The sequence below is a fragment of the Porphyrobacter sp. HT-58-2 genome, assembly GCF_002952215.1.
In the GTDB taxonomy this organism is placed as follows: Bacteria; Pseudomonadota; Alphaproteobacteria; order Sphingomonadales; family Sphingomonadaceae; genus Erythrobacter.
Window position 1 is genome coordinate 562,244 of record NZ_CP022600.1, and the last position, 54,678, is coordinate 616,921.

57 protein-coding genes and 2 pseudogenes (2 of these 59 only partly in view) are annotated in these 54,678 nt (G+C 64.5%); 33 read left to right on the plus strand and 26 right to left on the minus strand.

Going from position 1 to position 54,678, the window contains the following annotated elements; all coding sequences use genetic code 11:
• Positions 1 to 96, minus strand: partial view of a crotonase/enoyl-CoA hydratase family protein gene (locus CHX26_RS02765; protein ID WP_104941051.1) — the start only. 711 nt of this gene lie to the left of the window's left edge; only the first 96 of its 807 coding nucleotides appear in the window; it begins with the start codon at positions 94 to 96; its stop codon lies beyond the left edge, outside the window.
• 155 nt (positions 97 to 251) lie between these two features.
• Between CHX26_RS02765 and CHX26_RS02770 the strand changes: the two genes are divergently transcribed.
• Complete coding sequence (locus CHX26_RS02770; protein ID WP_104941052.1) at positions 252 to 1,217, plus strand: MlaA family lipoprotein; 966 nt, start codon at positions 252 to 254, stop codon at positions 1,215 to 1,217.
• On the opposite strand, the gene CHX26_RS02775 is transcribed toward CHX26_RS02770, so the two are convergent.
• From CHX26_RS02775 to rpe, 8 genes are all read right to left on the minus strand, one after another.
• Positions 1,201 to 1,635, minus strand: coding sequence for a hypothetical protein (locus CHX26_RS02775; protein ID WP_104941053.1), 435 nt, complete (start codon positions 1,633 to 1,635; stop codon positions 1,201 to 1,203). The two genes, CHX26_RS02770 and CHX26_RS02775, sit on opposite strands and share 17 nt — an antisense overlap.
• Before the next feature lie 13 nt (positions 1,636 to 1,648).
• A complete protein-coding gene (gene dxs, locus CHX26_RS02780) occupies positions 1,649 to 3,592 on the minus strand; it encodes a 1-deoxy-D-xylulose-5-phosphate synthase (protein ID WP_104941054.1) in 1,944 nt (647 codons plus the stop codon).
• A gap of 190 nt (positions 3,593 to 3,782) precedes the next feature.
• Positions 3,783 to 4,247, minus strand: coding sequence for a Fur family transcriptional regulator (locus CHX26_RS02785; protein WP_104941055.1), 465 nt, complete (start codon positions 4,245 to 4,247; stop codon positions 3,783 to 3,785).
• A 57-nt stretch (positions 4,248 to 4,304) separates the two neighbouring features.
• Entirely contained in the window at positions 4,305 to 4,988 is a 684-nt protein-coding gene (gene msrA, locus CHX26_RS02790; protein WP_104941056.1) for a peptide-methionine (S)-S-oxide reductase MsrA, read from the minus strand.
• Entirely contained in the window at positions 4,985 to 5,176 is a 192-nt protein-coding gene (locus CHX26_RS02795) for a hypothetical protein (protein WP_104941057.1), read from the minus strand. Before CHX26_RS02795 ends, msrA begins: the two co-directional genes overlap by 4 nt.
• A 285-nt stretch (positions 5,177 to 5,461) precedes the next feature.
• A complete protein-coding gene (gene purH, locus CHX26_RS02800; RefSeq protein WP_104941058.1) occupies positions 5,462 to 7,060 on the minus strand; it encodes a bifunctional phosphoribosylaminoimidazolecarboxamide formyltransferase/IMP cyclohydrolase in 1,599 nt (532 codons plus the stop codon).
• Between the two features lie 9 nt (positions 7,061 to 7,069).
• Positions 7,070 to 8,947, minus strand: a complete 1,878-nt coding sequence (locus CHX26_RS02805) for a heparinase II/III family protein (RefSeq protein WP_104941059.1) — start codon at positions 8,945 to 8,947, stop codon at positions 7,070 to 7,072.
• Positions 8,947 to 9,609 carry a ribulose-phosphate 3-epimerase gene (gene rpe / locus CHX26_RS02810; RefSeq protein WP_104941060.1) on the minus strand — a complete coding sequence of 221 codons (663 nt, stop codon included), beginning with the start codon at positions 9,607 to 9,609 and terminating at the stop codon, positions 8,947 to 8,949. The genes CHX26_RS02805 and rpe overlap by 1 nt, the downstream gene beginning before the upstream one ends.
• A 233-nt stretch (positions 9,610 to 9,842) precedes the next feature.
• Here rpe and CHX26_RS02815 point away from each other — a divergent pair, with 233 nt between their 5' ends.
• On the plus strand, positions 9,843 to 10,400 hold the full coding sequence (locus CHX26_RS02815; RefSeq protein ID WP_104941061.1) for a DUF2141 domain-containing protein: 558 nt from the start codon (positions 9,843 to 9,845) through the stop codon (positions 10,398 to 10,400).
• A gap of 24 nt (positions 10,401 to 10,424) precedes the next feature.
• On the opposite strand, the pseudogene CHX26_RS02820 reads toward CHX26_RS02815, so the two are convergent.
• Positions 10,425 to 11,353: pseudogene (locus CHX26_RS02820) on the minus strand (hypothetical protein).
• Complete coding sequence (locus tag CHX26_RS02825; protein ID WP_104941062.1) at positions 11,350 to 12,381, minus strand: diacylglycerol/lipid kinase family protein; 1,032 nt, start codon at positions 12,379 to 12,381, stop codon at positions 11,350 to 11,352. Before CHX26_RS02825 ends, CHX26_RS02820 begins: the two are co-directional and overlap by 4 nt.
• A 215-nt stretch (positions 12,382 to 12,596) precedes the next feature.
• Here CHX26_RS02825 and ald point away from each other — a divergent pair, with 215 nt between their 5' ends.
• Entirely contained in the window at positions 12,597 to 13,691 is a 1,095-nt protein-coding gene (gene ald, locus CHX26_RS02830) for an alanine dehydrogenase (protein ID WP_104941063.1), read from the plus strand.
• 20 nt (positions 13,692 to 13,711) lie between these two features.
• Here the strand turns inward: ald and CHX26_RS02835 are convergent, their stop codons facing one another.
• On the minus strand, positions 13,712 to 14,167 hold the full coding sequence (locus tag CHX26_RS02835) for a nucleoside deaminase (protein ID WP_104941064.1): 456 nt from the start codon (positions 14,165 to 14,167) through the stop codon (positions 13,712 to 13,714).
• A gap of 117 nt (positions 14,168 to 14,284) precedes the next feature.
• Between CHX26_RS02835 and rpmB the strand changes: the two genes are divergently transcribed.
• A complete protein-coding gene (rpmB, locus tag CHX26_RS02840; protein WP_104941065.1) occupies positions 14,285 to 14,572 on the plus strand; it encodes a 50S ribosomal protein L28 in 288 nt (95 codons plus the stop codon).
• 235 nt (positions 14,573 to 14,807) lie between these two features.
• Here rpmB and CHX26_RS02845 read toward each other — a convergent pair whose 3' ends face one another.
• The 3 genes from CHX26_RS02845 to xseA are packed head-to-tail and all read right to left on the minus strand — an operon-like array spanning position 14,808 to position 17,491.
• The gene (locus CHX26_RS02845) at positions 14,808 to 15,776 is read right to left on the minus strand and encodes an esterase-like activity of phytase family protein (protein WP_104941066.1); all 969 of its coding nucleotides are present in this window, start codon (positions 15,774 to 15,776) and stop codon (positions 14,808 to 14,810) included.
• A gap of 14 nt (positions 15,777 to 15,790) precedes the next feature.
• Positions 15,791 to 16,000 carry a DUF2093 domain-containing protein gene (locus CHX26_RS02850; RefSeq protein WP_104941067.1) on the minus strand — a complete coding sequence of 70 codons (210 nt, stop codon included), beginning with the start codon at positions 15,998 to 16,000 and terminating at the stop codon, positions 15,791 to 15,793.
• Between the two features lie 24 nt (positions 16,001 to 16,024).
• The gene (gene xseA / locus CHX26_RS02855; RefSeq protein ID WP_104941068.1) at positions 16,025 to 17,491 is read right to left on the minus strand and encodes an exodeoxyribonuclease VII large subunit; all 1,467 of its coding nucleotides are present in this window, start codon (positions 17,489 to 17,491) and stop codon (positions 16,025 to 16,027) included.
• Between xseA and purD the strand changes: the two genes are divergently transcribed.
• Positions 17,490 to 18,782: a phosphoribosylamine--glycine ligase gene (gene purD / locus CHX26_RS02860; RefSeq protein ID WP_104941069.1), complete on the plus strand. Its 1,293-nt coding sequence runs from the start codon at positions 17,490 to 17,492 to the stop codon at positions 18,780 to 18,782. The genes xseA and purD overlap by 2 nt on opposite strands.
• Before the next feature lie 408 nt (positions 18,783 to 19,190).
• Here purD and CHX26_RS02865 read toward each other — a convergent pair whose 3' ends face one another.
• Genes CHX26_RS02865 through CHX26_RS16180 form a run of 7 tightly spaced genes read right to left on the minus strand, consistent with a single transcriptional unit; the run spans position 19,191 to position 27,579 of the window.
• Entirely contained in the window at positions 19,191 to 20,705 is a 1,515-nt protein-coding gene (locus CHX26_RS02865; RefSeq protein ID WP_172449661.1) for a class I adenylate-forming enzyme family protein, read from the minus strand.
• 4 nt (positions 20,706 to 20,709) lie between these two features.
• On the minus strand, positions 20,710 to 21,585 hold the full coding sequence (locus CHX26_RS02870) for an amidohydrolase family protein (protein WP_104941071.1): 876 nt from the start codon (positions 21,583 to 21,585) through the stop codon (positions 20,710 to 20,712).
• Positions 21,586 to 21,605: 20 nt separating this feature from the next.
• Positions 21,606 to 22,247: a DUF1330 domain-containing protein gene (locus CHX26_RS02875; protein ID WP_104941072.1), complete on the minus strand. Its 642-nt coding sequence runs from the start codon at positions 22,245 to 22,247 to the stop codon at positions 21,606 to 21,608.
• Positions 22,240 to 23,052: an alpha/beta fold hydrolase gene (locus tag CHX26_RS02880; protein ID WP_104941073.1), complete on the minus strand. Its 813-nt coding sequence runs from the start codon at positions 23,050 to 23,052 to the stop codon at positions 22,240 to 22,242. The genes CHX26_RS02875 and CHX26_RS02880 overlap by 8 nt, the downstream gene beginning before the upstream one ends.
• Positions 23,053 to 23,067: 15 nt before the next feature.
• Positions 23,068 to 25,308, minus strand: a complete 2,241-nt coding sequence (locus CHX26_RS02885; protein ID WP_104941074.1) for a TonB-dependent receptor — start codon at positions 25,306 to 25,308, stop codon at positions 23,068 to 23,070.
• Positions 25,309 to 25,319: 11 nt separating this feature from the next.
• Complete coding sequence (locus tag CHX26_RS02890; protein ID WP_104941075.1) at positions 25,320 to 25,556, minus strand: lipoyl domain-containing protein; 237 nt, start codon at positions 25,554 to 25,556, stop codon at positions 25,320 to 25,322.
• 1 nt (position 25,557) lies between these two features.
• The gene (locus CHX26_RS16180; protein WP_104941076.1) at positions 25,558 to 27,579 is read right to left on the minus strand and encodes an alpha-ketoacid dehydrogenase subunit alpha/beta; all 2,022 of its coding nucleotides are present in this window, start codon (positions 27,577 to 27,579) and stop codon (positions 25,558 to 25,560) included.
• 95 nt (positions 27,580 to 27,674) lie between these two features.
• Between CHX26_RS16180 and CHX26_RS02900 the strand changes: the two genes are divergently transcribed.
• The 9 genes from CHX26_RS02900 to CHX26_RS02940 all read left to right on the plus strand — a co-directional run bounded on the left by CHX26_RS02900 (position 27,675) and on the right by CHX26_RS02940 (position 34,975).
• Positions 27,675 to 28,412, plus strand: a complete 738-nt coding sequence (locus CHX26_RS02900; RefSeq protein ID WP_172449662.1) for an IclR family transcriptional regulator — start codon at positions 27,675 to 27,677, stop codon at positions 28,410 to 28,412.
• Between the two features lie 554 nt (positions 28,413 to 28,966).
• Positions 28,967 to 31,078, plus strand: a complete 2,112-nt coding sequence (locus tag CHX26_RS02905) for a ParB/RepB/Spo0J family partition protein (RefSeq protein WP_104941078.1) — start codon at positions 28,967 to 28,969, stop codon at positions 31,076 to 31,078.
• Between the two features lie 47 nt (positions 31,079 to 31,125).
• Positions 31,126 to 32,112 carry an ArdC family protein gene (locus CHX26_RS02910; protein ID WP_335682314.1) on the plus strand — a complete coding sequence of 329 codons (987 nt, stop codon included), beginning with the start codon at positions 31,126 to 31,128 and terminating at the stop codon, positions 32,110 to 32,112.
• Positions 32,081 to 32,473 (plus strand): hypothetical protein, encoded by a 393-nt coding sequence (locus CHX26_RS02915; protein ID WP_104941080.1) that lies wholly within the window; start codon positions 32,081 to 32,083, stop codon positions 32,471 to 32,473. The genes CHX26_RS02910 and CHX26_RS02915 overlap by 32 nt, the downstream gene beginning before the upstream one ends.
• Positions 32,474 to 32,520: 47 nt before the next feature.
• Positions 32,521 to 33,162 carry a hypothetical protein gene (locus CHX26_RS02920; RefSeq protein WP_104941081.1) on the plus strand — a complete coding sequence of 214 codons (642 nt, stop codon included), beginning with the start codon at positions 32,521 to 32,523 and terminating at the stop codon, positions 33,160 to 33,162.
• Positions 33,163 to 33,174: 12 nt separating this feature from the next.
• Positions 33,175 to 33,798 (plus strand): DUF6927 domain-containing protein, encoded by a 624-nt coding sequence (locus tag CHX26_RS02925; protein ID WP_104943215.1) that lies wholly within the window; start codon positions 33,175 to 33,177, stop codon positions 33,796 to 33,798.
• 16 nt (positions 33,799 to 33,814) lie between these two features.
• Positions 33,815 to 34,015 carry a hypothetical protein gene (locus CHX26_RS02930; protein ID WP_146107630.1) on the plus strand — a complete coding sequence of 67 codons (201 nt, stop codon included), beginning with the start codon at positions 33,815 to 33,817 and terminating at the stop codon, positions 34,013 to 34,015.
• 110 nt (positions 34,016 to 34,125) lie between these two features.
• On the plus strand, positions 34,126 to 34,476 hold the full coding sequence (locus CHX26_RS02935) for an antitoxin Xre/MbcA/ParS toxin-binding domain-containing protein (protein ID WP_104941083.1): 351 nt from the start codon (positions 34,126 to 34,128) through the stop codon (positions 34,474 to 34,476).
• 4 nt (positions 34,477 to 34,480) lie between these two features.
• On the plus strand, positions 34,481 to 34,975 hold the full coding sequence (locus CHX26_RS02940) for an RES family NAD+ phosphorylase (RefSeq protein ID WP_104941084.1): 495 nt from the start codon (positions 34,481 to 34,483) through the stop codon (positions 34,973 to 34,975).
• Positions 34,976 to 34,982: 7 nt separating this feature from the next.
• On the opposite strand, the gene CHX26_RS02945 is transcribed toward CHX26_RS02940, so the two are convergent.
• On the minus strand, positions 34,983 to 35,480 hold the full coding sequence (locus tag CHX26_RS02945) for a hypothetical protein (RefSeq protein ID WP_104941085.1): 498 nt from the start codon (positions 35,478 to 35,480) through the stop codon (positions 34,983 to 34,985).
• A gap of 67 nt (positions 35,481 to 35,547) precedes the next feature.
• Between CHX26_RS02945 and CHX26_RS02950 the strand changes: the two genes are divergently transcribed.
• The 15 genes and pseudogenes from CHX26_RS02950 (at position 35,548) to tnpC (ending at position 48,437) form a co-directional block, all read left to right on the plus strand.
• Positions 35,548 to 36,834, plus strand: a complete 1,287-nt coding sequence (locus CHX26_RS02950; RefSeq protein WP_104941086.1) for a hypothetical protein — start codon at positions 35,548 to 35,550, stop codon at positions 36,832 to 36,834.
• 47 nt (positions 36,835 to 36,881) lie between these two features.
• Entirely contained in the window at positions 36,882 to 37,517 is a 636-nt protein-coding gene (locus tag CHX26_RS02955) for a DUF7007 domain-containing protein (protein WP_104941087.1), read from the plus strand.
• 103 nt (positions 37,518 to 37,620) lie between these two features.
• Positions 37,621 to 39,315, plus strand: coding sequence for an ATP-binding protein (locus CHX26_RS02960; protein ID WP_104941088.1), 1,695 nt, complete (start codon positions 37,621 to 37,623; stop codon positions 39,313 to 39,315).
• Positions 39,308 to 39,679 (plus strand): DUF3768 domain-containing protein, encoded by a 372-nt coding sequence (locus tag CHX26_RS02965; RefSeq protein WP_104941089.1) that lies wholly within the window; start codon positions 39,308 to 39,310, stop codon positions 39,677 to 39,679. The genes CHX26_RS02960 and CHX26_RS02965 overlap by 8 nt, the downstream gene beginning before the upstream one ends.
• A gap of 72 nt (positions 39,680 to 39,751) precedes the next feature.
• Positions 39,752 to 40,102 (plus strand): hypothetical protein, encoded by a 351-nt coding sequence (locus CHX26_RS02970; protein WP_104941090.1) that lies wholly within the window; start codon positions 39,752 to 39,754, stop codon positions 40,100 to 40,102.
• 202 nt (positions 40,103 to 40,304) lie between these two features.
• A complete protein-coding gene (locus CHX26_RS02975; protein WP_104941091.1) occupies positions 40,305 to 40,805 on the plus strand; it encodes a DUF736 domain-containing protein in 501 nt (166 codons plus the stop codon).
• 185 nt (positions 40,806 to 40,990) lie between these two features.
• Positions 40,991 to 41,506 (plus strand): hypothetical protein, encoded by a 516-nt coding sequence (locus CHX26_RS02980; RefSeq protein WP_104941092.1) that lies wholly within the window; start codon positions 40,991 to 40,993, stop codon positions 41,504 to 41,506.
• A 440-nt stretch (positions 41,507 to 41,946) separates the two neighbouring features.
• On the plus strand, positions 41,947 to 42,249 hold the full coding sequence (locus CHX26_RS02990) for a type II toxin-antitoxin system prevent-host-death family antitoxin (RefSeq protein ID WP_104941093.1): 303 nt from the start codon (positions 41,947 to 41,949) through the stop codon (positions 42,247 to 42,249).
• Positions 42,230 to 42,634, plus strand: coding sequence for a hypothetical protein (locus CHX26_RS02995; RefSeq protein ID WP_104941094.1), 405 nt, complete (start codon positions 42,230 to 42,232; stop codon positions 42,632 to 42,634). The genes CHX26_RS02990 and CHX26_RS02995 overlap by 20 nt, the downstream gene beginning before the upstream one ends.
• Positions 42,635 to 43,112: 478 nt before the next feature.
• Positions 43,113 to 43,448, plus strand: coding sequence for a single-stranded DNA-binding protein (locus CHX26_RS03000; protein WP_104941095.1), 336 nt, complete (start codon positions 43,113 to 43,115; stop codon positions 43,446 to 43,448).
• A gap of 140 nt (positions 43,449 to 43,588) precedes the next feature.
• Positions 43,589 to 44,911 (plus strand): hypothetical protein, encoded by a 1,323-nt coding sequence (locus CHX26_RS03005; RefSeq protein ID WP_146107632.1) that lies wholly within the window; start codon positions 43,589 to 43,591, stop codon positions 44,909 to 44,911.
• A gap of 121 nt (positions 44,912 to 45,032) precedes the next feature.
• On the plus strand, positions 45,033 to 45,242 hold the full coding sequence (locus CHX26_RS15550) for a hypothetical protein (protein ID WP_146107633.1): 210 nt from the start codon (positions 45,033 to 45,035) through the stop codon (positions 45,240 to 45,242).
• Positions 45,243 to 45,889: 647 nt separating this feature from the next.
• Entirely contained in the window at positions 45,890 to 46,345 is a 456-nt protein-coding gene (gene tnpA, locus CHX26_RS03010) for an IS66-like element accessory protein TnpA (protein WP_104941097.1), read from the plus strand.
• Positions 46,339 to 46,692, plus strand: a complete 354-nt coding sequence (gene tnpB, locus CHX26_RS03015) for an IS66 family insertion sequence element accessory protein TnpB (RefSeq protein ID WP_020820683.1) — start codon at positions 46,339 to 46,341, stop codon at positions 46,690 to 46,692. The genes tnpA and tnpB overlap by 7 nt, the downstream gene beginning before the upstream one ends.
• Before the next feature lie 86 nt (positions 46,693 to 46,778).
• A pseudogene (gene tnpC, locus CHX26_RS03020) lies at positions 46,779 to 48,437 on the plus strand (IS66 family transposase).
• A gap of 93 nt (positions 48,438 to 48,530) precedes the next feature.
• On the opposite strand, the gene CHX26_RS03025 reads toward tnpC, so the two are convergent.
• Entirely contained in the window at positions 48,531 to 49,259 is a 729-nt protein-coding gene (locus CHX26_RS03025) for a superoxide dismutase (RefSeq protein WP_104941098.1), read from the minus strand.
• Positions 49,260 to 49,269: 10 nt separating this feature from the next.
• The gene (chrA, locus tag CHX26_RS03030; RefSeq protein WP_104943216.1) at positions 49,270 to 50,580 is read right to left on the minus strand and encodes a chromate efflux transporter; all 1,311 of its coding nucleotides are present in this window, start codon (positions 50,578 to 50,580) and stop codon (positions 49,270 to 49,272) included.
• Between the two features lie 297 nt (positions 50,581 to 50,877).
• On the opposite strand from chrA, the gene CHX26_RS03035 reads away from it, so the two are divergent.
• Positions 50,878 to 51,261 (plus strand): cytochrome c, encoded by a 384-nt coding sequence (locus CHX26_RS03035; protein ID WP_146107634.1) that lies wholly within the window; start codon positions 50,878 to 50,880, stop codon positions 51,259 to 51,261.
• 322 nt (positions 51,262 to 51,583) lie between these two features.
• On the opposite strand, the gene CHX26_RS03040 is transcribed toward CHX26_RS03035, so the two are convergent.
• Positions 51,584 to 52,576 carry an adenosine kinase gene (locus tag CHX26_RS03040; RefSeq protein WP_104943217.1) on the minus strand — a complete coding sequence of 331 codons (993 nt, stop codon included), beginning with the start codon at positions 52,574 to 52,576 and terminating at the stop codon, positions 51,584 to 51,586.
• 137 nt (positions 52,577 to 52,713) lie between these two features.
• Between CHX26_RS03040 and CHX26_RS03045 the strand changes: the two genes are divergently transcribed.
• The 3 genes in view from CHX26_RS03045 to CHX26_RS03055 are tightly spaced (at most 59 nt apart) and all read left to right on the plus strand, a layout consistent with a single transcriptional unit that may run on beyond the window.
• The gene (locus CHX26_RS03045; protein WP_104943218.1) at positions 52,714 to 53,406 is read left to right on the plus strand and encodes an EI24 domain-containing protein; all 693 of its coding nucleotides are present in this window, start codon (positions 52,714 to 52,716) and stop codon (positions 53,404 to 53,406) included.
• Positions 53,403 to 53,798, plus strand: coding sequence for a hypothetical protein (locus CHX26_RS03050; protein WP_233997248.1), 396 nt, complete (start codon positions 53,403 to 53,405; stop codon positions 53,796 to 53,798). Before CHX26_RS03045 ends, CHX26_RS03050 begins: the two co-directional genes overlap by 4 nt.
• Positions 53,799 to 53,857: 59 nt before the next feature.
• Positions 53,858 to 54,678: the 5' portion of a hypothetical protein gene (locus tag CHX26_RS03055; protein WP_104941100.1), read on the plus strand. Its footprint extends 124 nt past the window's final position; 821 of the gene's 945 nt are visible here — the first part of the coding sequence; it begins with the start codon at positions 53,858 to 53,860; the stop codon falls past the right edge of the window.

Here is a 54,678-nt window from a genome sequence, read left to right on the forward strand (position 1 = left end):
CGGTGCGCCCAGCGGGTTCATGGTCTCCGCCCGGTCAAGCGTGAGGATCGTGACGGGGCCTTCCTTGGCGATCTGGATCAGGGACGTTTCCGGCATCGGGGCAACCTTGCACAATTGCGACAATCAGTTCAGCCTGCGTATAGGCGGGCGGTATCAAGGGCAAGGTCACTGGCCTTGCGCCCCTTGCTATTGATAGGGTGAAGCGGAGAACCCGATTGCCGAGTCTTGCCCTGTTCGCCACCTCTCAACCAATGCTGAGTGCGGCGCTGGCGGCAACCGCGCCGCTGGTGCCTGTGCCGCAGGATGCAGGCATGGCCACGGTCGTGCCGATCGTGTGGAGCCTCGCTGCACAGGACAGCTCCCCGCCCGAAGGCGCACCGCTGCCTCAAGCCGATGCGCCCGACGAGGAAGTTACCGAAATCCTCGTCGAAGGTGCCTATGGCCCGCCCAAGGGCGATCCGGTCGAACAGTTCAACGCCGAAAGCTATCGCCTGACCCAGGCGGTCGATTCCGCATTGGTCGAGCCGGTCGCCTATGCCTATCGCGACGGTCTGCCCGAACCGATCCGCGATGGCCTGGGCAATGTCGTGCGCAATCTGGGCGAGCCGAGCAATGCCCTGAATTTCCTGTTGCAGGGCAAGGTCGGCAAGGCGTTCGAGACGCTGGGGCGGCTGGCGGTCAATTCGACGCTGGGGCTGGGCGGACTGTTCGATGTCGCGGGCAAATCGCGCATGAACCTGCCCTATCGCCGCAACGGCTTCGCCAACACTTTGGGCTATTACGGGGTCGGGCCGGGGGCCTATCTCTACCTGCCGGTGACCGGCGCGACGAGCGTGCGCGATCTGGCGGGCAGCACGCTCGATCAGGCGCTGCTGCCCTTCGTGGTCGGCAAACCCTTCAACCGCCCGGCCTATGCCGCGACCTATTTCGTGGTCAACGGCCTCGACCAGCGGCTGGAATTCGATGAGGAACTGGCCGCCATCGAAGCCTCGGATGATCCTTACGGGCTGCGCCGCGACACCTATCTCGAACGACGGCGGCGCGAGATTGCGGCGCTGAAGGGCGAGGTGCTGCCGGAGGACGAAGACGAGGATAGCGCGCTCGAGGAACTGGAAGCGCTGAAGAAGGCCGCTGCTGCGGCTGCGGCGCCTGCCGATGGCGCGACAATGGAACTGCCCGCCAATCCCGAGGCGTTGCTGATCACCCGCCCGCGTTAGAGCGAGCCAGATCGCACCAGCGCGCGAAGTTGCGCACCGTCAGCGGCCAGTCATGAGGCCATTCGGGCAGATCGTTCTCCGGAATGCCCAGCTGATCGGCCCAATCGCTGATCCAGTCCATCTCGATGTCGCCATCGTCGATATACAGATCGTGTTGCAGGTGATCGTCGGGGTGCGGCGTGAGGCGAGGTTCGACGTAGAACAACGCCTGCGCCCAGACGAAGCGGGCCGCCTCGGGCGAGCAATCCTGTGCCATCATCGCGAGGAATTCCGCCTCCGTCGGGTTGGGGCGGCGCGCGGCGACCCGGGCATGGGCCTTGCGAATGCTCAGGCCCGCCATGCCGAACACGATAGCCACGAAGGCGATGACAAACCCTGTCTTCGCGACCCATTCAGGAAGGCCGAGGATTTCGCCCAAAGGCGCGCGCCTCCTACGCCCGCACTTCCTCGCCCGTTTCGATCCCGGCAGAGTTGTGCTTGAGCGCCTTGAGCACGGTATCGACGATCTGCGGCGCGTTCAGCCCGGCCTCGTCATACTGCTTCATCGGATCGTCATGATCGATGAAGGTATCGGGCAGGCGCAGGGTGCGAACCTTCAGCCCGTTGTCGGTCAGGCCCTCGTCGCTCGCGAAGGTCAGCACATGCGCGCCGAGGCCCCCGATGGCGCCTTCCTCCACCGTCACGATCACTTCATGGGTGCGCATCAGCTTGGCGATCAGGTCTGCGTCCAGCGGCTTGGCAAAGCGCAGGTCGGCGACGGTGGTGGATAGCCCCTTGGCCTCCAGCGTGTCGGCGGCCTTCAGCGCCTCGGCCAGACGCGCGCCCAGCGACAGGATCGCCACCTTGCTGCCTTCGCGCACCAGGCGGCCCTTGCCGATTTCGAGCTTTACCGGAACTTCGGGCAGGGGAACGCCGGTGCCGTTGCCGCGCGGGTAGCGGAAGGCGATCGGGCCTTCGTCATACTCGGCGGCGGTATAGGTCATGTGGACCAGCTCGGCCTCATCGGCGGCGGCCATGACGACCATGTTCGGCAGGGTGGCGAGATAGGTGATGTCGAAGCTGCCCGCATGGGTCGCCCCGTCCGCCCCCACCAGCCCCGCGCGGTCGATCGCGAAGCGCACCGGCAGGTTCTGGATGCACACGTCATGCACCACCTGATCGTAAGCGCGCTGGAGGAAGGTGGAGTAAATCGCCGCGAAGGGCCGCATGCCTTCCGCCGCCAGACCCGCCGCGAAGGTCACGGCGTGCTGTTCGGCAATGCCGACGTCGAAGGTGCGGGTGGGGTGCGCCTTGGCGAACTTGTCCACCCCGGTGCCGCTCGGCATGGCGGCGGTGATTGCACAAATCTTGTCGTCAGTTTCGGCAAGCTTCGCCAGCGTCAGGCCGAACACGTCCTGATAGGCGGGTGCGCTGGGCGCGCTCTTGGCCTTTTCGCCGGTGACGACGTTGAACTTGGGCACGCCGTGATACTTGTCGGCGCTGTTTTCAGCCGGGGCATAGCCCTTGCCCTTTTCGGTCACGACATGGATCAGCACCGGGCCTTCGGAGGTGTCACGCACGTTCTCCAGCACGGGCAGCAGGTGATCGAGGTTATGCCCGTCAATCGGGCCGACATAGTAGAAGCCGAGTTCCTCGAACAAAGTCCCGCCGGTCACCATGCCGCGGGTGAATTCCTCGGCCTTGCCGACCGCATCGTGCAACCGTCGGCTCATCTTCTGGATCGCGCGGCTCGCGAGGCTGCGGATGCCAAGATATTCGGAGGACGACACCATCCGCGCGAGATAGGCGGACAGGCCTCCCACCGGCGGCGCAATCGACATGTCGTTGTCGTTGAGGATCACGATCAGCCGGTTGCCCGCCTGGGCTGCGTTGTTCATCGCTTCGTAGGCCATGCCGGCGCTCATCGAACCATCGCCGATCACGGCAATGCCCCGACCCGGTTCGCCCTTCAGCTTGTTGGCGATGGCAAAGCCGAGCGCCGCGCTGATCGAGGTGGAGGAATGCGCCGCGCCGAAGGGATCGTATTCACTCTCCGAACGCTTGGTGAAACCGGAGAGGCCCCCGCCCTGCCGCAGGGTGCGGATCCGGTCACGGCGGCCGGTGATGATCTTGTGCGGATAGCACTGATGCCCGACGTCCCACACCAGCTTGTCGTCAGGCGTGTTGAACACATAGTGGATCGCGACCGTCAGCTCGACCACGCCGAGCCCCGATCCCAGATGCCCGCCCGACGTGCTGACCGCGTCGATCATCTCGGCGCGCAGTTCATCGGCGAGCTGGCGGAGCTGTTCCGGCTTGAGGCGGCGAAGATCGTCGGGTGTGTTGACGAGATCAAGCAGCGGGGTCTTCGGGGGCGTGTGAGGCGATTGATTCATAACCCCCAGCCTTACACATGGAAATCAGGCCTGTCGATTGAAGGCTTGCGCCAGATCAAACGCGGTGTTCTTGGTTGCGTGCTCGCCTTGCGCGGGCACATCCTCGGTGCTGTTCCCTCCGCTACGCTACGGGGCACCTGCGGCTCGCGCGCGTGCGCTCGCGGCCCGTCCTGAGGCGGGCCGGGGAAATCTATGCACACCCCTTGCACAGCCCGCGGATCTCCAGCACCGGGCGTTCGGCCTTGAACTGGCGCGATGTGGCGATGGCCCGCACAGCGCGGCTCACGGTCTCGTCATCGACATGGGCGGCCTCACCGCATTCGTCGCACACCAGGAAGATGCAGTCATGCGCGCAGCCCGGATGGGTGTTGGCGAGATAGGCATTGGCGCTTTCGACCCGCATCGCGAGGTTGTTGGTCACGAACAGATCAAGGATGCGATAGACCGAATTGGGCGCCACCCGCTTGCCGCGCGCGGCCGAAAGATTGTCGGCGATGTCATAGGCCGAGACCGGGCGTTCGTGCCGCGCGAGTTCGGCGAACACCGCCTCACGCATTGAAGTCCACTGCTCCCCGCCGGACACCAGCGCCCGCGCCGCCTCCGCGATCAGATCCGCGCCGTGATGTTCGTGATGGGTGTGAGCGTGCGGTGCCATATCTGCCAATATAATCAGGCAAGCGGACAAGCGCCAGTGGCAGGAGTGGTCGGACGGCTACCTATCATCCTTCAGGAAGCTTGCCCGGTAATGCTGCGGGAACATCGCCTTCAATGCCGCCACCTTGGGCGCGTCCCAGCGCAGGATATAGCCGTGACGCGGGTTCTTCAGCATGAAATCCTGATGATAGGTTTCCGCCGGATAGAACGCCTTGTAGGGCTCGATCGCGGTGACGATCGGCTTCGACCACAGCCCCGATTTGCCGAGCTGGGCGATATAGGCCTTGGCGACCGCGGCCTGTTCGGCGTTGGTCGGCACGATGGCGCTGCGATAATGCGCGCCCACATCGGGGCCTTGGCGGTTCTTCAGTGTCGGATCGGCGACTACGGCGAAGAAGATCCGCAGCAACTGGTCGTAACGCACCACCGCGGGATCATAGGTGATGCGCACCGCCTCGGCGTGATCGGTGACGCCGGTGACAACGATATCGTATTTCGCGCTCGCCGCGTTGCCGCCGTGAAAGCCCGAAACGGCGCTGGTCACGCCCTTGACGTGGCTGAACACGCCCTCGACGCCCCAGAAACAGCCCCCTGCAAAAACGGCGGTCTTGAGACCTTTGGGCTCTTTGGCGATGCGGGTGGCGGCGGGGGTGGCAACTGCCTCTTCAGCCGCCACCGCCGGATCGGAGCAGGCGCTCAAAGCGAGCGAGCTGGCAAGGATCAGCGCGGCGAGGCGCTTCACCGGGCGCGCTCCGCCGGGGGAATCACGAAGTCAGCGGTCGGCTGGAGTGTCTCGGGCATGGTCGCCGCTTGCGCGGGAGATGACAGCGCCTCGTCCCAGGTGCGGGCATTGGCCCCGGCAACCAGCAGTGCGCCGAGCGCGAAGCCGATCGAGAAGTTGCGGACAAGGTCGGGCGAGAAGAGGCGCATCGGTGGTGCTCGTGATTCGTGTCGTTGTCTGTCCCGCCGTCCATGCCGCACGCGAAGTTGCGAGTGGATGAACGCGGGCATCAGGCCATGTTTCGGTTTGCGTTCACCCGAAGTTACGCGCCGCAGGGCAAATGGTTGCAGACAGCGCAGTACAAAGGGCCCTTCCATCCGGCCCAAACGGCCCAAACGGCCCAAAGGGCCGCAAGGCCGACCGGCCGCCCGCAGCTGCTCGCGCGAAGCGCGAAACGCAGCGAGGAGGAGGGCGCGGAGGCGCCCTCCCACACGTCAGTGCCTGAAATGCCGCATTCCGGTGAACACCATCGCCAGACCGGCCTCGTCGGCCGCGGCGATCACCTCGTCGTCGCGGATCGAGCCGCCCGGCTGGATCACCGCAGTCGCACCCGCCTCGGCCGCGGAGATCAGCCCGTCGGCGAAGGGGAAGAACGCGTCCGAGGCGACCGCGCTGCCTTGGGTGCGGGGGGCAGCCCAGCCATAGGTCTCGGCGGCTTCCTTGGCCTTGATTGCGGCAATGCGGGCGGAGTCGCGGCGGTTCATCTGGCCCGCGCCGATTCCCGCGGTCGCGCCGTCCTTGGCGTAAACAATCGCGTTGGATTTCACATGACGGGCGACCGTCCAGGCGAACAGGCAGTCCTTCATTTCCTGCTCCGTGGGTGCGCGTTTCGTCACCACCTTGAGATCATCCGCCGAAATCGCGCCATTGTCGCGCGACTGGATCAGCACGCCCCCGGCGATGGTCTTCATCGCCAGCCCGCCGCGACGTGGGTTCGGCAGCGCGCCGCATTCGAGCAGGCGCAGGTTCTTCTTCTTCGCGAAGATCTCCTTCGCCTCGGCAGAGACCGAGGGAGCGATCACCACCTCGGTGAAGATTGCCGAAATCGCCTCGGCGGTGGCGGCATCCAGCTCTGTATTGACCGCGACGATCCCGCCGAAGGCCGATACGGAATCGCACGCCAGCGCCGCTTCCCATGCCGCCAGCAACGAGCCGCCCTGTGCCACGCCGCAAGGATTGGCGTGCTTGACGATCACCACGGCAGGCTCCTGCCCGGCAAATTCCGCTGCGAGTTCCAGCGCCGCATCGGCATCGTTGAGGTTGTTGTAGCTGAGCTCCTTGCCCTGCAACTGCGCCGCCTGCGGAACCCCCGCCGTGCCTGCCACCTGCGGGACATAGATCGCCGCCGACTGGTGCGGGTTCTCGCCATAGCGCAGCGTGTCGGCACGCTTCAGGGCGATGGGCAGCGTGTCGGGGAAGGGGGTCGTCTCGCCTGCCGGATCGGCGAAGGCGAACCAACTGGCGATGGCCGAATCATAGGCGGCGGTGCGGGCATAGGCCTTGCCCGCCATGCGGGTGCGGAAGGCCTGCGTGGTCGCGCCGCCGTTCGCATCCATTTCCGCGATCAGTGTGGCATAGTCGGCCGGATCTGTGAGGATCGTCACAAAGCCGTGGTTCTTTGCCGCCGAACGCACCATCGACGGCCCGCCGATGTCGATATTCTCGATGATCTCCGCGCGGCTCGCGCCTTTGGCCACGGTCGCCTCGAAGGGATAGAGGTTGACCACCACCAGATCGATCGCACCGATCCCGTGGGCCTGCATAGCGGCGACGTGTTCGGCGTTGTCACGCAGGGCCAGCAGCCCGCCATGCACGGTGGGGTGGAGAGTCTTGACCCGCCCGTCCATCATTTCGGGAAAGCCGGTAAGGTCGGATACGTCCTTCACCGACAGCCCCGCATCGCGCAGGGCCTTGGCGGTGCCGCCGGTGCTGACCAGTTCCACGCCACGCTCCGCCAGAGCGCGCCCCAGATCGGCCAAACCGCTCTTGTCGGACACTGACAGCAGCGCCCGCTTGATCACACTGTCGCTCATTTCTGGACTCTACCCTGTTTTCCTTAGGCGCCAGGAGAATTGTCCCCCGCTGCGCAATGCCAGTCCCTCGATCACCAGCTGTTCCGTGGCGTGGGGGCGGCCATCGCCGTCGACCCACAGGCTGTCCTCGGCGTGCAAGGTGACCTCGTCGGCGCCCGCCCTATCCCCGCCGAGCCGGAATTGCCAGAGCCGACCGTCGGGCAGCAGCAGGCTGGCGCCGCGCCTGTCGGACGAAAGCTGCACCTCCACCCCGCGCCCGAGGTGAAAGCGCAGGGCAAAGCCGATCTTGCCGCGCTTGCCGCTCTTGCCGACGGGGACAAGGATATCCTCTCCCGCCAGTTCGGTGCCGTCGCCCGACAAGGTCAGGATCCGCTGGTGGGTAAGGCCGAAGCGGCTGGCATAGCCATCATGCGCGGCCTCGATCCGGGCTGCGTCGCGGACCCCGGGACGGGCGATCTGGCGGCGGTCGATCTCGACCGTCTCGACCCCCTTGCCGAGCTGGCCGTGGAGCAGGACGGCGGTGGAATTGGCATTGTCGAGCACTAGCGTCGAGAACGCGGCGGTCGCGCGCAGGCCCTGCCCGATGCGGGCGGGAACCTGTCCGCCTGCCAGTGCCGCGCCGCCGCAATTGACGATGATCCGCTGCGGCCCGTCGCTGAGTTCGAAGGCGAGGGTTGAGGCGCAGCCGGTGCGGGCATGACGCGCGCGGGGCGGCGGCGCGGTGTCGAACTGCAACAGGGTGTCACCCGCCTTGATCCGGGAGTAACCCCAGCTCGCGACATTGACGAGCGGTCGGGTGCGCACGCCCGATGCCTCGATCACGGCATTCACCCGGTCGGCGCTGATCGCCCCCTGCCCCTGCCAGCTGCCGAGCGCGCCGTCGCCGTGACGCAGCGCCAGCAAGGGCGGCACCAGCAATTCGCGCATCACGCCCAGCGCCGGGGGCGGGACAACCTCTGCCGCTTCATAGCAAGCGAGCAGATCGGTCAGCAGCCGGATTGCGTCCATCTGCGCCGCAGGGCAACGCGATAGCACGCCGCCATCCTCGCCAACCATGTCGCCCAGCGCCTTGACGAGGCCAGCCTCGCCGAACAGCCGCCGGGGCTTGCCATGGGGGAGCAGCAGGCCCGCTGCGACCACGCCCGCAAAAGCGGCAACCTGCCCGAAACCGGCCCCCTCGCGCGGGGCGCGCTTGTCGAGCCAGCCCGCAGTCTCGGCGATTGCCGCAAGCAGCCGCGATTTGAGGCTCTTGTCATGGCCGCCCAGCATCAGCGGCGCGTGCACCAGCCAGGCGACGAGCCGCAGACCGGCCAGCTCGGCATCCCAGGCTGGCCCCTTGCCGGGGATGCGGTGTGCGTGGAGCCACTGGCCTGCGATCCGCTCTGCCACCGGAGCCCCATCGGCGCGCGGCGCGCTGGCGGCGAGATCGGCGAGCCAGCTGAAGGAATGGAGCACCCGCTCCACGCCCGGCGCATGGTGCGCGGCGGGGGAAAAATCGAAGCTGGCAATCGGCAGACGCGCGCCGTGGATCAGGAAATGCCCGGCACGAAGGGCCGTGCCAGCGGCACGGTCACCCCGGTTGGGGCTTTCGACCGTCGCCAGTACCCGCAAGGCCTGCGGACGGCGGAACGGCGCGGCGATGGCATGGCCGGGAATCCCGATGCGATAGGCGAGCCGGATCAGCGCCTCGCCCGGCCCGGACTGCACCGCGATCACATCGGACAGCGCCAGCGCGCGTGACGGTTCTTCGGGCGGCGGCGCAGCGGGAGAAGCCTGTTCTGTCCCCGGCTCCCGTCCTGCCGCGAGCGTCAGCGCCGGGCTTTCGGCAACCCGTTCCACCAGCGCATCGGCGCGGGCGGCGGCCGGGGTGCGCAGCAGGGTCGCCATCAGCGCGCTCCCTTCAGGCTCGCGATATTGGCGGCGTAGTGATCCGGCCCGCCCTTGAAGGTAGCCGATCCCGCGACCAGCACATCGGCCCCCGCCTCCACGCACATCCGGGCGGTTTCGGCGTTCACGCCGCCATCGACTTCAAGGTGAATCGCGCGGCCCGAACGGGTGATCATCGACCGGATGCGGGCGACCTTTTCGAGCTGCGAGGGGATGAAGCTCTGCCCCCCAAAGCCGGGATTGACGCTCATCACCAGGATCAGGTCGGCCATGTCCATCAGATTGTCGAGCACCTCGACCGGCGTGCCGGGGTTGATGACGACGCCTGCCTTCTTGCCCAGCGCCTTGATCGCCTGAAGCGTGCGGTGGATATGCGGCCCGGCTTCGGGATGGACGGTGATGATGTCCGCCCCTGCTTCGGCAAAGGCGGCAAGATAGGGATCGACCGGGGCGATCATCAGGTGGACGTCGAAGGGCTTGTCGGTGTGCGGGCGCAGCGCCTTCACCACATCCGGGCCGATGGTGATGTTCGGCACGAAATGGCCGTCCATCACGTCGATATGGATCCAGTCCGCCCCGGCAGTGTCGATGGCGCGCACTTCCTCGCCCAGCCGGGCGAAATCGGCCGAGAGGATCGAAGGAGAAATCAAGGGTGCAGGCATGGCGCGGGCAATGGGCCTTTCTTGCGACGCTTGCCCTGCCATACGGGAGCCGCGAATCGGGGGACAAGGCGTGCGATCCGGCTTTTCCACCGCGATAGGGGGAAATCCGGGCGTTCTGGCGGGATTAAGCCCCAATTCAGGCCCGCTCTGTCATCCGGGGTTCCCATCACATGGCACACGCCCCCCTGCCGCGCTTGCGCGCCGAACCCTCTCCCCATAACCAAGAGACACCTATGACCGGTTTTCCGACTGCCCCCGCAACGTTCCGCCGCCGCTCCTTGCAGGCGGTGCTGCCTGCTGCCGCGGCCATCGCCGGCGCGCTGGTGCTGAGCGGGATATCGGCTGTCCCGGTGGCGGCCGAAGGCTTTGCCTATGCCCGCTCCGGCAACAACGACATGAGCCAGTGCGCCGCAGGCAAGGGGCCGGCGGTGCGGTTGACGGTGAGCGGCCTCAAGTCCTCGGAAGGCAATCTGTTCGTGCGGGCCTATCCGGCCAATCGTGACGACTGGCTCAAGTCCAAGCGTTACGTGATCCGCATCGATGCCCGGCCGCAGCCCGGCACCATGGCGGTGTGTGTTCCCCTGCCCGCCCCCGGTGAATATGCGATCGCGGTGCATCACGATGTCAATGGCAACCGCAAGTCCGATCTTTCGGACGGGGCGGGCATGTCGAACAATCCGGGGATCAGGAAGATCCTTGGCCTCGTTCCGCGCCCGCCTTCGGTCGAAAAGACGCGCTTCAGCATCGATGGCGGGGTGAGCCGGATGTCGATCGACGTCCAGTACATGTAGACCGCGCGGCTTAGCCGGAAGGGGTCAGGATTCCTCGCGCTGGCGGCGACGGTGGCGTCTGAGATCAAGCAGCACCTGCGGCGCGGCCAGCAGCGGGAAGCGTTCGCGCAAGGGCGTTACCTCGACCGGCATTCCGGTGTGGCGCTCGATCTTCCAGGCGGCATAGCGCGCCGCGCCCTCGAAGGTGGTGCTGGCCTTGACCAGCCGGAGCAGGTTCCAGGGCTTGCCGAGCCGCCGCCGCCGCTTCCACCAGCGCAGGATGCGCTTGCGTGATGCGTTCGGCATGGTCGGGTGCAGCCGCGCGCCGTCCTGCCGGGGGACAATGCCTGCTGCCGCCATCGCCAATGGCAGCAATCCGGCGAAGTGGGCTTCGTTGACACTGAGAATGTCGTTCTCGCGCCCGCCCTTCTCGACCCGGAATTCGGCCGCATAGGTCGCGCGGAACAGCGCCCGCCAGTAGTCTTCCGCCGTGCCGCTTGTCGGCCCCAGCGCCGTGGCGAGCCGGGCAGCGGTGACGGCGGCCGCAGCGATGGCGGCTGTCACCGCTTCCCGCGCCGCCTCGTCTTCGACCCAGACCAGTGCGCTGGGCTGGACGAACCGCGCCCAGATGGTGGTGTCGGTGAGTTCGCCGCTGGCCGCGCGGGCGAAGGTTGCAAGGGTCATGGTGGCGATCTTGGCGCGCAGGGTGAGCTGTCCCGCCCCGTCAGCGTGCTCGCGCTCCCGATAACTGACCGTCGGCCAGATCATGGCCTCGCGGGTGCCGGGCAGCAGGACGTAGAAATCGAGCACGCCCTCCAGCGAGCCGGTTCGCAGGTTCGATCCGTAGAACAGCACAGCGCGCGCGCGCCCGCAGCTTCGGCCAGCGTGCGGGCGAAGGTGGCAACCGCAGGATCGACTGGGGCGGAAAGGCGCTCGGCGATCCTCTCGGCCAGGGCCGAAAGCGCGCGGGTCATGGGGCGACGAAGGCTAGCTCCGGGCCTTGCTCGATCCGGTAATGGCCCGCCGGAAATGCCTCGCCGTCGAGAATGAACTGATCCTCGATTGCAAGGCTGAACTGGGTTGCGGCAAGCTGGTGAATGCCGCGTTCGCGCAGGCCGTTTCTGAGCCTGCCGGTCAGCACAAGCGGGATCAGCGCCGTGGTGCGACGCGAAATCTGGTCGATCGCCGCCAGCTTGAGCCCGCTCCTGAGCGCGCCGAAGGGATTGATCCCGGCAGGCAGCCGTTCGAGGGTCGAGGCAAACAGCAACTGGCGCATGGCAGGATCGCCGTGGCCGCTATGGGCCATCGGCGCATCGGCCGCGCCAAGGCCGATCCGCATCCTTGCGCCTTGTCGCCAGGGGTTGCTGCGGGTGGCGAACAGCGATTGCAGCAGCGCCCACAGGCCGGTCACGGCGACCACCATGCTGTCAAAGGCGCCCAGCTTGTGCGCGCTCTGCCCTGCCTGGGTCGCCTTGGTGAAGGCCCCCGCGCCCAGGATAAAACCCGCCACGCGTGAGCCCGGTTCCTCGATCCGCGCAACCGTCATCGGGCGGCGATGGACGCGGCTGCCATGATCAAGCGCATCAATTGCGTCCTGCAAGGTCCAGTCGTCCGGCACGCCGAGATCGACGGTCAGCGCGTTGGTCTTGCCCTTGGGCAGCACGGCGATGGCCGGCCAATCGTCCCCGAAGATCGCCTGCCCGCAAGTCAGCACGTCGCGCACCGTACCATCGCCGCCGTTGATGACGAGCAGATCGATGCCCTTGGCGGCGAAATCGGCCAGCGCCACCGGCAATTGCCCGCGTTCGCGTGGCTGGGCGATGTGGACGTGCGGACACAGGCCGCAGTCGAAATCGGCGCCGAGATTGCGGTGGCTGCGCGGATTGTAGATCACGCCGACCGTAGGCGCTTGCCCGGCGTCGCGGATCGGGCGCACCCGCGCGCGCGCGCCCACAGGGTCGGCCCGGGGAATCTGCGCGAATTCGTAGATCGACGTTGCCATGGGCGTGCTATACTTGTCGAAATACTAACTTTCTACCGCAATCTTGTCCCTGAACTGTAACGGAGCGGGTGCCGGCTCCGCTGCCAACCGCGCTCGGCGCGGGGCCGGGAGGTGCGCTTTTCTCTACGGGATCGGAGCGCCGCAATGATTATTTCAGAGACGGCAGGGGCAACTTATGTTACGCCTTTGCGCACGAAAGTTGCAGGAGAGGCTTCATGCGTGTCGGCGTTCCCACCGAGATCAAGAACAACGAATATCGTGTCGGCCTGACCCCGGCGGCGGCCGGCGAGCTGGTGCGCGCAGGTCATGATGTCATGGTCCAGAGTGGTGCCGGCGTGGGGGTCGATTTCACCGATGCCGCCTATCAGGCTGCCGGAGCGACCATTCTCCCCGATGCCGCCGCCGTGTTCGAGGCCGCGCAGATGATCGTCAAGGTCAAGGAGCCGCAAGCGCCCGAGATCGCGATGCTGCGCCCTGACCATCTGCTGTTCACCTATCTCCACCTCGCCGCCGACAAGCCGCAGACCGAAGGCCTGATGGCGAGCGGAGCCACCGCGATTGCCTATGAAACCGTGACCGCGCCCGATGGCACTCTGCCGCTGCTGAAGCCGATGTCCGAAGTTGCCGGGCGGATGAGCGTACAGTGCGGCGCGCATTACCTCGAAAAGCATCAGGGCGGTCGCGGGGTGCTGCTCGGCGGCGTTCCGGGGGTCGAGCCGGGCAAGGTGGTGATCTTGGGTGGCGGGGTCGCCGGGGTCAACGCGGCGCAGATGGCCGTGGGTCTGCGCGCCGACGTGACGATCTTCGACATCTCGAACCGCCGTCTGGCTGAGCTCGACGCGCAGTTCGGGGTGCAGATCAAGACCGCCTTTTCCTCGGCCGCTGCGATTGCCGAGGCGGTGGCCGGGGCCGATCTGGTGATCGGGGCGGTGCTGGTGCCGGGTGCTGCTGCGCCCAAGCTCGTCACCCGCGAGATGATCGCGAGCATGCGCCCCGGCGCGGTGGTGGTCGACATCGCGATCGATCAGGGGGGCTGTTTTGAAACCAGCCACGCCACCACCCACAAGGACCCGGTGTTCGAGGTGGACGGCGTGATCCATTACTGCGTCGCCAACATGCCCGGCGCAGTGGCGCGCACTTCGACCATTGCGCTCGGCAATGCGACACTGCCCTTCGTGCTGCGGCTGGCCAACATGGGGGCTGAAGCGGCGATGGCGGTCGATCCGCATCTGGCGGCGGGGCTCAACGTGTCGCAAGGCAAACTCCACATTGCCGCCGTGGCCGAGGCGTTGGGCCTGCCGCTGGGCTGAAGCGCCCACGGCATAGGGCCTCACCGCCGCTCTCTGAAGAACCCCCGCAGCATCTCCGCCGCCTCTTCCTCGCCGATGCCCGAATAGACTTCGGGCCGGTGCAGGGTCTGGGCCTGTTCGAACACCCGTGCGCCGTGTTCCACCGCGCCGCCCTTGGGGTCGCTCGCCGCGTAATAGAGCCGGGCGATGCGGGCGTGGGCGATGGCGCCCGCGCACATGGCGCAGGGTTCGAGCGTCACCCACAGCTCGCAGTCCGACAGGCGTTCGTCCCCCAGCACCGCAGCGGCGCGGCGGATGGCGAGGATTTCGGCGTGAGCGGTGGGATCGTGATCGGTGCGGGGGGAATTGTGCGCCTCGGCAATCACCACCCCGTCCTTGACGATCACCGCGCCGATCGGCACTTCGCCCGCAGCCGCCGCCGCGCGCGCCGCATCAAGCGCGCGTTGCATCGGCAGGGGGAGCGGCCAGTGGGTCATAGGCTTGCGGCTAGCCGCGCAGACCCCGGGGCGCAACTTGCTTGACGATTCGGGTCTACCCCGTTATGCGCGCCGCTTTCCCGGATTAGACCCGAACTTTACGAGAAGAGACACACCATGTCGCGCATCTGCGAACTGACCGGCAAGGGCCGCCAGGTTGGCCACAATGTGAGCCACGCCAACAACAAGACCAAGCGCGTGTTTCTGCCCAACCTGCAGAACGTGACCCTGATGAGCGAAAAGCTGGAGCGCAGCTTCAAGTTCCGCGTGTCGACCCACGGCCTGCGCTCGGTGGAGCACAATGGCGGGCTCGACAACTGGCTGCTCAAGACCAGCGACGACAAGCTTTCGGCCAATGCGCAGAAGGTGAAGCGCGAGCTGGTGAAGGCCAACGCCGCCGCCTAAGCGCGCCGCCCCCCGGGGCTGAAGCGAATCGATCAAGCGTCCGGGTTTCCGGGCGCTTTTTCGTTTGCGTGCCACCTTCGGTGGCGCAGACCTCCCGCCCCGCCTCCGTCCGAGGGTTACGAAAACGTCCGGGGGACGTTTTCGTCGAGGGGCCGGCCACCAATGATACCATCATGATATGGTGGGCGGGTGGGGAGGCGGGGCGCCCAAAGGGCAAGGACGTCTGCATCGCATATCAACGCGACCACTCGAACCGCACCAGCACGTTCTTCTGGAACACCGAGAAATTGTCGTCCGACACTAGCCACACCGCTCCGCGCGCCGGATCGGCAACGTCGGGGACGAAGGCGATGCCTTCGAAATTGTCGGCGAACACGCCGCCGCTCATGCGCTGGATGATTTGCGCGCGCCACACTTCGCCGGCGCGAATCTCAGCCGGATCGGCAATCGCGATCGCCGTGTCGAACCGCGCCGGGAGGGCATATTCCACCCGCCGCAGCAGGATCAGCACGCGCCCATCGGGAAGTGCGGTTGCATCGACCGGATCGTAATCAGGCGGCGCGACAAAGCCGAAGGCCAACGGTTTGCCAGCCTCCACCGGATCCCCGGCAAACAGCAGCGCGGGGTGGATATTGTCGCTCCCGCGCTCTGTTCCTTCGGCCATCACGATAAAGCGGCCGTCCGCCAGCCGTTCCAGCGTTTCCGGGCCACTATTCGTGCTCCACCGCTGCATTTGTGGCGGGCGTCTGAGCGTTTGGGTGCCATCGGGTGCATAGCGGGCCACGAGGTTGAAGTTCTCGAACGCACCCCACAAGGTGCCGCTGACCGGATCGCGGGTGACCGCTTCGAGATCGACCAGCTCCTCGCGCGGCCCCATCACGCGTCCAATATAGCGGAAGCTGCCGGGAACTGCGCGGGGGGCAGAGCCCTTGAGGTCGATGTCGAGCAGGAAGCCCCGGTCGCTCCCCGCGATCAGGCCCGGCCCATCGGAGGCCACCAGCGCGGAAAAGCCACCGAACCAGCCATGATCCGAACGCAGCTCCCACGCGCCGGTCAGGGCAAGTTCGCCGGAAACGCCGCGGCGCTCTGTGATCGGGATGACAGTTACCTCGGCGACATCGCCGCGCTGGCCCGTGGGCGTGCGCAGGAAGGTGCCGGGCGCAAGCCCGATCACCACAAATGACAGAAGCAGCCAGCGAAGCATCCGCGCGCGGCGGATCAGGCGCGGTCGATACCGAGCAGGCGCCGCGTCGCGATTTCGGGGGAGGCATAGGCCTCCTGCAGATCGGCGCTCCAGTAACGCAGTTCGGCCAGCGGGATCGCCGCCCCGGTAACGGCGCAGAGCACATGATTGCCCGGACGCAGCACCCGGAAGCTGGAGGGGCCGTAATACAGCTTGGCGGTCTTGTCGGCGGAGGACATCAGCATGGCGTTCCCGATAGCAGCTTGTGGCTATCCGAACAAATCATCTTGGCGCGGCGGCGCAGCAGGTCGCGGTTTGGGTGCCGGACGGGGCGAGGGTGGGGGCGGGGTCTCGCCCGGTGCGACGGTCAGTGTGCCGTCGCGGAACTGTACCGTGAGCAGCGCCTCGTCCACCGCCTCGGCGCGGGTGGTCAGCGCCTTGCCTTCGGACGATCGGATGATCGCATAGCCGCGTTCGAGCGGCTTTTCGGGGTGGAGCTGGCTCATCACCCGCGTCAGCGCGGCGAGCCGGTCGCTGCCCTGACGCAAGGGCCGCTCGACCAGCGAAGGGGTGAGCCGCGCCCGGTCGAGCCGCCGCTGCGCCTCGGCGGCGGAGCGCGTCAAAAGGCTGGGCGAGAGCCGCGCGGCGACGCCTGCCAGCCGCTCGCGCCCCTTGGCCGAGCGATCCCCGAGAGCGCGGCGCAGGCGTTCGGACAGATCATCGAGCCGCTGGGCCTGGGGTTGCAGCAGGTTTTCGGGGCGCGGCAGCAGCCGCGCGCGGGCGGCGAGGCGCTCGCGCCCCAGCTCGACTGGACGGTAGACCGCGCGGCGCTGGCGGGCGGCGAGATCGGTGAGCGTGAAAGCAAGGTCGGCGCGCACCGGCACCGCCATTTCGGCGGCAGCCGTGGGCGTGGGCGCGCGGCGATCAGCGGCGAAATCGGCCAGCGTGGTATCGGTCTCATGGCCCACCGCGCTGATCACGGGGATGGTGCATTCGGCGATGGCGCGGACGACGACCTCTTCGTTGAAGCTCCATAGGTCCTCGATCGACCCGCCCCCACGCGCCACGATCACCACGTCGGGGCGTGGGACGGGGCCTCCGGGGGCAATCGCGGAGAACCCGCGCACGGCGGCCGCCACCTGCTCGGCTGCGCCATTGCCCTGCACCAGCACCGGCCAGACCAGCACATGCGACGGAAAGCGGTCCGCCAGCCGGTGGAGAATATCGCGGATCACCGCGCCGGTGGGCGAGGTGACGACGCCGATCACGCGCGGCAGGAACGGCAAGGCGCGCTTGCGGCCCGCATCGAACAGCCCCTCGGCGGCCAGCCGGGCGCGGGTCTTTTCCAGCAGCGCCAGCAGCGCGCCCTCGCCCGCCAGTTCGAGGCTGTCGATCACGATCTGATATTTCGAGCGCCCCGGATAGGTCGTCAGCTTGCCGGTGGCGATCACCTCCAGGCCATCTTCGGCGCGGAAATTGAGGCGTGCGGCGTTGCCCTTCCACATCACCCCGTCGAGCACCGCGCCTTCGTCTTTCAAGGCGCAATAGAAATGCCCCGAAGCCGCCCGCTTCACGCCGGACAATTCCCCGCGCAGCCGCACGTAGCCGAAGCGGTCCTCGACCGTGCGCTTCAACAGCGCGGAAATCTCGCTGATGGTCAGCGGCTGGGCGTTGTCGCCCTGCCTTTCGCGCGCTACCAGCCCGGCATTGTCATCACTGGTTGGCGGAGGGGCCATGAATATCCTGCTTCTGGGTTCGGGAGGCCGCGAACATGCGCTGGCATGGCAGCTGGCGCAATCCCCGAGCCTCACAAAGCTCTACGCCGCCCCCGGAAATCCCGGCATTGCCGAGGAAGCGGAATGCGTGGCGCTGGACGTAACCGACCACGGCGCGGTGATCGCCTTCTGCGAGAGCCACGCAATCGGCCTTGTGGTCGTCGGCCCCGAAGCGCCGCTGGTGGATGGCCTGTCCGATAGCCTGCGCGCTGCCGGTGTGCCGGTGTTCGGCCCCTCGCGGGCGGCAGCGCAGCTGGAGGGCTCGAAGGGCTTCACCAAGGACCTGTGCCAGCGTGCGGGCATCCCGACCGCCGGTTACGTCCGCACGAGCAGTCTTGAGGAAGCCCGCGCCGCCCTCACCCGCTTCCAGCCGCCTTACGTGCTCAAGGCCGATGGGCTCGCCGCGGGCAAGGGCGTGGTGATTGCCGCAACGCTGGCCGAAGCCGAGGAAGCCCTCGCCGACATGTTCGGCGGAGCCTTCGGCGGCGCAGGCGCGCAGGTGGTGATCGAGGAGTTCATGGCGGGCGAGGAGGCGAGCTTCTTCGCGCTCACCGACGGCACGACCATCGTCCCCTTCGGATCCGCGCAGGATCACAAGCGCGTCGGCGACGGCGACACCGGCCCCAACACCGGCGGCATGGGGGCCTACTCCCCCGCTCCGGTGCTGACGCCGGAACTCGAAGCCCGCGTCATGGCCGAGATCATCGAGCCGACGGTGCGCACCATGCGCGAGGAGGATAACCCCTATCAGGGCGTGCTGTTCGCCGGGCTGATGCTGACAGCCGAAGGCCCCAAGCTGATCGAATACAACGCCCGCTTCGGCGATCCCGAATGCCAGGTGCTGATGATGATGCTGCGCGATGATCTGGCGTGGATGATGCACCTGTGCGCCACCGGCAAGCTGGATGAACTGGACGCGGAATCGCCTGAATTCGAGGCAGGCTTTGCGCTGACGGTGATCATGGCCGCCAAGGGCTACCCCGGCACCCCCGAGAAGGGCGGCGCGATCGACCTCGGCGGGCCGCACCATGACGGGGTGAAGATCTTCCACGCAGGCACCGCGCTGAAAGACGGCGCGCTGGTGGCGAACGGCGGGCGCGTACTCGCCGTCACCGCGATGGGGCGGACCGTCACCGAAGCACAGCGCCTTGCCTATGAAGCGGTCGACCGGATCGACTTCGCAAGCGGCTTCTGCCGCCGCGACATCGGCTGGCGCGAAGTGGCACGCGAGGCCGCAGGCGAGCGCTCCTGAGGCGCGCGCTTGCACGGACCCACCCCCAGCCCCTCCCGCAAGCGGGAGGGGAGCGAGACTTGGCGGGCCGCAGGCTCGCTTAGTCGCAGCGGGGTGGGCATGGCGCGGCGTCCAAAAGCCCGCAACTTCCAACAAGCAGCGGCCTCGCTCGATCCCGAAAGCGGCAGGGCGGCTTTTCTCCGCTTCTGAAAAATTCCTGCCGTTCGGCTATCGACCCCAAGTCAGACGTGCGGTCGCCACCAAAGAGTTCCTGAAAGCGGCCACGCGTCCATGAAGCTCGGAACAGCTGAATTTGGGACAAACCGGCCAATCGAAATTGCATTCCTGAACGACTGCTTCGGCCGTATCCGGCGGTTCGTAAGGCCGAAACGTTGCAGTTTCCTAGAGGAGGTGCTTATCGAGCGGTAGTCAGGCAGAGATACCCGGGGTTTGGCGAAGATTCATCTTCATTAGCTTGCCAGTGGCGTTCCGCGGAAGCGCGTTCAGAAAGACCACCGACTTGGGGACCTTGTATGCAGCAAGGCTTTTTCGACAGGCACCAAGCACTTGTTCGGCGGTCGGGCCAGCATCAGGGATGGGCACAACAAAGGCCATCAGCGCCTCGCCCCATTCGGGATCAGAGCGCCCCACAACGGCGCACTCGGCCACACCATCCAGAGCTTCGATCACGTTCTCGATCTCGCGCGGATACACATTCATGCCTCCCGTGATGATCATGTCTTTCTTGCGGTCGGTGATGGTGATGTAGCCATCATCATCGCGGATGCCGATGTCGCCGACTGTGATCCAGCCATCGACTAGGGTGGCCTGCGTTTCGTCCGGGCGGTTAAGGTAACCGTTGAAGGCGTAGGGACCACGGCAAAACAGCTCGCCCGGCTCGCCCGCTTCGGTGATCGACCCATCCTCGCGGCGCAATTCGATCTCGATGCAGGAGAACGCCCGGCCGACACTGCGCGGCCGGCGCAACAGTTCGTGCGGCCTTATGTTGGTGACGATACCGGCCTCGGTCGAGCCATAGGTTTCGTGCAGCAGGCCTTCTCCGAAATAGCTGACGGCTGTTTGCTTGAGCGGCGGCGGTAGGGCTGCCGCGTTTGATATGATGGTGCGCAGTGCGTGCTGGCCGCGGTATTGTTCGAGCAGGCCCGGTTCGGCGGAAAACAGCCGGTGGAGATGGGTCGGCACGACGAAGATGCCCGTCGGGCGAAAGCGATCGAGCGCGTCAAGCAGGTGCGCAGGGTTCGCCGAGTAAGCTAGCGTGCAGCGCCCGCCATTGTAGAGCGGTGCGAGCGCGAAGGCGAGGCCGGCACCATGGCACATCGGCGCAAGGGCGAGGAAATGATCGTCGCGGCCGAAACACATATACTCCGCAGCCATCGCCCCGAACATGAGGCACCGGCTGCGATGCGGCAGCAAGACGCCTTTGGGACACCCCGTGGTGCCAGAGGTATAGGCAATCGCGAAGGTGTCCGTCTCTGCGACCGAGACCGGCAGCATAGCACTGTCGGCGCGGGCAATTGCGGCTTCGTATTCTGGGCCGATGCGCAGGGTGGCCGGACTGTCGCCGGGGAGCGCCAGACCGTCGGCGGCGATGACAAGGCGAGGGCGGCAATCCGCAAAGATCATCCCCAGTTCTTCGCTGGAAAGCAGAGGGTTGAGAGTGGCGACGATAATCCCGCGCTCGCTCAGGCCTGCCACGATCTCCGGGTATTCGATGCAGTTTGGCGCGACCAGCGCGACCACATCGCCTTGGCTCAGCCCATGCGCGGCGGCCATGCGGCCCACGCAGTCCATGCGTGTGACCAGGCTGGCATAGGTCAGGCTCGCCCCGGACGTGTCGTCGAGGGCGATCTTGTCAGGCGCGCCGGCCGCTGCGCAGCGAATGCCGCGCCCGATGGTCAGACCGGTAAACCCGGACGCGGTCATGACATCACCCCGCCATCCGCTGTGCCAGCGAGGGGAACACCGCCAGAGCATTGTCGCGCATCACCTGCGCAAAGCTCTCCTCGCGCAGGCCGAATGCTTCTACCTCGGCCCGCCCACGGCGCGGATCGATCACCGGCCAGTCGGTGCCGAACAGCACCTTGTGGCTGCCGTAGGAATTCATGTAGTGGACCAGTGATGCGGGCAGGTGCCGCGGCGCATAAGCGTCGATGCCGATGAACACGTTGGCGTGCTTCCAGGCCATCGCGATCATCTCGTCGGCCCACGGCGTGCCGACATGGATGCCGATCAGCTTCAGCTCGGGGAAATCAATCGCAATCCGGTCCAGCAGGATGGGCCGCGCAACCGATGGCAGGCGCACGTCCTTCTGATAGATGAGGTTCTGCCCGACCTGCATCATGATGGGAATGTCGAGCTCGCAGCATTTGGCGTAGATCGGATACCACTGCGCCGCATCAGGTGGCAGAGCAAACCAGTGCGGATAGGAATGGGCACCGACAAAGCCCAGTTCCTTCACCGCAAATTCGAGGTCGCGCAATTGCGCCATGCCACGGGTCGGATCGACGCCGGCGAGGCCCGAAAAGCGGGTTGGATGCGCGGCGACATAGTCGGCGATCTGGCCGTAGGGGACCTCGAACGATCCCTTGCGCAACGGATCACCGGCGCGCACCGCGATCAGCAGGGCGTGATCAACGCAGGCTTCGTCCATCATTTCCAGATGCTGTTCGATTGACAGCCCGCCGCGGATCGCCGGGGGCATCCGCACCTGCTCCATGAAGTTTGCATCATATCCGGTTTGGCCCTTGCTCACCTCCTGCGGGGTGAAGGGGTTCATTACGATGTCGATTGCGCCAAGGTTCATGGTTCGTCCGGTCTCGACCGTCAGCCGATGGTTTCTGGGATGAGCGCCACTTCAAAGCGGCCGATATCGATCCGCAAGGGAATGGCATCGCGTTGATATCGCTCGCTCATCCAGAACCGTTCGGCGATCCCACGGCTGGGCCAGCGGCTGATGGCGAAGATCGCCTCGTCCCAGCTTCCCGACAAAACCTCGACTGATCCGCCAAGGTCAAAGACGGTGTAATAGGCACCCAGATCGAACATCATCGGCAGCAGGATGTCGCGATACTGGTCCATCCGGTCCTGATCGCGGCCTGTGCCTTCGATCAGCATCAGCACGGGGCCGTCTTCTTCCGCGAAGGGGACATTGGCCTTTGTCGGTATCGCCGGATCGGGAAACCCTTCAGCCGCCACCGCGCCGGTCAACAGTGCCAGCGGCGCGGCTGGCATCGCAATCAGTTCGACCGGCATTGCCGCAAAAGCGTCGCGTGCGGCGTCATTGTCGGCAAAGGGCAGGATCATGGTGTGGGCGGCCACGCTGCCGGGTTCCAGCAACGCCACTTCGTGCAGGCGTGCGGCGCCTGCAACCGGGTGCCGTTCGGCAACCGCTTCGCGAAATTCCCGGAACAGGATATCGGGCGCGTTCGATCGGATGACGAGAAAGGCCCCGGCCACATCAGTCATGCACGAACTCCGCCAGCAGTGCGTTGAACCTTTCGGGCTGCTCGTAGAACGGGGAATGCCCGGCGTCGTCGAACCGCACCAGCCGCGCTCCCGGCACCTGCCCTGCAATCCACTCACCAAGTTCGCTGGGAATGGGGACGTTGTTGAAGCGGCCATAGATCAGCAGGGTCGGCAGATCGATACCGGCCAGATCGGCACGGTAATCGGCGGCGATCATGTCTTCCACATAGGCGATGGCCGCTGCCGTCGGCGTCAGCCAGGCCTGCGCCTGCATCCGCGCCATTTCGGCATTGCCGGGCATGGTGCCGAAGGCCCCGGACAGGAACCCGGTTAAGGGTTCGCGGCTGTGCCGGCACGCTTCCACAAAGCCGCTGGCTGCCTCTGGCGGAAAATTACCGAAGGTGGGGTGGTCCCATCCAGGCGCGTTGGTCAATTTCACCTGCGCCTCGATGATCGCCAGTCGGCGCAGGCGATGATTGCCATGGCGGCGCCGGTATTCGAACATCACCATTGCGCCGAATGCAACGCCGGCCAACGTGCAGTCCTGAAGGTCGAGCGCATCGAGTACTTCCTTCAGATCGTCGGCACACTGGCTGATCGAATGCGGGCCAAGCGGCTTGCCCGATTGCCCATGGCTACGATGGTCGATGGCGATCACCCGGCAGCCTTGCGCCAAGACGGCAAGGTTTTGCGTCCAGAAACCATCGACCGTCAGCATCAGCCCGTGCAGCAGAACCAGTAAGGGGCCGTGACCCTGATCTGTGTAGTAGATCGGCATCCCATCGACCGCAGTTACATAGGCCATGTGCGCCTCCAGCGATCAGAAGTTGAAACCAAGCGTCACACCATAGGTGGCCGGCGGCGCGACGAAACCTTGCGGGACGACCAGATTGGCGAGCACGCCGGATTCGAACAGGTTGGAGAAGTATTCCTTGTCGAAGATGTTGCGGCCCCAAACCTGGATGTTCCAGTTGCCCTCGGCCGAGCTGATCCCGGCGCTGGCGTTGAACAGGCTGTAGCCGGGCTGAGCGATGTTGGGCCGGTTGAAGACCGAGAAGAATTGATCGCCAGTGAACTGCCATTCGCCCCTGACAAAGCCATCGAAGTTCTCGCCGAGCGAGGTTTCGTAGGTCGCTGCCACAAAAGCGCTCAGGTCCGGTGCGCGCGGGAGCTGGTTTCCGGCGAGGTTGCCCGTCACAAAGGTGCCGCCCATGCCATTGGAGAAGGTGCAATTGGCCGGGTCGAGCGGCAGCGCCGGGTTGCGCGTGTCTGTGGTGCAGAATTCGTCAAACCGGGTGTTGAGGTAGGCAACATTGCCTTCCAGCCGCAACCCCGGAGCCGGGATCACCACGAATTCGCTCTCGATCCCCCAGATCGTCGAGGAACCGGCGTTGCTGGTCAAGGTGGCAAGGTTGGTCACCTGGCTGAGCTGCTGATCGGTGTAGTCGTAGAGGAAGCCTGTGAGATTGAACCGGACCCGGTCATTGAGGAATTGCGACTTCATCCCGGCTTCATAAGCCCATACCTTTTCCGCATCGAAAGCGTTGAGCGGGTTGTCGAGCAACGAGAAGCCGCCAGACTTGAACCCGCGCGTGATCGAACCGTAGAAGTTGAGGTCGTCGCGCGGTTGATACTCGATCACGAAACGCGGCGTCAGCGCATTGAAACTCAGGCTCTCATCGTAATCGAGATCGAGTCCGATCAGCGGGAACAAGTAATTGAGCGTCGCGTCCTTGGTCTCGTCCGCATAGCGCAGACCGGCAGTCACCGTCAGGTCGCCGAAGGTATATGACCCTTCGGCAAAGACCCCGAAAGCCTCGGTCTTGTTCGTCCCGACATAGGCGATGGTCGAATTGCCGAAGGCCGGGCCGAGCGGGATGGCGTAAAGACCTTGCGAATCTTCCGTCAGATAACTTCCACCGACGATCCACTGGAACGGGCCGTCGCCGCTGGAGGCGATCTGGATATCCTGGCTGAACTGCTCGGACTCGTCGCGCTGGAAATAGACAACCAGGAAATCGGACAAGCCGTCACCGTCATTGATCCAGTCGAATTCGATATCGCGCCAGGCCGACACCGAGGTCACCGTGAACCCGTCGCCTTCATAGGTGAGGCGGCCGGTAATGCCGTTCTGATCCTGTCGGTTGGCCTGCCCAACTTCCAGATCAGGCAAGCCGGGGGTCGCCGTTTCGTAGCCCTGACTGATCGTCCTCAGGCCCCGCGGGAAAACCGAGGTGGGCGACTGCCACGGGAGCGTGTCGTCGGTATACCAGAATGCCGGCGGGTTGGAATCGTCGCGGTAGATATCGCCGATCAGCTCCAGTTTGACCCGGTCGCCGATGTCGAGATCAAGCCGCCCCCGGATCGCCCACAGATCCTTGGTGTCGAGTTCGTCCAGCCCGCGTGCCCCGATGCCCGGGAAGATGTTGTTGGTAAAGCCATCACGCTTGGAAACGAGGCCCGCAAGGCGGAACCGGATTCCTTCGGTGATCGGTCCGGAAATCGCCGCTTCACCACGCATCATTTCGTAATTGCCATACGTCAGCGCGCCGCGAACCTCAAAGTCTTCGGAGGGAGCGCGCGAAATGACGTTGATGACGCCGCCGGTCGCGTTGCGTCCGTAGAGCGTGCCCTGCGGCCCGCGCAGCACTTCCACCCGTTCGACATCGAAGAAGTCGAAGATCCCCGCCGATGAGCGCGCGATGTAAGCCCCGTCGACATAGGTCGCCACACCCGGATCGCCGCCGACGGTGAAGTTCTCCGTTCCGATCCCGCGGATCACAACCTTGCCGACGACATCGCGCTGGATCACCAGCCCCGGAACCGTTGCCGCGAGGGCTTCGGTATCGAAAATGCTTGACCGGGCCAGATCGTCACCGGTGACGGCGGTGATCGCAATCGGCGTGTCCTGCATCGTGTCGCTGCGGCGTTCTGCCGTCACGATGATTTCCTCAACGCCGAAACCGCCTTCTTCGGCCTGCGGCGTGTCTTGTGCCAGCGCGGCGGCGGGCATGGCCGTTGCGGCCAGCAGCCCAGTGATAAACTGATGTGCTCGGTTCATTCGGTTTCCCCTCAGCTTTCGATGGTTGCGACGGGCGCGCCGACTGGCAATGTCTGGCCCACTTCGGCCAGAGGCGTGATGATCCCCGCGAACGGACTTTCGACCTCAAGCGTGGTTTTCTCGGTTTCGATCGCATAGATCAGCTGGCCGATGGCAACGGTGTCTCCCGCCGCCACGAACCATTCGGCAATCGTGCCGTTCTGCATCGACACCGCGCCCTTTGGAACCTTGAGCGTCATGCGGGCCATGTCAGCGATACCCCAGCAACGCCTGCGCGCGTTCGACGATGCCGCCGGCATTGGGGAAGTAGGCCGCTTCGAGATTCTTTGCGAAGGGGATCGAGGTGTAGGGCGCGCCGTAACGTCCCACCGGCGCCTTGAGCTTGCCAAACAGATCCTGCTGCAGTTTCGCCGCCAGCTCAGCCCCGAAGCCGCCAAACTCGACAGCAGGATGCACAATCAGCACCCGGCCGGTTTTCTGCGCTGACGCCCTCACCGCGTCGTAATCCAGCGGCACGATGGTGCGCAGATCGATGATCTCGACACTGTGCCCGGCCTCAGCCAGCTGGACTGCGGCGCCGTGTACTTCCTGCATGCCCCAGCTGTAGGAAACGATGGTAATGTCATCGCCAGCCTGCCTTACGGCGGCCTTGCCCAGCGGGACGAAATAATGGCCTTCCGGCACGTCGCCCGGCACGAAAAAGCATCGCATCGCTTCAATCTGGATGCACGGGTCGGGGTCGTCGATGCATGCGAGCAGCAGGCCCTTGGCATCATGCGCGTTGGATGGCGCGACGATCTTCAGCCCAGGCGTGTGCGCAAACCAGGCTTCGAGCGATTGCGAGTGCTGCGCGCCGAAACTGCCGACATTTCCCGCCGTCAAAGACCGGATCGTGAGCGGAACAGTGGTTCGCCCACCCGACATGTATCTCAGTTTCGCCGCATGGTTGGCGATCTGATCCATGGCTACCATGGCGAAATCGTTCACCATGATTTCGGCGACAGGTTTCATACCCCGCATCGACGCCCCGATCGCAGCGCCGACAATCGCCTGTTCGGAAATCGGGGTCGGCCGTACACGGTCTAGTCCGAAGCGGCTCGACAAGCCGATCGTCGCCTTGACGATACCGCCGGCGGGATCGTGAATGTCCTCCCCAAGCAAGAACACGGCAGGGTCGCGTTCCAGCGCGATCGCCATCGCCTCGTTGACCGCCATGCCGAAGGTCATCTGCCGCCGCGCGCCGGGGGCGTGGACTTCGGCGGCGGCCGCTGCCTGCCTGCTGTAGGGGATATCCGCGCTGTCGGCAAAGACGTCGCTCTGCAACTCTGAAAGCGGCGGGGGATCGCTGTCGATGGCGAACCGCTGCGCGTCGTCCACTTCCGCCTTGGCTTCGGCTTCGATCTGCGCCAGCTGACCTTCGGTTGCCAACCCCTCGTCGATCAGTCGCTGCCGCACGGTGATGCACGGAGCTTTGGCCTTCGCGTGTGCGAGACTTGCCTGATCCATGTGGTCCGTATCAGACCCGAACGCGTGCCCCTGCAGGCGCGGCGCAATGCATTCAAGCAAGGTCGGCCCCTCGCCCGACCGTGCCCGCACAATCGCCCGGGTGGCGGCTTCATGGATCGACGCCGGATCCGCCCCGTCGCAGCTTTCGCCCGGCATGCCGTAACCGGCTGCCCGGGACGCGATGCTTTCGGATGCGGTGCTCTCGGCAAAGCTGGTGTACTCGGCATAGAGATTGTTCTGGCAGACAAACACCACCGGCAGTTTCCAGACCGCAGCCAGATTCAGGGCCTCATGCACCGCACCGATATTGGCCGCGCCGTCGCCGAAACTGCAGACCGTCACCCGGCCGGTTCCCTGCATGGTTTCAGCCAGCGCAAGGCCCGCTGCAATCGGCGCCCCGGCCCCGACGATCCCGGTGGTGACCATCAGGCCGCTGTCGGGCGCGGTCAGGTGCATGGGGCCGCCCTTGCCTTTGCAGGTGCCGGTGACCTTGCCATACATCTCGGCCATGATCTCGCGCATCGGCGTGCCCTTGGCGACGATGTCATGGATGACCCGGTAGGTCGTGACAGCAAGATCATCGGGCTTGAGGAGGGCCATTATGGTGGCCGGAATCGCTTCCTGCCCGCCCGCCGGATAATATTGGAACTGAAGGTCGCCCGCCGCAAGCCCCTGCTGGATGCGCTGGTCGCACTGCGCGATGCGGACCATAGTCCGGTAGATCGCGACTGCGGTTTCGGCACCCAGACTGGCAAGTTTCGGCATGCTTGTACTCCCCACCCTCAAGGCTCGTGCATTTCGATTGACGTGTCAACGATATCTAGATATTCGATCAAAGTTCTATATTTATGGATTTAGCTATGGCTTCCGTCAGTCAGTCCGTTTCACGCTGCATTGCCCTTTATGCGCTCTTTGCCGATCGCAAGTCCGGGCTGACAGGCGCTGAAATTGCAGAACATCTGGATGCACCGCGCTCAAGTGTGGCGGCGCTGCTCAAGGAGCTCTCGGAGCTTTCGATGATCAGCCTGAACCGTCGGACCCTGACGTATCTCCCGACCCTCAAGTTCGCACAGCTTGGTGCATGGCTGATCGATCCCGGGCATTTCCCCCCGCCGCTCGCCGAGTTGATGGAGGAGCTGCAGCGCGAGAGCGGCGAAACCGTCACGGCCTCGTGGCCAATCGATCATGAGATGGAAATCATCAGGGTCGTCAAAAGCCGCAACCCGATTTCATTTGTGGCCGAGATCGGCCAGCGGCTCCCACTATGGTATTCCTCTGTCGGCCTTGCCTATCTTGCATCACTTTCGAACCAGCAGATTCACGCACGCTGGGAGAAAGATCGTCGCGCGCTGGCCAAGGTGCCGGATCTGGACTCGGTGATTGATGCAGTGAGCCATGTTCGCACGAGCGGCATGGCGGTCGTGCATGGCGGTGTATTCGCTGAGGCCTCGGCCGTCGCCATGCTCGTCGGGTATGAACTCGACGGACGCCCACTGGTCGTTTCCATCGCAGGCCCCGAAGCCCGGATTCGCACCATTCAGCAGCGCTTGACAGGCCTCATCACGAGAACATTCGGCAGCGGGATTGGTCTGGACTGAACTGGTCCGGCAAGGGACGAGCACGAGCGGGAGCAAGGCGCAGTCCCGCAATCGATGTGGCGGCTTCTGGCGGAGCCGGTCGTCAAATTCGACCGGCCCGAACGACGGACTCTGGGTCGATAGGCGACGCCTGAGTCGGCTGCGATCAACGGCATCTGTCGCGTTCTGTCACCCGAAAGCGGCCAGGCAGCATTCCACCCACTTTGCGACACTCTCCGGTGTGATGCAGCATCCCGAAAGCGGCATGTCCGCTTCAGGCCGAGCTAGACGGCGATTCTGGCAGTCGCGAGCGGCTTAGCCACGGTCGGCATCCGAATCTGGCTGCTCGGGCTGCGAATTGTGGCGATCCCAGGATCGCCTCACCATGAGCATCCAACCATTGCGACATTTTGAACTCTGACGAGCCGTGCGCTCCAAATCCGAAGCATGCCACGCTTTCCATCCGCGGGGCGACAACGACTAGCCCTGAGCCCTGCGTGAAACGCAGATCGGAAGGGGAGGGGGAGGGGATGTGTGCCCGGGTGATTGCCGGGTGCACATCAGGAGTGACGACGATGCTTATTCCCTTTTCCCGGCTCTATCTGAGCGATGCCAATGTCCGCAAAACGCGCAGCGAAGAAGATGATATCCAGCTTTCCGCCGATATCGAAGCGCGCGGCCTGTTGCAGAACCTGCTGGTCACCAAGAGCAAAAAGCGCGGCAAGTTTGCCGTGATCGCGGGTGGTCGGCGGTTGCGCGCCATCGAGATGATCGTCGCGCGCGGTGCGTGGAACCCCGATACCGAGATCGAATGCAAGCTGCTCGAGGGTAGCGAAGAGGAAGCCGGCGAGGCCTCGCTGGCTGAGAACTTCCAGCGCGTCGGGATGTCCCCAGCTGAGGAATGCCGCGCCTTCCAGCACTTCATCAAGGAAGGCAGCGACGTTGCCGCGGTCGCCAAACGCTTTGGCCTGACCCAGCGCTTCGTGGAAGGCCGCTTGCGGCTAGCGAACCTCGCCGAGCCGATTTTCGAAGCACTCGCCAAAGGCGATGTCACCCTCGAGATCGCCAAGGCCTACGCCGCGACTGACCAGCACGAGGTGCAACTGCGGGTCTTTGAGCAGATGCGGTACGCCTATAACCCAAGCGCCGATGCCATCCGGCGTATGGTGGCGAGCGGTTCCATGCGCGGCAATGACCCAATCGCGCTACTGATCGGCGAAGATGCCTATGTGGCCGCCGGGGGCAAGATCGAGCGCGACCTCTTCAGCGAAGCAGCAGATGATCGCTGGATCGATATCGAGATCGCCCACCGGCTTGCGGCCGAAAAGATGGAAGCCGAAGCCCAGCGGATCGCTGCTGAAACGGGCCTTGCATGGATCAGCCCGGTTGCGTCGACCAATTCATGGCAGGCGCGCAGCGAAATGGGCGTCAATGCTGTCCGGCTGCCGCCCGCGCCGCTGTCCGAAGAAGCACGAGCCCGAATTGACGCGATCGATAAGCGCATGGACGAAATCAGCGCAATCATCGACGAAGGCGATGACGGCGAGATTGAAGGGAGCGAGGCCGACTTCGGGCAGCTCGAGGCCGAGTACGAGGATCTCGATGCCGAGCGCAGCGACCTCAATAACCCGGTGCGCGAACTGCCCGAGGAATGGCGCGGCGAGGCCGGACGGTTCCTCGTTCTCACCACCCGCGGCGAGATGGTGCTCGAGGCGGACTACTATAGCGAAAAGCGCCTGTCGTTCGAGACCGATGAAAGTGGCAAAGTGACAGCGACGGCCGAAGAGCCGGTGTCAGGTTCCACCAAGCGCGGCAGCGCTGCACCTTCAAGGCCCGAGGCGGTTGCGCCGGGCACGGAGAAGCCGATCAGCGCCCGCCTGTTCGACGAGCTTTCGGTCCAGCGCCGTAATATCCTGTCGGCATCGCTGCTCACCGATGCGGGGCTCGCGCTCGACTTTGCCATCTTCGCGCTGGCTGACAGCCGCAGCTACGAAAGCCGGGGAACCTCGATCAAGGGCGGACGCCCCAGCGATCCGGCGACCGGAGAACTTTCGCAGTCCACAGCCGAAGGGATTCTCGCCGAGGCTGAAGGCGCGCTCGACAAGGCATGGCAGGAACATGGCTGTGCAGCCCAGCGCTTCATTGCCTTCCGCGAACTTGCCGACGAAGCCAAGGCTGCGTGGCTCGCCTATGCGGTGGCCATCTCGCTCGAAGCCAAGAAGGGCTATGGTTCAGAATATCATCCGATCCATGCTGTCATCGGCAGCATGCTCGACATCGACGTTGCCGCGATGTGGCGGCCGACATCTGAGAATTTCTTCGACCGCGTGAGCAAGACCTCGTGTCTTGCCGCACTGACGGAAGTCGGCGGAAGCGATCTTGCAGCGCGCTATGCCGCATCGAAGAAGGCCGATCTTGCCAAGACGTGCGAGACGATCTTTGCCGGTAAGGCCATCGTTGAACAGGACGTCAAGGAAGCAGCGCTGGCCTGGTTGCCTGAAGGCATGAAGTTCACGATTGGGGCCAATCCTGCTGATCCGGTCATCCCGGACACCGACGAGAGCGCCCCGGTCTCCGGCGTCTGCGATGACGCTGAAGCTGACGGTGAAGCCGACAGCGAGGCCGACGAGCTGATCGATGACGATCAACCTGAAGTCGCCTGTGAAGAGGCGGCGGTGGCCGCCTGAGGCGGTCAATCACCCCTCCTGATGACTTGGCCCGGCCACTCGCCTGAGTGAGCCGGGCCTCTTTTTTGTTGAGGAGCAGGCTAATGCGCCAAAGACCCAAGCGCGACGTCGCGCAGGAAATCACCAATTTGATCATCGCTACAATCGAGGCTGGAACACTGCCCTGGCGCCGACCCTGGAAGAAGACCGGGATGGGCGGAGCACCGCTGCGCGCTGCCGGCGTCCCTTACACCGGGATCAACCGTCTCTATCTCTGGGCGGTCGCCGACCACTACGGCTATAGCTCGCGCTACTGGATGACCTGGCGGCAAGCCATTGAGCTTGGCGGACAAGTTCGCAAGGGCGAGACGGCCGAGCCCAGCATCTACTTCAACAGCACGAAGAAGACGGCGGTCGACCAGGCAACAGGCGAGGAATCGTCGAAAACAATCCGCTTCATGCGCGCCTACAGCGTGTTCAACGCATCGCAAATCGACGGGCTGCCGCCGCACTTCTATCCGAGTCCGGTGCCCGAAGCGCCGCCGACGCCCTCGCAGAAAGTCGCTGCCATCGAGCGCTTCTTCGGCCTGATCCCGGCGGACATACGCCTCGGCGGAGACCGCGCGTTCTACTCGCCGGGCGCCGATTTTATTCAGCTTCCGCATCCCAATGTCTTCAACACCGAAGACGGCTTCGTGGCCACCAAAGCGCACGAACTCGGCCATTGGTCGGGCCATGCATCGCGGCTCGCCCGCGAGTTTGGCAAGCGTTTCGGCGACAAGGCATACGCTTTCGAGGAGCTGGTGGCCGAGCAGGTGAGTGCGCGCATCTGCTATGAATTGGGCCTTCCGGCAGACCTTCACGAGAGCCATGCCAGCTACGTCTCGCACTGGCTGGAGATCCTCAAGGCCGACAAGACGGCGATCATCACCGCAGCTGCGAAGGCCGATCAGGCGTTCAACCATCTTGCGGCCTATTCGGGCTACCAGAGCGAACCTGCGGGCGAAGAAGGGGAGGAAGCCGATGAGACGGCGCCAGTTCCGGCTTTTGCTTGAGCCGGCACCGGAGGAGGTCGTTCGCCTCACCCAGCTTCACCGTTATGCGAGCGATGTCGCAGGCCAGGAGAGGGCGCCCATCGGTGGTGTGCTGGCCGAGTATATCGCAGGCCTGTTCCCCCAGAAGGATCCACGCCAGGTGCTGGACGGTCTTCTCGGCAAGGGGGACGCCGGTTGGTCGCTTGGCACAGTTCCGGGTCAAGGCCGGTCGCTCATCATCCAGACAACCGAGGCGGGCGTGGCGGTCTCGGCAATAGCAAGGATCCTCGAACAGATTGCGCCAGGGGCGCTCCTGCGACCGATGGTCTACGAGCCGTTGTCGCTGCACAACCCGATCGATCACCGCGGCAGCCTGCATTGAGGGAAGGGGGATGGGGCCATTGCATCTTGCAATGGAAAGGAAGCCTCATGTCCTGCGACATCGATTACCGTTACCGCCGCGCGCTCCAGCCCGATGGGCTGACAACCTTCGAAAACGCGCTGCGGGCATTGAACGAGGCCGTTGATGATGTCCGTCTGGCAGGCCGGCAGGCCGCAACCTGTCCGGCTGTGCTGCTGCTGACGCGCCACCTTCAACGCATTGCTGACGGAAGGCCGACCGAATGTGAGGCAGACGACCAGCCTCTGCGGTCCCAGTGCATCGAACGCCTTGCCGAGCTCAAGCACAGGCCTGCGATCATCGCGCTGGTCAAACGCGGGCTCGACTATCGTCCTGAAGAACTGCGCCACTACCGGCGCGAGGGCACGCGGGCTCTGCGCCAGATCGCAGCAGGGATCGGGCTCGAGCACGCCGATTACCGCATCAGCTATTACACCTCACAGGAGCAACTCGCGGGCGAGCATGTGCTGGAAGCCGACGGGATCTATGTCCGCATCAGCCCGGAACGGTTTGGCGAGCCGGGTCTGGCCTGGCGCAACCCCTTCTGGAAACCGCCTGGCGCGGTGATGCGCAAAGCGCCGATCACCGCCCTTGCAGACATTCCCGCGCTCTCGGCGCGGATCGCGCGAGAATTGAAGATTGCTCCCCCGCTTCAGCCGGGGCTTATCTGAAGGAGAATGCACATGGGCTGGCTTTACATGCACCGTGCAGGAATGGGCGGCTTCGAGACCCCCAAAGCCTATCTCGACAAACAGTTCACGTGGGAGCGCGAAAATGAAGAAACCGGCACCCTCGAAGGTTGCCGGGTCATCAGAAGCGTGTCCACAACCGGGGCCTACTACGCGGCTGTCCAGCGCTATGGACCGAACAACCAGACCCACGCCATCTCCGCGGTGATCTGTCTGGTCCGCTGGAACCCCAAGGCAGCCGACGGCCTCCTGTTCGGCTACAAGGACATGGATGAAAATTCAGGACCGGTGGAGGCCGGGTGCCCCAGACGTATCCTGGAGGAGTTGGGGCCAACCCGTCACCCTTATGCCCTCGACTGGCGCAACCGGTGCTACCGCCAGCTCCGGCTCAAGGAACGCAAGATCGCCGATGGCGACCTGATCCGGCTGCCTGAACCCATGAAGTTCACCGACGGGAGCGAACACGCCGAGTTCCGGGTGACAAAGCGGGGCGCGAAGATTGAACTCAGCACGCCCGATGGCCGAGGCCGGTTCCGCATCAGCAGATTGATGGAGCGCCGGTTCGAGGTCTTGCCCCCGAAGCGCGCGGTGCGCACATTTTTCCCGGCAACGCCGTAACGCTTGGGGAATGATCATGCTGCCTCAGAGCCTCGACCCAAGAAGGGCGATCCTGTGCGGGCGCGCCAATGCCGAGCGCGTCGCCATTCGGATGACCGCAAATTCCGGGCAGAGCCATGCCGTGGTAAGGACGGATAGCAAGCTCCAGCCCTTCTGCGTTATTCCTGCAGAAGAGGGCCTTCCCGGTGCGATCGAACTGCAGGTCGTGGTTCTGTAAGAGCGAGTAACTGCTTCGGCAAAACCGGACACCTGCTGGGTCGGGCACACCAAACCTTGATTACCGCAAGATTTGACGCTATATCGCGTCAGAATTCATGGGAAAGTGCAATGGCGATTCAAAACTACGCTGACAACGGCGCGTTTGCTCCGCGCAAGATCGTCGACGCGCTGCGGACGACCAGCGACGAACTCGCACGCTCGCTGGGCCTCGGCAAGGATGCGATCCAGCGCAAGGACCGGATCGCGTCGGACCGGACCCAGCGCCGCCTTCGCCAGATGGTCGAGATACTCAACAAGGTTGAACCGCGCTTCGGGTCGGCCTTGCTGGCCTATGCGTGGTATCGCTCTGAGCCGCTGCCGGGCTTCTCGGGCCAGACCGCAATGCAGCTCGTACAGAGCAACCGGGCCGATGATGTGCTGACCTATATCGACGCTGTCGACGCCGGCATTCACGCTTAAGCGCATGCACTTCACAGGGCTGCTCTACCGCGCCCACAATCCGGTCTGGTCCCGCGAACCGTTGTCGGGGGAGGGGGCGGCCCGGTTTGGCGGACGGTTCAATCGCATGGGGCGCGCTGCGCTCTATACTTCGCTCGCGCCCGAGACGGCGCTTCGCGAGGCCAATCAGGTCGGCACGTTACAGCCAACAACCCTCGTTGCCTATCAGGCCGACATCGGACCCTTGCTGGATGGCCGCGATGCCGCTGCATTGCAGCCCTTCGGCATCGCACCGGCGGAGCTCGCCGACCCGTCGTGGCGTGATCGGATGCTCTCAGGCAAGCCGGTCCCGACGCAAGACCTAGCGGAGGCCGCGATCGCGCAAGGCTATGCCGGCATCGTTGTCCCAAGCTTTGCCCGCGGTGCACCCGCGGACGCGCTCAATCTGGTCCTGTGGGACTGGGACGGGCGCATCACGCTTGTTGATGACGACGACCGGCTTGGCCTTCGCAATAACTGATGGCCGCTTAGTCCTCGATCATCCCTCCGAGGCCGGGATCGAGATACCAGGATGGGCCTTCGGTAAAGTCGGCATTGCGGGCAGGAACGGGGCCATCAGGCTCTGACGATACGTAAGGGTTGACCATCGGCACAGGACGCTGGCCCGAGCGCAGAATGTGACCCGACATCTGGCACCGCGGCCCGAGGAGCTCGAAGAGCCATTCGAGATCGTCAAGCATCTGGACAATCCCGCGCCCTGCCAGCGCATAGTAGAGGCAGCGCTGATAGTCATCGCAATGGCAGGACAGGATCTGCGTCAGCCGAGCCTTGGCATTGGGCAGACCCTGAAACACGCCCTGCAAGGTCTCATAGAGCTCGCGCGCTGAGTAATAGGCATCGAACGGCTCCACTCCGATCGAGGCATTGGCAAGCATACGCTTGGTTGGACGGCAATTGGGATCAAGTGCCGCGTCGCGCAGCGTGACATCGAGGTCGAACTTGCCGATATCAAAGACCTTGTTCATTATTTATGGGCTCCTGCAAATTGTGAACATAACGTGAACAAACGACAGGGTCAAGGCGTCATCATGCATGTGGCTGGTAGGTAAGGACACCACAGGAAAGACCGGCAGGGTCGCCATCAGCGACGAGCTGAAGGCTGCGCTGGTGCGCTGGTATACAGGCCGGGGCAGCGAGGCCGACCACCGTGCTTCGGTTTCGCTGGTCTCAACCGCGCGCGAGAACCACAAGTGGATCGCCTGCGATTGCCTTGGGGCAGAGCGACCGCCGCCGCTGATGAGCGCAGCCTATCTCAGTTTTCAGGAAACCTACTATCTCAGGCGCCTTACCTCGCGGCCAGGCCACGATACCAAATGCCCATTTCATTTGCCCCAGGCACCGCCGCGTATCCGCGAGACCGCAAAGGACTCGCTTTACGCTATCGGCCTTTTCAAGGGCCTGTTCAGCGCGCACCAGAAGGCGCCGGAGAAGCTTGCACAGAGGCCGGAAGACATCGAGCCGGACGACCGCTCACGCGGCGTTGCGATCCCGCGCCTGGGCAAGCTGCTCTGGTTGCTGCTCGAGCGGGCAGGTGCAAACGTCCTGCGCGAATTGCCGCCCAGTGGCCGACGCGAAGGCTCGATCAGCGCAGAAATGCGGTACCTCAAGCGCGCAGCCGAGGGCCTCCAGATCGCGCCGGGCATTCGGCTGTCGGATCACCTCTACACCAACGCCATCGACTACGAGAAGCGGCGGGTCCATGCCCGGTTACGCTCTGCCGCCGAGACCTGGCCGCCCGAATTTGCGCCGCAGGCATTCCTGCTTCTCGAAGCAAGCGAGCTCACATCGAGCGAGGTCGTAACGGGGCTTGGCACCGTCGAAATCCGCAACCGCATCCAGCACACCGGGATCATCCGCGCCGAGGTCGAGCCACCGTTCCTAGTGCTTGCCGTCGTCGGCGAGCACAGTCGGCGCGAAGGATACCTGGCGCTGCGCGCCTATGCCCAACCTGTGCTCAGCGGAAACCAGTTTGTACCTGCCGAGCGCGATCATGATCGCGATGTGCTGCGCGCGCTCCAACAGGCCCAATATGAACTGCGCCGCCTCGGCGTCAGGATGGCGGTCAAGAAGGTCCTCTTTGACATCACGCTGGCTGCGGGGTCGGCGAGGCCGGATTTTCTGGTGGCGCTGCTCGATGAGCATAGCGGGGAGGAATGCAAGTTCGCGCTTCAGATCCTGCAGTCAGATGATGCCGACTATCTTGAACTGCGCAGCATTGAACGCGAGCGTCTCGCTCAGGCCGGGCTTGTCGTATCCCTGCCGGTCAGCGCCGTGACCCCTCAGACAATTATCAGCGAAGCCCGCCGCATTCTCGCGTGAAGGGGAGGGGGAGGATTTGAGCGAACCTGAAGAAGGAGAGTTCGCTCATGACATGCTTTGCTCCATCGCCGCGCCCATCGATATCGATCTGGGGCGCCGTCCAGCAGGCCGATCAGCTGGCCCCCGGCATATGGTCTGTCATGACCGCCAGCCATGGGGGCATCATTCTGTCGGAACAGCGACAAGTGGCCATGCCGCCGGCGCTGCAGATCGACGGCGGGGCTTACGAAGAAGATTGCGACTGGGCGCTCCCGATCCTCGCCTTCACCAACGAGCTTGAACGGCAGGGTTCCTGTTCCGCAGGCTTCCTGCAGCTTGCGCGCGATACCGCCCGATGTTGGCACCCAGACCGCTTCAGCGCCTTTACCGGCGAGGCCGTCGAGGAAAATGCATCTGCGATCCTGCGGACGCGCAAGGCCTACATCGGCGCGATCGGCGAATTCTGCGTCACCAGCGCCTGGGGCGACTGGGCCGAATGGGTGCCGGAAGGCAAGGTGGGCGTGATTGCCCGGCAAGTCGAACGCGTCGATCACCTTGGCCGGCCAACTTATGGCGAGGCCGAAGTCTGCGCGCTGATCGCCAAGGACCTCTACGCCGCACGCGGCGAAGTCACGGCTCTGCGCGACACGGCGCATGAAGTGATCCCGATGCCAGAGACCCTGCGACCGAAACGCGTGGGCTGAAGGGCATGCCGAAGGCGGCCCAGCTCCGGCTTTGCATCAATTCACCGATCGGAAGGGAAGGGGGAGGGGAAGGGCGAACCAGTGCGATGAAGGACCCCTTGCCATGAACCCGACAGTCATCCGACCCAGCATCAGCCCGAAGACGATCACCAAAGTCACGCGCCTCTTCAACGGCACCATCGGCGATATTCTGGGCGAGCTCCTCCAGAACAGTCGCCGCGCGGGCGCTTCCCGGATCGATATCGCCTGCTGCGCAGATCAGGACGGAGCGCGACTGACTCTTGTCGACGATGGAACCGGCGTTGCTGATCCCCAGACCATGATTGCGCTGGGGGACTCGGGCTGGGACCAGAAAATCCATGAGGCCGAAGACCCGGCAGGCATCGGTGTCTTCAGCCTGGCGGGCAAGGACACACACATCAGCTCGCGCCATGTCGATGACACCACCGGATGGTCGGTCCATGTCCCCGCAGATGGCTGGACCGGTGCGCAGGACATTGCCGTGCGGCCCCTTGCCCGCCCGGTTGGGACGACGATCACCTTTCTGATGCCCGGCGTGAGCGAGCAGACGGCCGAGCGGATTGTGCGCGAGGTCGCGAAGTTCTACCCGCTGCCGGTCTACTTCAATGGCGTGCAAGTGCCGCGCGAGGACTTTCTCGCCAAAGCGATCTACATCGCCGAGTGGAACGGCAGCCAGATCGGTGTGTTCGAGGGGCGCGAATACCACCAGGACCCCACGACCAACTTCCATGGCATGGTGCTCACCCGCAAGCTTGCCAGTGTGTCGGAGAGCCTCGGCGGCAAGACCTATCATGCCCGGCTCGATATCGGCTCCACCCCGGGCCTTGCCCTTGTCCTCCCGGCCCGCAAGGAGTTCGTCGAGAACGCGGCCTTTGCGGCGCTTCAGACAGCTTGCAAGCGCACGATCTATGCCGCGCTGGCGCACAAAGGCCAGCACCGGCTTTCCTTCGAGAACTGGAAGGAAGCGCGCGATCTGGGGGTCGCACTGCCGGAGGCCGACCCCTGCCTGCCCCGCTGGCATGCGGCTATCGCGGAAAGCGACAACGTCAATGTCGAGTATGAGGAGGTCGCTACAGGACCGGACACGATCCTTGTTGCGGATCTCGAGCCCGATATCGGGCAGGGACTGGAGCGCGCGCTGCGCACGCATCCCCTGCGCCCGCACCTCGCTGAGAACCATCCTCCTTACGCAGGCTATGGCTGGTATAATGCGCTGTATCAGCTCGGCAACGTGCGCTTCTATGTTGCAGCCGGGGAGCAGCACCACATCATCGCCGAAAACGGAAGCTTCCCTTCGCTCCAGGACCATGTGCGTGCCGAGACGATCGAACTGAGGTTCTGCCTCTTCCACCGCGCCACCGAGACCCAACGCGAGGAACGGATCCCGGCAGATGTCGCCTTTGTCGTAAACGAAGATGGCTGGTACAGCGGCGTCGACCAGATCCGCATCGCTTACGTGCCGGGGGCAGACCTGACCCCTGAAACGCTGGTCGATCTCATCGAGAACGTCTGTTTCTGCGCAAGCGACGACAGCGAGGCCGACTCCTGGGACACCCAGCACGAGCACTTCATGCGCGATGCGCGCGAACTCGCGGCCCGGGTGCTGCTCGGCGAGGACGAGGCCGTCGCGGCGCGCATCCGCGATACGCTCGCCGGCATCCTGTGGGTCATTCCCAAGGACCGGCAGGTCGCTATCACGGTCGCTCCCGGGACCGCGATCGATGTTCAGCTGTCCGCTTGTTCCCTCCTGGATCGGGACGAGACCTCCAATGCATGACACATCCGACCTCGCTTGCGCTCAGCAGCGCACCGAGCGCATCGCGCTGCTCAATGATGCCGTGCGCCGGGGCCGCGACCGCACGGCCCGCATCGTCATGACCTCCGGGCTGCTTGCAGAACTCGGCGGCGAAACGGTGGCAGACAGCTTGATGGCACAGGCTCGGTTGATGGCCGCTCTGCGCCATTGCACCTTCGCCCCGGACTCGCCCGAGCGGGACTTTGCAAGCATGGATGTCGATGGCATCAAGGTGCTGATGAAAATCGATTATTACGACACCAAACTGGCGTTCGGGTCAGAGGATCCGGCCAATCCAGCGATGACACGGCGCGTCGTCACGCTGATGCGGCCAGCGGATTACTGATCATTGTGAGGGGCAGGCATATCGCTGCGTCACCCGGCAGCCGCCCAAACCTGATGGGGAGGTAAAAAGCGCATGAGCAGGCACAAGGTACCGCTTCGTGACGGGGTTGCGGCGGCAAGCGCTTATGCCGGGTGGGACCGCCCCTTGCAGACATACTTTGCGCAGGTTCTGAGCGCGCCTGACGAGGACGGCGAGGAGACCGAAATCGTGTGGGTCGGCACTGCCTTCGGCGAACTGCCCCTCGCAGTTGACGCAATCCGCGCGCTCGAACCCTATTGCCATATCGAGGCAAGTCTTGCCGCACAGCTCGAGATCGACAGGATGGCATGCCTCGCCACGCGCGACGGACCCAATCAGCTTGAAGCCAAGGCTTTCATGGCGCGTGTCAGCCAGATCAGGGACAGGCCCGAGCCCGAAGCTTAGCTCGGTACGAACCGCGCATGGCTCGCAGCAGGGCAGGTTCATCTCCAAACCACGCATCGAGGCTCCTCAGCCCTCCGGGCTGGACAAGATGACGCGCGCCTGCGGTGGTTGGCGCACGGGCCGGGCCAAGGGCCCGGAGGAGAGGGGGGATGGGAGAAGGTGTTCCGGACAAGGGGTTCGGACAGCATCAGGAGAATGTGACATGAACATCGGCACCCTCAAGGCCAACGCAGAAGGCGTTCACATCGGCCGCATCACCACCCTGACCTTCAGTGCGACCGTCGCTCTGCGGGCCTTCGAATCCACCAACGAGCGGGCACCCAAGTTCGACGTCATGGCGCTCTCGGCGGACCGCCGCAGTTGGGTCAAGATCGGCGCGCTCTGGGAATACTCGTCGAACGAGACCGGCGAATGCTTCCTGTCGGGCCAGATCGACGACCCCAGCCTCTCGGCGCCGATCCCGGTCGCCATGTTCCAGCAGAACGATGGTAGCTTCAATGTCGCTTGGCGCCGTTCGAAGCCCAAGGCCTCGCTCGACGGCTTCGGCAGCGAGAGCGAAGGCGCTCTGCCGCCGCTCACCGCCACCGGCGACGAACCGGCCAGCGACCGCAGCGTTGACAGCGCCGCTGCCACCGGCGACGGTCTGGGCGAGAGCACCGCTCCGGCACCCAAGGGCAAGACGCGCGCAAGCGTCGACGCCTGACCGGGACAAGCCCCCCCGTGACCGGTGCCGCGACCCGCGCCGGTCACATCGGGAAGGCCCGTCCGCGCATTCGTCGCGGGCGGGCCTTTTCTTTTGCCCGCTGCTGTCGGGCTCCACGGAACCTCTGAAGGAACTCGGCCAACGAGAGGGAAGGGGGAGGTGCCGTTCGAGCAAAGGAGGCTTGAATGGCAAAAACAATCTGGACACTCGATCTTGGCGGCGCGCCCACAAACGAGGACTGCGCACAAATCGGTCACACCCCGAACTTCGACCTCGTGAATAACGCCGAAGCCATGCTCTACAGGGCTGCGCTGATTGCGATTGCCGGTTCGCCGCCTGCCGGCATCACCTTGCGGATCAAGGCGAACGCCCATGATTTCGGAACCTACCGGACGGTCGAGGCGAGCATTGACAATGACCAGGACGACGGCAGCCATGCCAGCTATATCGAGACCCTCGAGACGGGCATCGCCTTCTGGCATCAGGCCGGGTTTGCACCGCCTGAGTTCGGCAAGCTGACGGCCAGCGATCAGCTTGCGGGTTTCGTCGTGGATGCTCTCGCAAGCGCGCTGCGGATCACACGGCCGACCAGCGCCGGGGCGTTCTTTCCGGAATCCTCCGGGCCGATCCACCGCAACCTCACCGCAGCCTTTCCGGAAGCGGCGCAGCGCGCCTTTCCCGAAGGAGCCGTGCCATGCTGACCGACAGCGAACGCTTCGCCTTCAGTGCCTGGCGGATCCATGCGTTCGCCGCGACGGGCAATGCCTAGGACGCCGTGCAGACCGACGATACTATCGCTGCCGGCGATACGTTGCTCGTCCTCGACGAAGGGGTTGTCGGTGTCGCGATGACCTGGCCCTTTGCTATCACCGCAGAGCCGGGCAAGCTTCACGCGGTCTGTGAGCCCCGCGCTGGCGAAACCCTTAGGCACATTGAAAAGGCGCTCGATGTTCCAGACGGGTCAATCGCGCGGGCCTGCCGCCTCGCAAACACTCTGGGCTTTGCGATTGATGCGTGCCTCGTCCCGTTGTTGCCTGAGCTGCCAGCTACAGAGGTAGGCGGTTAGCGCGGCAAGCGTCGCCACAGAAATCTTGCTATTTTGGCAATAATTGCTATTTTGGTGCCAATAGGAGATACGACCATGCCAGCGACGGCGAACGAGCACCCCAGGGTTCCCCTGACCCGGTTTCACAACAACACCGGCGAGTTCCTTGATCTGGCAACCAAACAGCCGGTCGTCCTGACCAGCCATGGCCGCGAGCGGCATGTGATCGCAGATAGCGAATATTTCCGCCATCTCGAAGAGGCCGCACGCGGTGTGATCGCCGGCCACATGAATATCGAAGCTGTCGCTACGTCCGACATGACCGAAGCCGACCGCAAGGCTTTCGCCAATGCACGGCCTTCGGCCAGTGAACTTGCCAATGACCGCTGGGAAGACTGACCGCCCCGCCGCAGGCCATATCCTCCGATACGTCTACCTCTTCGAGGAAGAGCAGAGACGCGGGCGCGACGAAGGCGTCAAGGAACGCTTCGTCGTCGTCGTGGGTGTGGAAGGCTCGCGCTATCTGGTCGCCGCGATCACGACCAAGGGCGAGGGGCGTAAGAACGCTATCGCAATCCCCGATGAGATCGCTCGCGCAGCCGGGCTCGTTCCGGGTAGCGCCATTGTCGTTTCGGAATTCAACCGGTTCACCTGGCCCGGGTTCGACATCAGACCCCTGATGAAGCAGCCCGGGTACATTGCCGGACGACTCCCACCGCGGTTCACAGCAAAGATCATCGATGCCATCACAGCCTCGGGCGCCGCTGCCGTCGATCGCGATTGATCGGCGCAACTTGGAGGCAGGCAGACCCCTTGGGGCCTTGTCTGATCGTGCATCAACGGCAGCTCAGTGACGCCGACCTTGTGGATCAGCACCCCAATAGCCAAGGTCGGGTATTCCGGACAACTGCCGCTGGGAAACCTCTCGCTCACCGAAATCGGTGAGGGCGAGTGATCGATCCTGCGGTCATCACGGTCGACAGCGAGCTCCTGCATTCCGAGACGCCACGAGGTTGATGTCCAAGCGGGCTATGAGCTCCTGTGCCAACAGCACGTCCGCCGCCCAGTGCCCCTGCCTCTCTGGTCGAGCTTAGGGCCAACCTGCAGAAATGCGAGCCGTGTTGCCCGGCAAGCCGGGCTGCCCGCACCACCTCGATTTCTGAGGTTTCCCGCGCGCGAAAGCGCGCGGTGTCCCAGCTCTCCCGCCGAGGCTCGATAAGGGCACCGGCGGACGAGCCGTCGGCATCAAGGAGGCTCTTGCAATGAACATCGTCAACCTCGTCGGTCGTCTCGCCAAGGATCCCGTTGCCCGCGATCGCAGCGACACCCGCATCACCGAACTGGTGCTCGTGACCGAACGCCCGGTCATCCGCGACGGCAAGGTCCAGAAGGACCCGGAAACCGGCTACCCGGTCAAGGATGCCGAATTCCACAAGATCACCGTCTTCAACGGCCTCGGTCTCCCGCTGCGCCAGCACAAGGCCAAGGGCGACCAGCTCGCCGTGACGGGCCGCATCCACTACTCGCGCTGGCAGGACGCCGAAGGCAATGACCGCTACGGCTGCGAGATCATCGCCGAGAACGTCGAGTTCTTGTGACCGGCAGGGGCGGCACCGCGGTGCCGCCCCTGGCTTTGCACGGCAGGCCAAACTCGCCGCCGCCTCATTGACCAGAAAAATCCATCCTGACGGACGACAAAAAGCGCCATAGTAAGCCGGGACGCAGGAGGAACCGCCACATGTCGATTACCTTCCCTCGGATGTTCGCCATCGGGGGAGTGCCTGTCACGAACATCAAGGAAGGGCTGAAATCCCTTTCCAGAACGAGTGATCCCGGCTCCTTTGTCGGCTTTCGATCCGTCTTTCCGACCCTCATTCATGGGTCGCATGCGTTCGAGGTCGCCAGCTTGCTTGGCTTGCTCGACGATGAGCGATCTGAACTGACCCCGACAGGCAGGGCGGTCGCCCATTCACGCAGCGTTGTGAAGACCGAGCTGGCCAAGGCGCGTGCCATCCTCGACCGGCTGCTGGAACGATTTGAAGCGATCAACGCCGATCCCGATCGTCTGATCAGCATCAACAGGGTCTACCTTTACGGCAGCGTCATGCGAGGCGACCCGCTCGTCGGCGACATCGACCTCGAGATCGAAGCCTCGCGGGGTCCTGCCTACGCGAACGACCTTCAGGCATATCTCAGGGGATGCCTTGCCTTTGTCAGACAGTTCGCGCCGAACTATGTGCCTCCCGTCTACATGGCCGAGAGTGGCAAGGCGATGGACCATCTCATCTTCGGACCAAGACGAGCGCCGATTCTGAAGGGAGCCATGATCAATGTCAGGAACCTCAGCACGATCCCGGCACCTTGTCAGCTGATCTACACCATTGAGCACAGGATCGACCTGAACGCCCCGATCCTCAAGACCCATCCTGATTATGATCCAGCAATTGAAACAAGCCACGAAGTCCCGCACCTCGCATCGTTCGAAGTCCCCGAATTCGGAATTCCAGAGCCGGTTGACGCCAGATTCATCGCGAAGTTCCATCCCACCGGGCGGATTGCCGTCCATGATTTTGCCTCACCGACCTCTAACGTGCTGGCGCGGCTACTGCGGGCGCATGAACTGCAATCCAGCACGCTGAAGGTCCATGTGAGCGGCGATACGCTGGACCCCGCCTTCGCCAAACGAAGCGGCCTCACGGACGACCTGAGCCCGAAGGGAACCATTGTCCTGACGGCCGAGACCCATCGCAACGAACTGCGATCCTTCATGAAAATTGAACGTAAAGTGGCGATGGTTGATGGAATGCTGACGGTTGACCTGAAGGTCGGTGACCTCGCGACATTGCAGCGCCGCCGGACCGATGAAGCACGTGCCGACTGCCTTGCCGTGGTTGCAGCCACAATTCATATGGCAGACCGATTCCACGCGCTCGCACTCAACCGGGCAGGCAACAATTACCCGATCGAAGCGACGGTGACGACAGCCAGCTCGGTTCCGGATGCGATCGGTCCATTGATTCAGGAATTCGGCTCCAGGTTAGGCGGATCACTCGATTCCTGACGTGAGCGCCCGCCTGCCGATATGCGCGCCGCAGCCAAGCGGCATTGACTTCACTCTCCCAAGCACCCCCTCAACACCCTGGATCGATCATTGACCCTGTCGCATCGATACTGGCGCCCCGATGACCGCAGCTGCATCGCAAATGCTGAGCGACCACCGCAAGATTCATCGGGATCGACTTGGCGAAGCATTGATCGCGCAACCTGGACGCCGGGATAATCACGACGCGGCGGCACCTGCGGCATTCAACCTGCGCATTGAGACCATGTCGGACCAGATCGGCGACAGAGTTGAGACGCTTACTTCCCATAGGCGCCGTAGAACATCATGAGAACATGATCGTCAACCGCAATGGAGCACCTCCGCAGGCAGTAGCGCCTCCCGACCTTCGGCCGGGACCGCGCTCTATTCCGCTCGGCGCCGCAGCCCTGGCTCAGCTGAAGCTTCGCTAAGGGCTGTGCGCAAGCCTCGCTCCAACGAGCCCCAGAGGGGTCTCGGCCCTTCGGGTAACGATCGCTGACGCATTTTGCCGCGCACCGCGCTTACGCGCTGCGGCCATAAGGAGCGGAGCTTTTCCAGCGGCTCGGGCTTCGCCCGGGCCTTGCATTTCTGATAGCCCCGCCGGCTCTCGGTCCCGCCGCTCGCGGCCGACTTGCCGCGCGCACGGTCGGCGACAAATGCCGCCGCCTCGGCGCGCGACGAATTCGGCCTGTCGGACCGCGGCTCCTGCGGGAGCCGTTTCCAATGCGGACGTCTCGGAGAGACGCCCGTTCACCTTGCATGTCGGCTTTTGGGCGATGCTGTGAGCCTGCCCAATGGCCGATACGGGGTGGGAAGCGGAAGTTCGAGCGGATTTAATCCAAGTCCAAATTGGGGCCGGTTGTAAGCGTCCGCCCAATCACGAGTTGCGCGGTCGGTGCTGGACGATGAAGGACGGTTCCCGAACGGAGTTCTTTCTGGACTCCAGAAGGAGGTTCTGTGATCGATAGTGTCGGCGTGATCGTGCGCACGGAGCGGCGGCGGCGCTATTCGGATGCGGAGAAGGCCGCGATCGTTGCGGAGAGCCTGCGCCCCGATGTCACGGTCACATCGGTCGCGCGCAGGCATGGTATTGCCAAAAGTGTGATCTACAACTGGCGCGCCAACCGGCGCGAGGCTGAAGCGATTGCAAGGAAGGCGCTGGAGTTTATCCCATGCGGCCAGTTCGTCGAGGCCACAGCGGACACTTCGGCTCCTGCGATCCTCCCTGAGGGGCCAGAGCCGTCGGTCGGCACTTTGGTGGCCGATGTAGCGGCATCTCCGCCGCCGGGGCCACCACGAGCAGGCACGATTGCCATCGAGCTTGGCAACGGTGCGCGCCTGACCGTCGATAGCTTCGTCAACGAGAAGGCGCTCGCCCGGGTTCTGCGCGCGTTGAAGGCCGTGCCATGCTGAGCCTGCCGCCGGGCACCAAGGTCTATCTCGCCAGCAAGCCGGTCGATATGCGCAAGGGCTTCGCCGGTCTCAGCGTGCTTGCCAGCGAGGTTTTCCGGCTCGATCCCTACAGCGGGCATGTTTTCCTGTTCCGCAGCAAGCGCGGCAACTATCTCAAGGCGCTGGTCTGGGACGGCACGGGCCTGTGCCTTTTCGCCAAGCGTCTCGAGCGTCATCGGTTCGTATGGCCGCCGCTGGTCGATGGCGGGGTGGTGCTGACACCGGCGCAGTTTTCGCTGCTTCTGGAGGCGATGGACTGGCGGCGAACGGTGGCACCGAAGCCGCCCAAACGGCCTGTGCATATCTAACGAATCGGGCGCGGTTTTCCTGCCTTCGACTTGGTCAAGATCGCCTGCCATGTTATCCGCTGTTCGTGTCTCCCACCGACCTCGATCTGCCTTCCGATCCGGACGAGCTTCGCGCCTTTGCCGAGGTGATGAAGGCACGTCTGGCCGCCTCGGAACGGGCGTTGGTGCAGGAGCAGAAGGCGCTTGCTGATGAGCGCAAAGCACACGATGCGACGCGCGACGATCTTGTAGCGGCGCGCAATGCCATCAAGCTGACGACGCTCCAGATCGAGAAGCTCAAAGCCCAGCTTGCCAAGCTGCGGCGGATGAAGTTTGGCCAGTCGTCCGAGCGCTTGACGCAGCTTGCCGACCAGCTCGAGCTGACGCTCGAGGATCTCGAAGCCCAACACGCTCATGCCGAGTGCGTCGTGCGCGGGCAGGTCGATCACGACGAGGCCGAACCGGCCAAGCCCAGGCGCAAACCCAAGCGCGCGCCGCTGCCCGAACATCTGCCGCGCGATGTAATCGTGCATCCTGCACCGGGCGCGGATCGCTGCGCGGCGTGTGCCGGCGCGGTCAGCGATCTGGGGGAAGACGTCACCGAAGTGCTGGAATATGCGCCCGCAAGCTTCCGCGTGGTGCGCCATGTTCGGCCGAAGGTCGTCTGCAAGTGCTGCGACACAATCGCCCAGGCACCTGCGCCCGGTCTGCCGATCCCGCGCGGCCGCGCCGGGCCGGGCCTCTTGGCGCACGTCATTGTCGCCAAGTTCGCCGATCACCTGCCGCTCTACCGCCAGTCGCAGATCTATGCGCGCGAGGGCGTCGATCTTCCCCGCTCGACGATGGCCGACTGGCTCGGTCAGGTCAGCTGGCTGCTCGATCCGCTGGTCGAGCGGCTTGGTTCCCACGTCATGGCGAGCCCGAAGCTCCATGCCGATGACACTCCAGTCCCGGTGCTGGCTCCCGGCACGGGCAAGACATCGACCGGGCGATTATGGGTCTATCTGCGCGATAATCGCCGATGGAGCCCGGCAGACAGGCCCGCAGCCCTGTTCCGCTACAGTCCTGATCGCAAGGGCGAGCGGCCGCGCGAGCACCTTGCGGCCTTTGCGGGCTTTCTGCAGGCCGATGCCTATGCCGGGTTCAACGCGCTCTATGACCCAAGCCGGGAGCCCGGCATTGTAAGCCCCGTCGCCTGTTGGGCGCATGCGCGGCGCAAGCTGCACGATGTGCTTGTTCCCGATCATCGATCTGCCGCGCGCAAGGGGCTCGCCATGATCGCGCAGTTCTACGAGATCGAACGGTTTATCGAGGGTTAACCTCCCAAGGAGCGTCTGCGTCAGCGATCAGCGTCGAGGCTCATCGCGCTCGATTTCTTCGCATGGGCTGACAGCGTCGTCGACCAGGCATCGGCGCGCTCGCCGCTTGCCGAGGCGCTGCGCTATGCCGTCAAGCTGAAGCCCTCGCTGCTCGCCTACACCCGCGACGGGCGGCTCGAGATCGACAACAATCTTGCCGAGAACGCGCTGCGCGGCATCGCGGTCGGGCGCAAGAACTGGCTGTTCGCCGGCGCGGATTGTGGCGGCGAGCGGGCGGCGTCGATGTATTCGCTGCTCGAGACCGCCAAGCTCAATGACGTCAACCCGCAGGTCTGGCTGACCGACGTCCTCGACCGCATCGGCAAGGGCCATCCCATCAATCGCATCGACGAGCTGCTGCCGTGGGCTTGGAAGGCCGCTCAATCCAGTGACCCCGACGCCGCCTGAGGGCCCTTGCGCCAATGGCAGCTATCTGCGATTTTCCGCCAGAAGGTGACGTTCAGCAAGCGACCCCATACCCGCCGCTGAAGCATAGCAGGTTTATGCCTGTGCGGCCTGATACCTCTCCTCCACCACCTCCCAATCGAGATTGGCCAGGAATGCATCGACATACTTCGCTGCCGCCGCACCGTAGTCCATGTGAAAGCTGTGCTCATACATATCGAGCGCGATCAGCGGTGCGCCGGTGGCTGCACCATGCATGTGATCGAAAGCCCAGTAGTTGTGCAGCGACTTGGTGTGGCGGTTGTAGCTGAGGATGCACCAGCCTGATCCGCCTGCAAGCGACATGGCGGTGCGGCGGAATTCGGCCTGCCAGGCATCGAAGCTGCCAAACCATCCATCGAGCGCCTCGTAGATTGATCCGCCCGGATTGCCGTTGCCGCCCAGCGCATCGAAGTAATACTCGTGCAGTACCACTGATCCGGTGCGGTGCAGTTCCTCGCGCTCCAGCCCGGCATAGGCCACCGGGGGAAAGTCGGGATCGGCCATCGCGGCGGCGAGGCGGGTCTCAATGGTGTTGAGCCCGCGCACCGAGCCTTGGTAGTTATTCTCCCAATGCGATGTGATCAGCCGCTCCGACATGCCGGTGAGCTTGGCCGGGTTGAACCGCAGCGGCTTGGGGGTGTGCTTGCCGGCAAAGGCAGGGGCGCGGGAAGCCGCTGTGGCAGGGTTTTGCGCCGAGACTGCGCTTGCTGTTCCTGCCAGAGCGATACCCGTGGCCGATAGCCCGGCCGTGCCGATGGCTTGCCTGCGTGTGATGATGCTCATGCCGTCCTCCTCAGATTGCGAAAACCAAAACCATACCGCCCAGCGCGGCGGCCATCAGAACCCGCAGCACCGACCATTTCAGCCCGAACACCAGCGCGCAGGCGATCGCAGCCAACACGCCAGCGCGCCAATCGAAACTCGCCGGTTCTGGCAAGTATACCCGCAGCGGGCCGAAATTGCGCTGACCGACCTCGCCGAACAGGACGTGCAGCGCGAACCATGCGGTGAGGTTGGCGATGACGCCCACCACCGCCGCAGTCACTGCAGCCAGCCCGCCTTTCAGTCGCACCGCGTTGCCCAATCGGTCGATCCACGGCGCAAAGGCGAAGATCCACATGAAGCAGGGTGCAAAGGTCACCCACGTCGTCAGCCCCGCGCCGAGCAATCCCGCAACGAACGGCGAGAACGGCTCGGGCGCGCGAAACGCGGCGAGGTAGCCGACGAATTGCGTCACGAGGATCAGCGGGCCCGGCGTGGTCTCAGCGAGGCCCAGCCCGTCAGCCATCTCGCCGGGTTGCAGCCATCCGAAACCCTGCACCGCCTCCTGCGCCATATATGCCAGCACCGCATAGGCCCCGCCAAATGTCACGATGGCCAGTTGCGAGAAGAACGCACCGATCTCCCACAACACGTGATCACGACCCAGCGTTACGGCAACCAGCGCCATCGGTGCAGCCCAGACTGCTCCCCACACAGCGATCGAAAGGATCGTGGTGCGCCATGGTCGTTGGGGCAAATCGCCAGAGAGTGCAGTGGGTTTCAGCGCCAAGAGGTCAGGGCGCCAAGCCGCAATCGCCATACCGATCACGCCTGAACCCAGCACAATAAGTGGGAAAGGCAAATCAAGCAGGAAGAGTCCGATGAACGCGGCCACCGCCAGCGCGCGCTTCAATCCCGTATCAAGCGCGCGCCCGGCAATGCGTAACAAGGCCTGCACCACAATCGCCAGCACCGCTGCCTTAACTCCCAGAAACAGCGCCTCGACCCATGCGAGATTGGCGGCGATGGCATAGAGCACCGACAGGGCCAGAATGATCAGCGAGCCAGGAATGACGAACAACAGCCCCGCAGCGAGCCCGCCGCGCCAGCCATGCAGCCGCCAGCCGATCCACGTGGCGAGCTGCTGCGCCTCGGGGCCGGGCAGCAAGTGACAGAAATTAAGCGCGTGGAGGAAATCCTCCTCTGCGATCCATTTGCGCTCATCCACCAGTTCGCGGTGCATTAACGCGATCTGTCCGGCAGGCCCGCCAAAGCTTAGCAGGCCAATGCGCGTAAACACCCGCAGCAGATCGGTGAAGGTGATAGAAGGAGTAAGAGTCAATGACGCCAAGTGAACATCGCACAATGCACCTTGCCAAAAACGGCAAGGTTACGAGGCAACGCTTGGGCTTTCTCTGCCTGATCGGGAGGTTGCTTCATCCCGTCGGAAGGGGTTTAGAATGCGGAGCAAGCCTCGGCAAGGCCGAAACAGAAATTCCGTAATCCACCCACTTGCGGTCATTCCCATCCCCAGCACCTTTCCCCAAAAGCGGTCATCGGATAGGCTCCGTCCCGGGGTCGCCGCGCATAATTGATCGCGATCAAGGAAAGCGCTGCCAGCCGGGAGGATAAAGCCAGCATGACCAACCGCCTCACCCTCCTCGCCCCGCTCGCCCTGCTGGCGCTGGCTGCCTGCCAGACGCCCGGAACCGACAACCCGCCGCCGATGGTGGGCAAGTCCACCTCGCCCTCGCCCGACACCCGCGCCCCGGCCTTTGTCGAGGCGGCCTGCGGAGGGTGCCATGCGGTCGAGCCGCCGTTCCTCTCGCCCAATCCGCAATCGCCCAGTTTTGCCGCGATCGCCAACCGGCGCGGGCTGTCGGAGAAGTCGCTCGCCGACTGGCTGGCCGAGGCGCACAACTATCCCGAGGACATGGACTTCACCCTCACCCGCGCCCAGATCGACCAAATCGCGCGCTACATAGTGACGCTGCGCAAGGCAGGCTACGTCCCGGACGAATGATACCAGCGCGCCAAGATGCTGGCGCATCACGCGCTGGCCATGCGCAAGCGCCGCACGGGCTTAACCAATGTGCGATGAGGCAAACTCATCGCGCATTGGTGTGATCTTTCCTACAGGCGGGGCGGCGGGGTAATCTCGCCGTCGCTCTTTGCCATCGTCAGCCAGCAGCATCAGCCAGCAGCATCAGCCGGGCGCACAGCACCGGGCGGGCAAACAAGGCCCCTCTCCCCTGTCCGTCAAGCGCGGGATGATCGCCTCAAACCATTGAGGAACAAGAATAATCGGGGAAGGGCCTTACTTGACAGGGTGTCAAGTTTGTCAACTAGAGCCGCTCTGCCATCAGCGCCTGCATGTCGGCTTCCGGACGCGGGCCATACTGCGCGATCACTTCCGAGGCGCAGATTGCCCCGCGCTTGAGGCACCGGGTCAGCGGCTCGCCCTTGGCATAGCCCGACAGGAATCCGGCGGCGAACTGGTCGCCCGCGCCGGTCGTGTCGATCACCTTGATCACCGGCACGGCGGCAACCTCGGCGCGCTCGCCATGGGCAATCGCGACCGCGCCTTTCTCCGAGCGGGTGGCGACCAGCACCGGCACCTTGCCTGCCACGCTCGCAAGACCGGCTTCAAAGTCGTCCTCGCCCGTCAGCGTCGCCAGCTCGCTTTCGTTGACGAACAGGATGTCGATCACGCCGTCATCGATCATGGCGCGGAAATCGTCGCCGTGGCGGTCGATCACGAAGCTTTCGGACGCGGTGAAGGCGATCTTGCGACCGGCATTGCGGGCCACCTCGATCGCGCGGCGCATCGCCCGGCGGGGCTCTTCCGGGTCCCACAGATAGCCTTCGAGATAGAGGATCGCGCCGCTGGCGATCAGCTCCTCGTCCAGCGCTGCGGCGGGCAGGAACTGGCCCGCGCCAAGGAAGGTGTTCATGGTGCGCTCGCCATCGGGCGTCACGAAGATCAGCACGCGGCCCGTCGCCGGTTCGCCCGAACGCGCCGGGGTGTCGAAATCGATGCCCGTCGCGCGCATGTCGTGGCGGAACACCTTGCCGAGCTGATCATCGGCGACCTGCCCGATGAAGGCGCATTGCAGGCCGAGCGTGGCGAGCCCGGCGAGCGTGTTGGCCGCCGATCCGCCCGAAATTTCGCGTGCGGGCGGCATGGCTTCGTAGAGTTCGTCGGCGCGTGCTTCGTCGATCAGGGTCATTCCCCCGCGATTGAGCTCAAGCTCCTCGATCAGGTCTTCCTCGCAGGAAGCGATCACGTCGACCACGGCATTGCCGATGGCGATCACGTCATAGCGGGGCGGGGTGATGTCGGGCACGGGCGTTTCCTTGCGAAATGGTGGTCGGCAGCGCGCCTAGCCGCCTTCGCGCCGCCCGCCAAGCCATCTGTGTGCGGTGCGGCACCATCGCGTTGACTTCGCGCGGGCGGCGCAGCATCGCGGGAACCATGTCCGCCGTTCCCGCCGCCCTTGCCAAAGCCGCCGGTCAGCTCGCCGATCCTGCCGTGGTGCGGGTGATGGTCAAGAGCCTGGCCGTGACGCTGGCGCTGTTCGCGCTGGCTGGCGCTGGGCTCTATCTTGCCCTGGCCGAGGTGAGCGCGCGGTTCGGACTGGACGAGGCTTGGGCCGGCCTTGCCGCCGTGGTGCTGGTGCCGCTGGCGATATGGCTGCTGTTCCGGATCGTCGCGGTGGCGGTCCTGCAGTTCTTCGCCGACGAGGTGGTGGCGGCGGTCGAGGCGCGCCACTATCCGGCGCTGGGGACCGAGGCGCGGGCCTTGCCCTTCCGGCGCGATCTGGCCAATGCCGTGCGCGGGCTGATGCGGGCGCTGGGTTACAACCTGCTGGCCCTGCCGGTGGCGGGAGTGCTGATGTTCACCGCGATTGGCCCGGCGCTGGTGTTTCTGGCCGTCAATGCGGTGCTGCTGGGGCGCGAGTTGACCGACATGGCGTGGTTGCGGCACGCGCCGCCTGACGATCCGATCAGCCCTGTTCCTGCGGTGGAGCGGCTGTTGCTGGGGGCGGCGATTGCCGGGGTGATGGCGGTGCCGCTGGTCAATCTCGTCGCCCCGGTGCTGGGGGCCGCAGCAGGAGCGCATCTGGTGCTGAGACGGCTTGAACAGACAAGCGGAGCGCAGCGATGATACGGGCGGTAGCGGCACTCCTGGCAGTCGGTCTGCTACTCGGTGGCTGTGCGGGCGGCGGCAAGCCCTCTCCGGCGCGCGGCTCGGGCGGTATCCCACCGCGCAGCACTATCGTGGTGGTGCCGCAGGTGATGGCGGCGCAGGGGCTTGAAGGCGTGATCGGATCCTCCGCCAGTGGCCTCACCCGGCGGCTTGGCGTGCCGCGCATCGATCTGGTCGAGGGCGATGCCCGCAAGCTGCAATTCGCTGGTGCTGCCTGTGTGCTCGACATCTTCCTGTATCCTCCCGGTGCAGGGGCCGAGCCGACCGCCGCCCATGTCGAAGCGCGGCTGCGTCAGGGTGGGGCGCCTGTCGATGCAGGTGCCTGCATTCGCGAAATCGAGGGTCGGTAACCCGGTCTTAAGCCTATCCGTGTCATGACTAGACAGAATATTCAGGGGATTGCTGCGTCATGACCACCCAATTCATCGCCGTTGCAACGGCTGCTGCCGCCGATGGCCGGATCACCGCCGAAGAGCTGCTGGCTCTGCGCCGAGAAGGCTGGGGCGACGGCATCATTACCCGCGCCGAGGCCGAGGCGCTGTTCGCGCTCAACAATTCTCTTGTCGAACGCAGCCCCGAATGGTGCGATTTCTTCGTCGAGGCGATTGGCGAATTCGTGCTCAATGGCACCCCTCCGCGTCTGCAATGTTCGCTCGACGAAGCCGAGTGGCTGATCGCCCAGATCGACCATGACGGCGTCGTCGAAAGCATGGTCGAGCTGGAAACGATGGTGCGGATCATCGAGCGCGCCGAGAACACTCCCGTCCGCCTCAAGAACTACGTTCTGGAACAGGTCGAACGCGAAGTGCTGACCGGCACCGGCCCGACCCGCTGCGGTGGTGAACTTTCGGCGACCCATATCAGCGCCGCAGAATGCCGGATCATCCGCCGCGTGATTTTTGCCAGCGGCGGTCATGGCCCGGCGGCAGTGACGCGCTACGACGCCGAAATGCTGTTCCGTCTCAAGGACGAGACTCTCGCAGAAGAAAACGCGCCCGAGTGGGATGATCTGTTCATCGACGGCATCGCCAACTACCTCAAGGGCTTCACGCTCCAGAACGCGCAGGTCAGCCACGAGCGCAAGCTGGAGCTTGAGGCCTTCGTCGCCGACAACAAGGCCAGCGTCGGGCGCTTCATGGGCCGCGTGGTGCGCGAGGTGCCGCAGGTGGGTAACCACTTCGGCAAGGTGTTCGGCAAGAAGTCCGCGTCTGGGCCGGATTATGCCGCGCT

Excerpts from the sequence above, each read along its gene's own strand:
- xseA (WP_104941068.1), bottom strand. The coding sequence starts at position 17,491 with ATGGCCCCTCCGCCAACCAGTGATGACAATGCCGGGCTGGTAGCGCGC.
- CHX26_RS02970 (WP_104941090.1), top strand. The coding sequence starts at position 39,752 with ATGAGCAGGCACAAGGTACCGCTTCGTGACGGGGTTGCGGCGGCAAGC.
- CHX26_RS02770 (WP_104941052.1), top strand. The coding sequence starts at position 252 with ATGCTGAGTGCGGCGCTGGCGGCAACCGCGCCGCTGGTGCCTGTGCCG.
- CHX26_RS02880 (WP_104941073.1), bottom strand. The coding sequence starts at position 23,052 with ATGGCCTATGTAACTGCGGTCGATGGGATGCCGATCTACTACACAGAT.
- CHX26_RS03045 (WP_104943218.1), top strand. The coding sequence starts at position 52,714 with ATGTCCGCCGTTCCCGCCGCCCTTGCCAAAGCCGCCGGTCAGCTCGCC.
- CHX26_RS02815 (WP_104941061.1), top strand. The coding sequence starts at position 9,843 with ATGACCGGTTTTCCGACTGCCCCCGCAACGTTCCGCCGCCGCTCCTTG.
- CHX26_RS02935 (WP_104941083.1), top strand. The coding sequence starts at position 34,126 with ATGGCGATTCAAAACTACGCTGACAACGGCGCGTTTGCTCCGCGCAAG.
- CHX26_RS02925 (WP_104943215.1), top strand. The coding sequence starts at position 33,175 with ATGGGCTGGCTTTACATGCACCGTGCAGGAATGGGCGGCTTCGAGACC.
- dxs (WP_104941054.1), bottom strand. The coding sequence starts at position 3,592 with ATGAATCAATCGCCTCACACGCCCCCGAAGACCCCGCTGCTTGATCTC.
- CHX26_RS02965 (WP_104941089.1), top strand. The coding sequence starts at position 39,308 with ATGCATGACACATCCGACCTCGCTTGCGCTCAGCAGCGCACCGAGCGC.
- CHX26_RS02930 (WP_146107630.1), top strand. The coding sequence starts at position 33,815 with ATGCTGCCTCAGAGCCTCGACCCAAGAAGGGCGATCCTGTGCGGGCGC.
- CHX26_RS02960 (WP_104941088.1), top strand. The coding sequence starts at position 37,621 with ATGAACCCGACAGTCATCCGACCCAGCATCAGCCCGAAGACGATCACC.
- CHX26_RS02785 (WP_104941055.1), bottom strand. The coding sequence starts at position 4,247 with ATGGCACCGCACGCTCACACCCATCACGAACATCACGGCGCGGATCTG.
- CHX26_RS02845 (WP_104941066.1), bottom strand. The coding sequence starts at position 15,776 with ATGCTTCGCTGGCTGCTTCTGTCATTTGTGGTGATCGGGCTTGCGCCC.
- CHX26_RS02885 (WP_104941074.1), bottom strand. The coding sequence starts at position 25,308 with ATGAACCGAGCACATCAGTTTATCACTGGGCTGCTGGCCGCAACGGCC.
- CHX26_RS03050 (WP_233997248.1), top strand. The coding sequence starts at position 53,403 with ATGATACGGGCGGTAGCGGCACTCCTGGCAGTCGGTCTGCTACTCGGT.
- CHX26_RS03025 (WP_104941098.1), bottom strand. The coding sequence starts at position 49,259 with ATGAGCATCATCACACGCAGGCAAGCCATCGGCACGGCCGGGCTATCG.
- CHX26_RS02955 (WP_104941087.1), top strand. The coding sequence starts at position 36,882 with ATGACATGCTTTGCTCCATCGCCGCGCCCATCGATATCGATCTGGGGC.
- CHX26_RS02940 (WP_104941084.1), top strand. The coding sequence starts at position 34,481 with ATGCACTTCACAGGGCTGCTCTACCGCGCCCACAATCCGGTCTGGTCC.
- CHX26_RS16180 (WP_104941076.1), bottom strand. The coding sequence starts at position 27,579 with ATGCCGAAACTTGCCAGTCTGGGTGCCGAAACCGCAGTCGCGATCTAC.
- rpe (WP_104941060.1), bottom strand. The coding sequence starts at position 9,609 with ATGCCTGCACCCTTGATTTCTCCTTCGATCCTCTCGGCCGATTTCGCC.
- CHX26_RS02795 (WP_104941057.1), bottom strand. The coding sequence starts at position 5,176 with ATGCGCCTCTTCTCGCCCGACCTTGTCCGCAACTTCTCGATCGGCTTC.
- CHX26_RS02890 (WP_104941075.1), bottom strand. The coding sequence starts at position 25,556 with ATGGCCCGCATGACGCTCAAGGTTCCAAAGGGCGCGGTGTCGATGCAG.
- CHX26_RS02915 (WP_104941080.1), top strand. The coding sequence starts at position 32,081 with ATGAGACGGCGCCAGTTCCGGCTTTTGCTTGAGCCGGCACCGGAGGAG.
- CHX26_RS02950 (WP_104941086.1), top strand. The coding sequence starts at position 35,548 with ATGTGGCTGGTAGGTAAGGACACCACAGGAAAGACCGGCAGGGTCGCC.
- CHX26_RS02900 (WP_172449662.1), top strand. The coding sequence starts at position 27,675 with ATGGCTTCCGTCAGTCAGTCCGTTTCACGCTGCATTGCCCTTTATGCG.
- CHX26_RS02870 (WP_104941071.1), bottom strand. The coding sequence starts at position 21,585 with ATGAACCTTGGCGCAATCGACATCGTAATGAACCCCTTCACCCCGCAG.
- CHX26_RS03005 (WP_146107632.1), top strand. The coding sequence starts at position 43,589 with ATGTCGATTACCTTCCCTCGGATGTTCGCCATCGGGGGAGTGCCTGTC.
- CHX26_RS02865 (WP_172449661.1), bottom strand. The coding sequence starts at position 20,705 with ATGACCGCGTCCGGGTTTACCGGTCTGACCATCGGGCGCGGCATTCGC.
- CHX26_RS02825 (WP_104941062.1), bottom strand. The coding sequence starts at position 12,381 with ATGGCAACGTCGATCTACGAATTCGCGCAGATTCCCCGGGCCGACCCT.
- CHX26_RS02945 (WP_104941085.1), bottom strand. The coding sequence starts at position 35,480 with ATGAACAAGGTCTTTGATATCGGCAAGTTCGACCTCGATGTCACGCTG.
- CHX26_RS02990 (WP_104941093.1), top strand. The coding sequence starts at position 41,947 with ATGCCAGCGACGGCGAACGAGCACCCCAGGGTTCCCCTGACCCGGTTT.
- CHX26_RS02905 (WP_104941078.1), top strand. The coding sequence starts at position 28,967 with ATGCTTATTCCCTTTTCCCGGCTCTATCTGAGCGATGCCAATGTCCGC.
- CHX26_RS15550 (WP_146107633.1), top strand. The coding sequence starts at position 45,033 with ATGACCGCAGCTGCATCGCAAATGCTGAGCGACCACCGCAAGATTCAT.
- ald (WP_104941063.1), top strand. The coding sequence starts at position 12,597 with ATGCGTGTCGGCGTTCCCACCGAGATCAAGAACAACGAATATCGTGTC.
- CHX26_RS02980 (WP_104941092.1), top strand. The coding sequence starts at position 40,991 with ATGGCAAAAACAATCTGGACACTCGATCTTGGCGGCGCGCCCACAAAC.
- CHX26_RS03000 (WP_104941095.1), top strand. The coding sequence starts at position 43,113 with ATGAACATCGTCAACCTCGTCGGTCGTCTCGCCAAGGATCCCGTTGCC.
- CHX26_RS02835 (WP_104941064.1), bottom strand. The coding sequence starts at position 14,167 with ATGACCCACTGGCCGCTCCCCCTGCCGATGCAACGCGCGCTTGATGCG.
- CHX26_RS02875 (WP_104941072.1), bottom strand. The coding sequence starts at position 22,247 with ATGACTGATGTGGCCGGGGCCTTTCTCGTCATCCGATCGAACGCGCCC.
- CHX26_RS02805 (WP_104941059.1), bottom strand. The coding sequence starts at position 8,947 with ATGGCGACCCTGCTGCGCACCCCGGCCGCCGCCCGCGCCGATGCGCTG.
- CHX26_RS02850 (WP_104941067.1), bottom strand. The coding sequence starts at position 16,000 with ATGCTGATGTCCTCCGCCGACAAGACCGCCAAGCTGTATTACGGCCCC.
- rpmB (WP_104941065.1), top strand. The coding sequence starts at position 14,285 with ATGTCGCGCATCTGCGAACTGACCGGCAAGGGCCGCCAGGTTGGCCAC.
- CHX26_RS02975 (WP_104941091.1), top strand. The coding sequence starts at position 40,305 with ATGAACATCGGCACCCTCAAGGCCAACGCAGAAGGCGTTCACATCGGC.
- CHX26_RS02920 (WP_104941081.1), top strand. The coding sequence starts at position 32,521 with ATGTCCTGCGACATCGATTACCGTTACCGCCGCGCGCTCCAGCCCGAT.
- purD (WP_104941069.1), top strand. The coding sequence starts at position 17,490 with ATGAATATCCTGCTTCTGGGTTCGGGAGGCCGCGAACATGCGCTGGCA.
- CHX26_RS02995 (WP_104941094.1), top strand. The coding sequence starts at position 42,230 with ATGACCGCTGGGAAGACTGACCGCCCCGCCGCAGGCCATATCCTCCGA.
- tnpB (WP_020820683.1), top strand. The coding sequence starts at position 46,339 with ATGCTGAGCCTGCCGCCGGGCACCAAGGTCTATCTCGCCAGCAAGCCG.
- purH (WP_104941058.1), bottom strand. The coding sequence starts at position 7,060 with ATGAGCGACAGTGTGATCAAGCGGGCGCTGCTGTCAGTGTCCGACAAG.
- CHX26_RS03035 (WP_146107634.1), top strand. The coding sequence starts at position 50,878 with ATGACCAACCGCCTCACCCTCCTCGCCCCGCTCGCCCTGCTGGCGCTG.